Annotated in this window: 43 protein-coding genes and 1 tRNA gene; 21 read left to right on the forward strand and 23 right to left on the reverse strand. The window is 34.0% G+C overall.

What is annotated here, in order from left to right; translation table 11 throughout:
* A partial coding sequence (locus GOQ17_RS13555; protein WP_159638211.1) for a transposase occupies positions 1–574 on the forward strand: 574 nt, incomplete at its 5' end.
* 361 nt (positions 575–935) lie between these two features.
* Here the strand turns inward: GOQ17_RS13555 and GOQ17_RS13560 are convergent.
* Together GOQ17_RS13560 and GOQ17_RS13565 are read right to left on the reverse strand one after the other, a co-directional pair.
* Positions 936–1,020 (reverse strand) — tRNA-Ser (locus tag GOQ17_RS13560).
* Positions 1,021–1,135: 115 nt separating this feature from the next.
* Positions 1,136–2,020: a bestrophin family protein gene (locus GOQ17_RS13565; protein WP_159638213.1), complete on the reverse strand. Its 885-nt coding sequence runs from the start codon at positions 2,018–2,020 to the stop codon at positions 1,136–1,138.
* A 44-nt stretch (positions 2,021–2,064) separates the two neighbouring features.
* Between GOQ17_RS13565 and GOQ17_RS13570 the strand changes: the two genes are divergently transcribed.
* Positions 2,065–2,919 (forward strand): glycoside hydrolase family 25 protein, encoded by an 855-nt coding sequence (locus GOQ17_RS13570; protein ID WP_159638215.1) that lies wholly within the window; start codon positions 2,065–2,067, stop codon positions 2,917–2,919.
* Positions 2,920–2,929: 10 nt separating this feature from the next.
* Positions 2,930–3,229, forward strand: coding sequence for a thioredoxin family protein (locus GOQ17_RS13575; RefSeq protein ID WP_159638217.1), 300 nt, complete (start codon positions 2,930–2,932; stop codon positions 3,227–3,229).
* Here the strand turns inward: GOQ17_RS13575 and GOQ17_RS13580 are convergent.
* Entirely contained in the window at positions 3,226–4,551 is a 1,326-nt protein-coding gene (locus GOQ17_RS13580; RefSeq protein WP_159638219.1) for a hemolysin family protein, read from the reverse strand. The two genes, GOQ17_RS13575 and GOQ17_RS13580, sit on opposite strands and share 4 nt — an antisense overlap.
* 154 nt (positions 4,552–4,705) lie before the next feature.
* Here GOQ17_RS13580 and GOQ17_RS13585 point away from each other — a divergent pair, with 154 nt between their 5' ends.
* Positions 4,706–5,824, forward strand: coding sequence for a phosphotransferase enzyme family protein (locus GOQ17_RS13585; RefSeq protein WP_236537154.1), 1,119 nt, complete (start codon positions 4,706–4,708; stop codon positions 5,822–5,824).
* Positions 5,824–6,450, forward strand: a complete 627-nt coding sequence (locus GOQ17_RS13590) for a carbohydrate-binding family 9-like protein (protein ID WP_159638221.1) — start codon at positions 5,824–5,826, stop codon at positions 6,448–6,450. Before GOQ17_RS13585 ends, GOQ17_RS13590 begins: the two co-directional genes overlap by 1 nt.
* Before the next feature lie 51 nt (positions 6,451–6,501).
* Here GOQ17_RS13590 and GOQ17_RS13595 read toward each other — a convergent pair whose 3' ends face one another.
* Genes GOQ17_RS13595 through GOQ17_RS13605 form a run of 3 tightly spaced genes read right to left on the reverse strand, consistent with a single transcriptional unit; the run spans position 6,502 to position 9,479 of the window.
* Complete coding sequence (locus GOQ17_RS13595) at positions 6,502–7,170, reverse strand: hypothetical protein (RefSeq protein ID WP_159638223.1); 669 nt, start codon at positions 7,168–7,170, stop codon at positions 6,502–6,504.
* The gene (locus GOQ17_RS13600; RefSeq protein ID WP_236537155.1) at positions 7,171–9,129 is read right to left on the reverse strand and encodes a M1 family metallopeptidase; all 1,959 of its coding nucleotides are present in this window, start codon (positions 9,127–9,129) and stop codon (positions 7,171–7,173) included.
* Complete coding sequence (locus tag GOQ17_RS13605) at positions 9,126–9,479, reverse strand: Spx/MgsR family RNA polymerase-binding regulatory protein (protein ID WP_159638225.1); 354 nt, start codon at positions 9,477–9,479, stop codon at positions 9,126–9,128. The genes GOQ17_RS13600 and GOQ17_RS13605 overlap by 4 nt, the downstream gene beginning before the upstream one ends.
* A 300-nt stretch (positions 9,480–9,779) precedes the next feature.
* Here GOQ17_RS13605 and fbaA point away from each other — a divergent pair, with 300 nt between their 5' ends.
* The 5 genes from fbaA to GOQ17_RS13630 all read left to right on the forward strand — a co-directional run bounded on the left by fbaA (position 9,780) and on the right by GOQ17_RS13630 (position 14,820).
* Complete coding sequence (gene fbaA / locus GOQ17_RS13610; protein WP_159638227.1) at positions 9,780–10,859, forward strand: class II fructose-bisphosphate aldolase; 1,080 nt, start codon at positions 9,780–9,782, stop codon at positions 10,857–10,859.
* Positions 10,860–11,014: 155 nt separating this feature from the next.
* On the forward strand, positions 11,015–12,805 hold the full coding sequence (gene lepA, locus GOQ17_RS13615; protein ID WP_159638229.1) for a translation elongation factor 4: 1,791 nt from the start codon (positions 11,015–11,017) through the stop codon (positions 12,803–12,805).
* 31 nt (positions 12,806–12,836) lie between these two features.
* Complete coding sequence (locus GOQ17_RS13620; RefSeq protein WP_159638231.1) at positions 12,837–13,721, forward strand: bifunctional 5,10-methylenetetrahydrofolate dehydrogenase/5,10-methenyltetrahydrofolate cyclohydrolase; 885 nt, start codon at positions 12,837–12,839, stop codon at positions 13,719–13,721.
* A gap of 64 nt (positions 13,722–13,785) precedes the next feature.
* Positions 13,786–14,304, forward strand: coding sequence for a hypothetical protein (locus tag GOQ17_RS13625; protein ID WP_159638233.1), 519 nt, complete (start codon positions 13,786–13,788; stop codon positions 14,302–14,304).
* 66 nt (positions 14,305–14,370) lie between these two features.
* On the forward strand, positions 14,371–14,820 hold the full coding sequence (locus GOQ17_RS13630; protein WP_159638235.1) for a GreA/GreB family elongation factor: 450 nt from the start codon (positions 14,371–14,373) through the stop codon (positions 14,818–14,820).
* 206 nt (positions 14,821–15,026) lie between these two features.
* Here GOQ17_RS13630 and GOQ17_RS13635 read toward each other — a convergent pair whose 3' ends face one another.
* Positions 15,027–18,062 carry an AAA family ATPase gene (locus tag GOQ17_RS13635; RefSeq protein ID WP_159638237.1) on the reverse strand — a complete coding sequence of 1,012 codons (3,036 nt, stop codon included), beginning with the start codon at positions 18,060–18,062 and terminating at the stop codon, positions 15,027–15,029.
* Position 18,063: 1 nt separating this feature from the next.
* Positions 18,064–19,290, reverse strand: coding sequence for a metallophosphoesterase family protein (locus GOQ17_RS13640; RefSeq protein WP_159638239.1), 1,227 nt, complete (start codon positions 19,288–19,290; stop codon positions 18,064–18,066).
* Between the two features lie 197 nt (positions 19,291–19,487).
* On the opposite strand from GOQ17_RS13640, the gene GOQ17_RS13645 reads away from it, so the two are divergent.
* Positions 19,488–20,162: a hypothetical protein gene (locus GOQ17_RS13645; protein WP_159638241.1), complete on the forward strand. Its 675-nt coding sequence runs from the start codon at positions 19,488–19,490 to the stop codon at positions 20,160–20,162.
* Positions 20,163–20,354: 192 nt separating this feature from the next.
* On the opposite strand, the gene GOQ17_RS13650 is transcribed toward GOQ17_RS13645, so the two are convergent.
* Entirely contained in the window at positions 20,355–20,765 is a 411-nt protein-coding gene (locus GOQ17_RS13650; protein ID WP_159638243.1) for a c-type cytochrome, read from the reverse strand.
* A 127-nt stretch (positions 20,766–20,892) separates the two neighbouring features.
* On the opposite strand from GOQ17_RS13650, the gene GOQ17_RS13655 reads away from it, so the two are divergent.
* The gene (locus tag GOQ17_RS13655) at positions 20,893–21,588 is read left to right on the forward strand and encodes a carboxylesterase family protein (protein ID WP_159638245.1); all 696 of its coding nucleotides are present in this window, start codon (positions 20,893–20,895) and stop codon (positions 21,586–21,588) included.
* A gap of 102 nt (positions 21,589–21,690) precedes the next feature.
* Here the strand turns inward: GOQ17_RS13655 and GOQ17_RS13660 are convergent, their stop codons facing one another.
* The 4 genes from GOQ17_RS13660 to GOQ17_RS13675 all read right to left on the reverse strand — a co-directional run bounded on the left by GOQ17_RS13660 (position 21,691) and on the right by GOQ17_RS13675 (position 24,736).
* Complete coding sequence (locus GOQ17_RS13660; protein WP_159638247.1) at positions 21,691–22,602, reverse strand: transporter family protein; 912 nt, start codon at positions 22,600–22,602, stop codon at positions 21,691–21,693.
* Complete coding sequence (locus GOQ17_RS13665; protein ID WP_159638249.1) at positions 22,599–23,630, reverse strand: cytochrome-c peroxidase; 1,032 nt, start codon at positions 23,628–23,630, stop codon at positions 22,599–22,601. The genes GOQ17_RS13660 and GOQ17_RS13665 overlap by 4 nt, the downstream gene beginning before the upstream one ends.
* A complete protein-coding gene (locus GOQ17_RS13670; RefSeq protein WP_159638251.1) occupies positions 23,620–24,435 on the reverse strand; it encodes an MbnP family protein in 816 nt (271 codons plus the stop codon). The genes GOQ17_RS13665 and GOQ17_RS13670 overlap by 11 nt, the downstream gene beginning before the upstream one ends.
* Positions 24,436–24,529: 94 nt before the next feature.
* Complete coding sequence (locus tag GOQ17_RS13675; RefSeq protein WP_159638253.1) at positions 24,530–24,736, reverse strand: hypothetical protein; 207 nt, start codon at positions 24,734–24,736, stop codon at positions 24,530–24,532.
* 291 nt (positions 24,737–25,027) lie between these two features.
* Here GOQ17_RS13675 and GOQ17_RS13680 point away from each other — a divergent pair, with 291 nt between their 5' ends.
* The 5 genes from GOQ17_RS13680 (at position 25,028) to GOQ17_RS13700 (ending at position 32,316) form a co-directional block, all read left to right on the forward strand.
* Positions 25,028–25,390, forward strand: coding sequence for a DUF6686 family protein (locus GOQ17_RS13680; RefSeq protein WP_159638255.1), 363 nt, complete (start codon positions 25,028–25,030; stop codon positions 25,388–25,390).
* 177 nt (positions 25,391–25,567) lie between these two features.
* Positions 25,568–26,095 carry a ferritin gene (locus GOQ17_RS13685; protein ID WP_159638257.1) on the forward strand — a complete coding sequence of 176 codons (528 nt, stop codon included), beginning with the start codon at positions 25,568–25,570 and terminating at the stop codon, positions 26,093–26,095.
* 162 nt (positions 26,096–26,257) lie between these two features.
* Positions 26,258–28,972 carry an outer membrane beta-barrel protein gene (locus GOQ17_RS13690; protein WP_159638259.1) on the forward strand — a complete coding sequence of 905 codons (2,715 nt, stop codon included), beginning with the start codon at positions 26,258–26,260 and terminating at the stop codon, positions 28,970–28,972.
* 3 nt (positions 28,973–28,975) lie between these two features.
* Positions 28,976–29,944, forward strand: coding sequence for an NAD(P)H-quinone oxidoreductase (locus GOQ17_RS13695; RefSeq protein ID WP_159638261.1), 969 nt, complete (start codon positions 28,976–28,978; stop codon positions 29,942–29,944).
* 74 nt (positions 29,945–30,018) lie between these two features.
* Positions 30,019–32,316, forward strand: a complete 2,298-nt coding sequence (locus tag GOQ17_RS13700; RefSeq protein WP_159638263.1) for a GH92 family glycosyl hydrolase — start codon at positions 30,019–30,021, stop codon at positions 32,314–32,316.
* 88 nt (positions 32,317–32,404) lie between these two features.
* Here GOQ17_RS13700 and GOQ17_RS13705 read toward each other — a convergent pair whose 3' ends face one another.
* The gene (locus tag GOQ17_RS13705; protein WP_159638265.1) at positions 32,405–33,490 is read right to left on the reverse strand and encodes a hypothetical protein; all 1,086 of its coding nucleotides are present in this window, start codon (positions 33,488–33,490) and stop codon (positions 32,405–32,407) included.
* 12 nt (positions 33,491–33,502) lie between these two features.
* Complete coding sequence (locus GOQ17_RS13710; protein ID WP_159638267.1) at positions 33,503–34,642, reverse strand: glycosyltransferase family 4 protein; 1,140 nt, start codon at positions 34,640–34,642, stop codon at positions 33,503–33,505.
* A gap of 215 nt (positions 34,643–34,857) precedes the next feature.
* On the opposite strand from GOQ17_RS13710, the gene GOQ17_RS13715 reads away from it, so the two are divergent.
* The gene (locus GOQ17_RS13715) at positions 34,858–37,167 is read left to right on the forward strand and encodes an alpha-L-rhamnosidase-related protein (RefSeq protein WP_159638269.1); all 2,310 of its coding nucleotides are present in this window, start codon (positions 34,858–34,860) and stop codon (positions 37,165–37,167) included.
* Here the strand turns inward: GOQ17_RS13715 and GOQ17_RS13720 are convergent.
* From GOQ17_RS13720 to purL, 8 genes are all read right to left on the reverse strand, one after another.
* Positions 37,164–37,544, reverse strand: coding sequence for a hypothetical protein (locus GOQ17_RS13720; protein WP_159638271.1), 381 nt, complete (start codon positions 37,542–37,544; stop codon positions 37,164–37,166). The genes GOQ17_RS13715 and GOQ17_RS13720 overlap by 4 nt on opposite strands.
* A 113-nt stretch (positions 37,545–37,657) precedes the next feature.
* Entirely contained in the window at positions 37,658–38,272 is a 615-nt protein-coding gene (locus GOQ17_RS13725) for a 5'-methylthioadenosine/S-adenosylhomocysteine nucleosidase family protein (protein ID WP_159638273.1), read from the reverse strand.
* Positions 38,273–38,779 (reverse strand): S-ribosylhomocysteine lyase, encoded by a 507-nt coding sequence (locus tag GOQ17_RS13730; protein ID WP_159638275.1) that lies wholly within the window; start codon positions 38,777–38,779, stop codon positions 38,273–38,275.
* Positions 38,780–38,930: 151 nt separating this feature from the next.
* On the reverse strand, positions 38,931–39,230 hold the full coding sequence (locus GOQ17_RS13735; protein WP_159638277.1) for an antibiotic biosynthesis monooxygenase family protein: 300 nt from the start codon (positions 39,228–39,230) through the stop codon (positions 38,931–38,933).
* A 126-nt stretch (positions 39,231–39,356) separates the two neighbouring features.
* Positions 39,357–39,857, reverse strand: coding sequence for a hypothetical protein (locus GOQ17_RS13740; protein WP_159638279.1), 501 nt, complete (start codon positions 39,855–39,857; stop codon positions 39,357–39,359).
* Positions 39,858–39,953: 96 nt separating this feature from the next.
* Entirely contained in the window at positions 39,954–40,646 is a 693-nt protein-coding gene (locus GOQ17_RS13745) for a hypothetical protein (RefSeq protein ID WP_159638281.1), read from the reverse strand.
* 1 nt (position 40,647) lies between these two features.
* Positions 40,648–41,166: a hypothetical protein gene (locus GOQ17_RS13750; protein WP_159638283.1), complete on the reverse strand. Its 519-nt coding sequence runs from the start codon at positions 41,164–41,166 to the stop codon at positions 40,648–40,650.
* Between the two features lie 132 nt (positions 41,167–41,298).
* Positions 41,299–44,967, reverse strand: a complete 3,669-nt coding sequence (purL, locus tag GOQ17_RS13755) for a phosphoribosylformylglycinamidine synthase (RefSeq protein ID WP_159638285.1) — start codon at positions 44,965–44,967, stop codon at positions 41,299–41,301.
* Between the two features lie 308 nt (positions 44,968–45,275).
* On the opposite strand from purL, the gene GOQ17_RS13760 reads away from it, so the two are divergent.
* The 3 genes from GOQ17_RS13760 (at position 45,276) to GOQ17_RS16615 (ending at position 47,386) form a co-directional block, all read left to right on the forward strand.
* Entirely contained in the window at positions 45,276–46,553 is a 1,278-nt protein-coding gene (locus GOQ17_RS13760; protein WP_159638287.1) for a Gfo/Idh/MocA family protein, read from the forward strand.
* 69 nt (positions 46,554–46,622) lie between these two features.
* Entirely contained in the window at positions 46,623–47,156 is a 534-nt protein-coding gene (locus tag GOQ17_RS13765) for a helix-turn-helix domain-containing protein (RefSeq protein WP_159638289.1), read from the forward strand.
* Between the two features lie 50 nt (positions 47,157–47,206).
* Positions 47,207–47,386, forward strand: coding sequence for an IS3 family transposase (locus GOQ17_RS16615; RefSeq protein ID WP_159638291.1), 180 nt, complete (start codon positions 47,207–47,209; stop codon positions 47,384–47,386).
* Positions 47,387–47,477 lie beyond the last annotated feature (91 nt).

Here is a 47,477-nt window from a genome sequence, read left to right on the forward strand (position 1 = left end):
TTATGCTTGGATGAATGTTTTGGACAGCAATCAGTGCTTTTTTGTCACACGTAGTAAAAGCAACATGAAATATACAGTGGTTCGATCATTTCAAAGTGAAGCCCTCAAGGAAAATAACATCATTATGAATCAGCTCATTGAGCTTGATGGGGATGCTAAAAAACACTATCAAGGAAAGAAAATGCGTCTAATTCGTTTTTGGGACAGCATAAATAATGCTGAATATGAGTTCTTAACCAACAATTTTACCTGGAAGGCATCAACAGTGGCGTCTTTATATAAAGAAAGATGGGAGATTGAAACGTTCTTCAAACATCTAAAACAGCGCTTGAAAGTAACCAGTTTTGTAGGAACCTCAGAAAATGCAGTCTACATCCAAATTTGGACTGCATTAATAGGAATACTACTCTTCAAATACATACAGAAAAAGGCTAAATATGAATGGAACTTATCCAATCTGGTGAACTTTATTCGCTTAAATATATTTGTGAAAATTGATCTTTGGAAATGGGCTAATGATCCATTCTTTTCTGGCAAACCTCCTGATAAAATTGGGCAATTTAAACTCTTCTAAAAGTAATAGATAGTTTATGATTCGGATTTTTCAACAAAAGCTGTCTTAATTTATTAAAGAAAGTAGATTTTATGCGTGCCAAATTTTATTTAGGACAGTTATGAAATATATTATTTTTTCAGCTTTGTCGATTTTGGCGAGGTAAATATTTTTCGGCAAACTGATTAATTTATGATGGTTTCTGAAAAGTGAATTTCTCTTCGTAGAATTTGAAATGCAGTTGTCTAATTTGAAAATTAAAATCTAAGTATTCTTAGGGCTTGGATTCTGTCGAAATGTTTGATTTTTTTACCTTCATCCATTATTTCTTTGGCTAGGAGTCTAAATAAAAAATCCTTTCATTTCTGAAAGGATTTATTTGCGGAGAGCGAGGGATTCGAACCCCCGAACCTGTTACAGTTAACGGTTTTCAAGACCGCCGCATTCGACCACTCTGCCAGCTCTCCGCCACAAAAGTAGAAATTCTAACTAGATCTACAAAACTTATTTGACCCTTGTAGCTTTAAGTATTGAAAATGAGGTTAATTAATTTTATTTGACTTGCGGAACTGTATTTCAAATTCAAGAAACTAATATTTCTCGGCAATGTTTTTTAATATTGGATGTTATTTTGTCTATTGGTAGATCATCCGGATCAGTACCAAAGGGCTCTTCTATGGATTCTCCAATCATTTCAATAGTCAACAATACATAAAATATAAACGGTACAGCAAATATTACAAAATAGCCCATTGAAAATACGTATCCAAATGGAAGCGTAATGGAGTATATAATAATAAATATTTTGATAAATGAACTATATGCAATAGGTATAGGTGTGTTTTTGATACGTTCACAGGCGCCACATACATTCGTCAGCGATGTTATTTCTTCATTAATAATTCTTAATTGATCGCCTGTCAATTTACCCTCCATATACAAATCATTTGTCTTGCGATATATTAAGGAAGCCACCTGATTTGGTCCATGTTTTTTCTCATCCAGATCGAATAATTCAGGATGATCATTTGCGTCTAGCATGAACTTAGTATAATCAGATCGCAAGAAATCGAACAAAGTTTCTGCATATAGCGGAATTGATTTACGATAAAAGCTACGATTAACTTTGTCCATAGGATTTAGCATAGCATTTAATTTTATCGATAATGTTCGACTCACGTTAGTTAAAGTTCCCCATTGTTTTCGCGCTTCCCACCATCTGTCGTAGGCTGTATTTGTGCGGAATACTAATATCAAAGACAAAACAAATCCCAATAGACTATGAACAATGGTTATATTTTTAATCCAGCTTTTTTCAGATAAATTGAAATACTCAAGTTCTAAATAGGCGATGAGCCATGAAAACAATGCGACTAGAATGAGAATAGGGAATACTTTTTTTGAATGATGGGATTTGATCAAATGTATGACCGTTGTAAACCAATCCTTGGGATTATAAACTTTCATTCTATATTGATAGAAATTGTTAAATAACTTATTTTAGTCGCAAGATGGCGAAATATCAGAAAAGGCACAAGAAAAATTTTTCATCAGAAGCGCAGGAGAGACGACGCTATTTGATATGGAGTATTACTATTCCTTTTGCGTTGGTTCTTATTATTGCTATATGGAATTATAGACATAGCTTGCTCTATTATTATTATGTAGCATTTGACAAGGAAATTAAAAAAGCTGATTCTGAAAAAAGCAAGCATGATGCACGGAATATATTACTTATGGATGCGCATTCAGATAAATCATTTGGAATTGACGTAAGCCAATATCAGGGAAGTATTTTATGGGATTCGGTTCGTTTTATCAATCAAAAAGTGCCAATTGATTTCATTTTCATACGTGCGACGATGGGAGAGAAGGCAATAGATAGCAGATTTCAAAAGAATTGGGATGGGGTAAAATCAATTAATAAATTGCGTGGTGCTTATCATTATTTTCGTCCTAACGAAAATTCTATTAAGCAAGCGAATAATTTTATAAAAACAGTTAAATTAAAACCAGGAGACCTTCCTCCAGTTTTAGATATTGAGGAGCGACCACGAAAGCAATCAATGGATAGTCTTCGTGTTGGGTTGAAAAGATGGTTGGATAGAGTAGAAGCGCATTACAAAGTGCGCCCAATTGTTTATTCAGGGGATAGTTATTTTACCGATTTTTTAGAAAAAGAATTTAAAGATTATAAATTGTGGATAGCTAATTATAATTTTTGGGTAGAATCACCCAAAGCGCATTGGGATATTTGGCAGTTTTCGGAAAAGGGAAGTGTTAACGGAATTAAAGGTTTTGTTGATCTAAATATGTATAAGTCGGATGTTGAAGATCTGGAAAAATTGAGTATTCCTTATAATTAAATGAATTATTATGGCGAGTTTTAGAGAATTGATTGAGAAAAATAATTTGGTGTTGGTAGATTTTTCGGCAGAATGGTGTGGGCCATGCCAAACGTTAGCGACGATTTTGAAAGATGTAAAGGAACACTTTGGCGAAGGTTTGAGTGTTATCAAAATTGATGTAGATAAAAATAATGCATTGGCGCGAAGTTTTTCGGTACAAGGGGTGCCTACATTAATTTTGTATAAATCTGGTCAACAGGTTTGGCGTCAAAGCGGTCTATTGACCAGAACGGATTTAATAGCAATTATTAAGCAGCATACTGCTTAATCAATATTATCTGTAATATCTATATTCGGAATTCTGATTTTATTCATGACGACCTTATCTATGCGATTTCCGTCCATATCAATCACTTCCAGTTTGTATCCTTTGTAAGTAATTGATTCTCCTTCTGCAGGAATATGATCTAAGTAAAGAAACACAAGTCCTCCAACTGTAGTGATATTTGAAATCTCATCCTCGTCATCTTCTGAAAGGTTAATTTCAAAACGTTCGAAAAAGTCATCTAATTGGTAACGTCCGTCGATAATGTAAGAACCATCTTCACGTAGACGTACCAACTTTGATTTGTTTTCTTTTGTTTCTTCATCAAAAGCACCTACAAGATTACCCAATATATCTTTTAGTGTAATTATCCCTTGAGGTGAACCATACTCATCGATCACCACAGCTTGTGTTACCTTACTGCTTTTTATTACTTCTAGTACAGAATAAATACCACTATTTTCATTCACAAACGGTACAGGTTGAATAAGTTTTTCTAAGTCAGGATGATCATTCAATAGAAAAGCTTTTAACAGATCTTTTGTGGAGATAATACCTTTCATATTATCAAAGTGGCCATCGCATACAGGATATTCGGTATGATTGGATTTTAGGATATAATTTCTGATTTCCTCAAAAGAATCTTGTATATCGAGATAGGTGATATCATTGCGATGTACCATGATATTCATGGCTCTTTTGTCACCAATTTCAAGTAAACGATCAACTAAGTCATGCTCAAAGCCTTCAATTACACCACTGGTCACGCCTTCATCCACCAAAGCTTTTATTTCTTCTTCAGTGACTGCGTTACTAGTTGTTTTTATGTTTAATATCTTGACAATAAAGTCTGTAGATACGGACAACGACCATACAAAAGGTCTGACAATCTTACTCAGCGTATCCATAGGAATAGCAATGAGCGAGGCATATTTTTCCGGAATGGCCATACCTATTCGCTTTGGAACAAGCTCGCCAATAACCAAAGACATATAAGTGATTATTAATACTACTATTCCAACAGAGAGAGTCTCGCTATAAGGAGCTATTGCAGGATATGTTTTTAAATACTCAGCAATAAAAGTAGAAATTGAACCACCCGAGAAAAAACCAGTTAAGATTCCGATTAAAGTAATTCCTATTTGAACGGTAGATAAGAATTGATTAGGATCGTCTTTGAGCTTTAAGGCTCTTGTCGCGCCTGTGTTTTCATTACTTATTGATTGTAATCGTGCTTTTCTACTTGATACTATGGCTATTTCGGAGGCGGACAAAATACCATTTAGTACCATAAGCACTAAAATGACGACTATTTCTGTTATCATATATAATATAAAAATCTTCTTTACGAATATAATAAATTAATTAAGATAAATAATTCTAATTCAAAAGTATTTGATGCAAACGTTTGATATAAAAAAAAGCTTTATTTAATACAATGAATTGCAGATATTGGACATTATTTTGAAAATCAACTCCATGAATTTAACCAATGACGATTATTTTGAGCTCAAAAAAGTAGTTTCTCAATTTGATATATCTGGCGAAATTTTTAGTATCGAAAAGTTTGGTTCTGGCCATATTAACGATACTTTTCGCGTAAGCATAAAAAATGCAAATTCTTCATACTTGTTACAACGAATAAACCATCATATTTTTCCAAATATTGAAGGATTGATGCATAATATTAAATTGGTGACGGAACATTTAAAGTTAGTGATGAGGGGTACTGTGTCCGATGTAAATAAACATACATTGACTATCATACCTTGTTTTGATGGCAAATTGTACCATCAAGATAGTACGGGTAAATATTGGCGTGTTTTTATTCTTTTGGAAGACGTAAAAAGTTATGATATTGTAGAGACGTATCAGCAAGCCTATTCTGGGGGACGTGCCTTTGGCCAATTTCAAAAGCAATTGTCTACACTTGATGCTCGAAAGATCGTAGAAGTTTTGCCAAATTTTCATAATATCGATTTTAGATTGAATAACCTGAAAAAGGCTATCAAAAAGAATAAGGCGAATCGTTTAGATGAAGTCCAAGATATCTTAGCGTATATTCATTCTCGCGAAGATCGTATGCGTACGGTACTGCGCATGGCTGAGAGTGGAGAATTACCTCTACGAATTACACATAATGATACTAAATTCAATAATGTATTATTGGATGAGAATGATAATGTACAGTGCGTCATAGATTTGGATACTGTAATGGCAGGATATGTCGCTTATGATTTTGGGGATGCCATTCGTACGATCATTAATTCGGCTGCGGAGGATGAAAAAGATTTATCGAAGGTTATCTTAAATATACCACTATTTCAGGCTTATACTGAAGGATATTTGGAAGAAGCAGTTGAATTCTTAACAGATAAAGAAATAGAATCACTGTTTTTTGGCGTTCTATTATTACCATATATGCAAGCTGTTCGTTTTTTAACGGATTATATAGATGGTGATTTATATTATAAAATTCATTACCTTGAGCATAATTTGGTTCGAACAAGAGCACAAATTAAACTTGTACAAGAGTTAGAAATGAATGAAGCTCTTTTATTGGATATTTTAAAAAATAGTCTATCTATAAAAAAATAATGAATACAGTTCAGGTTTGTAAAATACATATTCCCTTTATTAATGCTGAATCCTTGCGCTTTGCATTTAAAGAATTGAATTGGCACAAAATAAATAATTCTCCTTGGGGAGCTGAATACCCTTATACACCGGATGTACAATTCCAGATTGCCTACGATGATGAACATATATTCTTACATTATGATGTAAAAGAAGAGTTTGTAAAAGCAACTTATATTCGTCCAAATGAAAATGTATGGGAGGATAGTTGTGTTGAGTTTTTTTTATCGCTCGATAATAAACAAACATATTATAATTTTGAATTTAATGTATTAGGTACTGGATTAATTGGTTATGGTCCTGCGATAAAGAGTGAACGCCATAGACTTTCTGCAACAAAGATTGAACAGGTAGATGCTTTTGTACAACTAAAGAAGGTTTCAGGTAACAAAGAATGGGAGATTTATCTTATTATTCCAATAACGATTTTTGGTGACGTATCTTTTGAAGGAAAAACTTACCATGCCAATTTTTATAAGTGCGGAGATGGCTTACCACAGCCTCATTTTTTAGCTTGGAATAACATCGAATTACCTAAACCAAACTTCCATAGACCAGATTTTTTTGGTGAAATTAGTTTTAATTAAATATCAACAAAAGAAATAATAAGAAAAGGAATGATTGATTCGCTTTTTTTATTATTTCTTGAATGTAGTATAACTTTCTATAATATATACTTTCAAATCTTCAGGACTGGAATTTTCAATAAATTCAACTGTAGGTCTGAATCTTTCTCTAAACAAGGCTATATCGACATCATTCAACGGTAGCAATGAAGCTATAAGATGTTTGGTGAATTTACGATCTATCTTTCTTGCTTGATACTCTTCGAAAAGAATATCAACATTATTGCGAGCAATCTTTGCCTCACGTCCCAATAGACGTGAGGGAGATATTTTTACACCGCCTTGGTTTCGAGGTATTTCGACGATTTTACCTGCATTTCGAGCTTTTTCTAACTCTTCAGCCAATACATTGTCTGTTAATCTTTTGACTAATACTTCGTCGATGTGTAAGATATTATCATCTTTGTTGAGATAAATGCGACGAACGGCATCATCATAATAAAATATTGTATCAGCACTGTATCCAAAAATATGAACCGCTAAGTAATCATTTACTTCTCCAGCTATTTTGAACGCACCATCACGACTGGAATTAGCAACTTCGTTTGTACGTAGATTTTTTATTTCTACATTATACAGTGGTTGGCTACTGACTAAGTCATGTATATAGCCATTTATTTGTTGAGCATAACATACACTGCCCAAAAATCCAAAGAGTCCTAATATTAAGTATTTTATCATTTATTTTGCGCTCCAAGTATTGTTATCTGGATTTATATCAGGAAAAACATTGCGCGGATCCAACTGAACTTTTGATAATTTTTCTGTCGAGTTCAATTTGAAAGTCCATACTCTATTTCTTTCCCAGACTTCAACAGGCAACTTTGTTGTAATTTTTTTACCACTGACCATTGTTGCTTCTATTTCAATAGGCATTGGAAGTTTACCTAAATTTTGAACAGTTATCAGAGCACCTTTGTTTTCATCCAATTCCACGTAGCGTACTTCGGATATCGCTTGATCCATCTGCCAATTGTGTTTAAACATCCCTCTCCAATACCAGTTTAAGTTTTCTCCTGTTTCATTTTCAATAGTACGGAAAAAATCATTAGGTGTAGGATGTTTGTACGCCCAATATTCAATATATTTTCTGAAAGCAACATCAAATCGCTCGGGGCCAATAATTTCTTCACGAAGCAATCTTAAGGCATACGCAGGTTTGTAATAAGCTAAATAGCCTATATGGCGTTCGCGCATATTTTGTGGTGAACTCATTACAGGCTCAAGAGCAGGGTTAAAAAGTACCTGTGTTAAATTGTTTTTTGCACCATAACGCTGATTGTATTCGCCTTTATTGAAATTTTGCGTAGAAATTTCATTTATGAAAGTGTTAAAACCTTCATCCATCCAAGCGTGTAATCTTTCGTTACTTCCTACAATCATTGGAAACCAATTGTGTCCAAATTCGTGATCTGTTACGCCCCAAAGGTCACCACCTTTAGCGTTATAACCACAAAATGATAATGCTGGATATTCCATCCCACCCACGTTTGATGCTACATTGACTGCTACAGGGTAAGGATATTCAAGCCATTTTTTAGAATAATGTTCGATTGATGCTTTTGTGTATTCTGTAGATCTTTCCCAGCCATTTTTGCCGTTACTCTCTTCTGGATACAAGGATAGCGCAAGACTTTTCTTGCCCGAAGGCAAATTGATTTTTGCGGCGTCCACTATAAATGAAGCAGAAGAAGTCCAAGCTACATCGTGCGCATTTTCTAGTTTATATTTCCAAGTCAGCTCTTTTTTGTTTGGCCTTGTGTTTTTATCTGTAACTTCTTTCAGAGAGCGAATCATAACGGTCTTATCCGAATTTTTAGCTTCATTATACCGTGTTAATTGTGTGGGAGTCCAGACTTCCTCAGGATTCAAAAGTTCACCACCCAAAGCGACAATGTGATTAGCTGGTGCAGTTATTTCAACGTTGAAGTCTCCAAATTCTAAATAAAATTCACCTGGGCCAGTATATGGATGTGTATTCCAGCCTAATATGTCATCAAATACACAAACACGCGGATACCATTGCGCGATAGAATAAACTTTTCCATTTTTAGTTGGTAATATTCCGGTTCTATCAGCCCCATATTCTGGAATAGAAAATTCAAAATCCATGGAAAAGGTGACTTTTCCTCCTTTAGCAGCTAGAGGCTTAGGAAGGTTTATTCGCATACGCGTATCTGAAATTATATAATTCGTAGTTGCCTTATTATCTATTTTTATATTTTCTAATACATAGCCTCCATCGAATGTATTTCCTGCACTACCATATCTGCTTTCAGTTAGTGGAACTATTGCTTGACCTCTTGATGTTGAATTAAATAGGTTTTGATCTAATTGAAACCATACGAAGTCTAATGATTCAGGACTATTATTGGTATAGGTCATCGTCAAAGAGCCCTTGATTCTATCTGTTATGTCATCAAGCGAAGCTTTAATTGAATAACTTGCTGCATTCTGCCAATACGCTGGACCTGGTTTTCCACTTGCCGAACGGTAAATTGTTCCATCCGAAGTATAAAATCCTGGACCAAAAGCTTCTAAATAACTATACTCGCCTCTAGTTTGTGCTTCAGAAATTTGCGGAGTTGATAGCGAGATAGCTAAAGCTGCTAAAAGATATTTAGATATTTTATTTATCATAATGAAGAAAGCTTTTGTTGGTAAATTTGTTCATCGAAGCCTAAAATAATTTCATTTTTCAATTCAACAATCGGACGTTTGATCATGCTATTGTTTTGTAATAATACTTCGCGTGCTGACAGTTCATCCACTACAGCGGCTTGTTGTTCTGGAGAGAGTTTTTTCCATGTAGTACCTTTTTTGTTGATCAGAGATTCCCAAGAAACCAATTTTTGCCATTCGATTAATTTTGAATCCTTTGCTGGCTCTTTTTTATAATCATGAAATGTATATTGGATATTATGATCATTTAACCAATCCAATGCTTTTTTAACAGTGTTACAATTCTTAATTCCGTAGACGTTCAACATGATATATTTTAGATTGCAATAATAAATACTATAAATGTAGTGATTTTTTTATTTCCTTGCTTTTTAGTGAAGAGTTTAACGAATGTTAGCTTTTTATAAAAAACTAGATCTATGAAGTTGTCTTTTACAGATGTATATCAAATATAATAAATAAGCTAATGTGTTTAATGAAATGATTCTCAATTTGATAAATTATATTTTGAGAAAGAAATCTAATTTTGATAGTGTATTTTTTACACTATATTTTTTTAATTGACAAAATAATTATATTTTTATCACTTCATTAAAAATAATACAAAAATGAGCCTAAAAGATTATAAAGGTGTTTTAACAGGTGATCAAGTTCAAGAGTTATTTGAAATTGCTAAAAAGCACAAATTTGCATTACCTGCTGTAAACGTAATAGGAACAAATTCTATTAATGCAGTATTAGAAACTGCTAAAGCTGTAAATTCTCCAGTTATTGTACAATTATCTAATGGTGGTGCGCAATTCTATGCTGGTAAAACATTAAATAACGATGGATTAAAGGCATGTATCTTAGGTGCTGTTTCAGCAGCTCAGCATGTGCATTTATTAGCAGAGCATTATGGTGTTGCTGTTATCTTGCATACTGACCACGCTGCTAAAAAATTACTTCCTTGGATTGATGGTTTATTGGATGCTGGTGAGAAATTCTTTGCACAAAACGGTAAGCCTTTATTCTCTTCGCACATGTTGGATTTGTCAGAAGAACCATTAGAAGAAAATATTGAGATATCTGCAAAATACTTAGCGCGTATGAAACCACTAGGTATGACTGTTGAAATTGAATTAGGTGTAACAGGTGGTGAAGAAGATGGTGTAGACAACTCTGACGTAGATAGCTCAAAATTATATACTCAACCTGAAGAGGTGGCTTACGCTTACGAAGAGTTATCAAAAGTATCTGATAAATTCACAGTAGCTGCTGCTTTTGGAAATGTACATGGTGTGTACAAACCAGGTAACGTGAAATTACAACCAGTTATCTTGCACAATTCTCAAGAATATATTCGTGAGAAATTTAATTTGACTGCTGAAAAACCAGTTAACTTCGTGTTCCATGGTGGTTCGGGTTCATCTCCAGAAGAAATTGCTGAAGCAATCTCATACGGTGCGATCAAAATGAACATTGATACAGACATGCAATGGGCAATGTGGGATGGTGTGCGTTCTTACGAAGCTAAAAACCACGATTATTTACAAGCGCAAATCGGTAACCCAGAAGGTGAAGATTCTCCAAACAAAAAATACTACGATCCGCGCGTATGGTTACGCAAAGGTGAAGAGGCATTTGTTGCTCGTTTGACGCAAGCATTTGAAGAATTAAATGCTGTTGACGTTAACAGTAAATTGTAATACCAAACTTTCTATATAGTAGGAGGGTTATTGATTGAAGATCAATAACCCTTTTTTATTCTCCAAAAAATCTACTTATGCTAAACGTTTTACTGCATATTTCTTCACATAAATACAGTATATTTGCTTTTTAAATTTGAAGGCATAACACCTGTATGAAGCATATACGTAATTTTTGTATTATAGCACACATTGACCACGGTAAAAGTACCTTGGCGGATAGATTATTAGAATATACCAATACGATTTCTCAACGTGAAGCGCAAGCTCAGCTTTTGGATAATATGGATTTGGAGCGTGAACGTGGTATCACGATCAAAAGTCACGCAATCCAGATGGATTATATCCAAGATGGTGAAAAATATACTTTGAATCTTATAGATACGCCTGGGCACGTGGATTTCTCTTATGAGGTATCGCGTTCTATCGCGGCGTGTGAAGGTGCGCTATTAATCGTTGATGCTTCACAAGGTATTCAAGCACAGACAATTTCGAATCTATATTTAGCAATGGAGCATGATTTAGAAATCATACCTATTCTAAATAAGATGGACTTGCCAGGAGCGATGCCTGAAGAGGTAAAAGACCAAATCATTGATTTGATTGGAGGTAAACGTGAAGATATTATCCCAGCTTCGGGTAAAACTGGTTTGGGAATTCCTGATATTTTGAGAGCTATAGTTGAGCGAGTGCCAGCTCCAGTAGGGGATCCTGATGCACCGCTGCAAGCTTTGATTTTTGACTCGGTGTTTAACTCATTCCGTGGAATCATGGCGTATTTTAAAGTGGAGAATGGCGAAATACGTAAAGGTGATAAAGTAAAATTCATTGCAACAGGAAAAGAATACTTTGCGGATGAGGTGGGTACATTGAAATTAAATCAAGTTGCGAAAGATGTGATTAAAACAGGTGATGTAGGCTATATCATCTCTGGCATCAAAGAAGCTCGTGAAGTAAAAGTAGGGGATACAATCACGCATAAAGACCGTCCAAGTACTGATGCTATTCAAGGATTTGAAGAGGTAAAACCGATGGTTTTTGCGGGTATTTATCCAGTAGATACTGAAGATTACGAAGAATTGCGTGAATCGATGCACCGTTTGCAGTTGAATGACGCTTCCTTGGTTTTCGAACCAGAATCATCAGCTGCATTGGGATTTGGTTTCCGTTGTGGTTTCTTAGGAATGCTTCACATGGAAATTATCCAAGAGCGTTTGGAACGTGAGTTCAATATGACGGTAATTACGACAGTTCCCAACGTGTCCTACAAGGCCTACATGACAAAGGATAAAGAGGAGATTGTTGTTCATAATCCATCTGACTTGCCAGATCCAAGTAAATTGGATATGATTGAAGAGCCTTACATCAAAGCAAATATCATTACCAAAGCTGATTTTGTTGGTCCTGTTATGTCACTTTGTATTCAGAAGCGTGGTACTATCATTAATCAATCATACTTGACTTCTGATCGTGTAGAATTGGTTTTTGAGATGCCAATGGGAGAGATTGTATTCGATTTCTATGATAAATTAAAAACCATTTCTAAAGGATATGCATCGTTTGATTACCATCAAATCGGCTATAGACAATCGGATTTGGTGAAATTGGACATCCGCCTTAATGATGAACCTGTGGATGCACTATCATCGTTGATTCACCGTAGTAATGCGTATGATTTTGGTAAAAAGATTTGTGAGAAGTTAAAAGAACTTTTACCACGTCAACAATTCGAAATTCGTATTCAAGCATCAATTGGTGCAAAGATTATTGCGCGTGAGACCATTTCTGCATTACGTAAAGATGTAACTGCTAAATGTTATGGTGGTGATATTTCGCGTAAGCGTAAATTATTAGAAAAACAGAAAAAGGGTAAAAAACGTATGCGTCAGGTAGGTAACGTAGAGATTCCTCAATCGGCGTTTATGGCTGTTTTGAAATTAGATTAATAAGCAATCAACCTATAAAAATTATATAAGAATGAGATTATTAGACGGTAAAGAAGTATCCGCTAAGATTAAAGAAGATATTAAGAGGGAAGCTGCTGAATTTACAGCGCAAGCTGGTCGTAAGCCACATTTAGTTGCGATTTTGGTCGGAAATGATGGCGGTAGCGAAACCTATGTAGCAAGTAAAATGCGCAACTGCGAGTTAGTCGGTTTTGAATCTACTAATATTCGTTACGGAGTTGATATTACAGAAGCTGAATTGATTGCTAAAATTGAAGAAATCAATAAAGATGAGAATATCGACGGTCTAATCGTTCAATTACCTTTGCCTAAACATATTGATCCTGATAAAATTACGGAGGCTATCGACTATCGCAAAGATGTAGATGGTTTTCATCCGATCAACTTAGGTCGTATGCAACGTAATTTGCCATGCTTCATTCCTGCTACACCTTACGGTATTATGTTGATGTTAGAACATTATGGTATTGATACTTCGGGTAAGCATGCGGTGGTCGTAGGTCGGAGCAATATCGTTGGTTCTCCGATGAGTATATTATTGGCTCGTAATAGTAATCCTGGAAATTGTACAGTGACATTGACTCATAGTCGTACTGTAGATTTGAGAACTGAAGTTCTTCGTGGTGATATCATTGTTGCGGCTATAGGTAAGAAAAATTTTGTTACTGCTGATATGGTGAAAGATGGTGCGATCGTCATTGATGTCGGCATCAATAGAGAAAATTCTACAGAAACAAAATCTGGTTTTAAATTGTATGGAGATGTCGATTTCGAAGAAGTGTCGAAAAAAGCGTCTTGGATTACTCCAGTACCAGGTGGTGTAGGACTGATGACAATTGTGGGCTTATTGAAAAATACGCTTGAAGCAGCAAAGGGTACTATTTACAGTAAATAATTTATTGTTATTTGGCATAAATATTGCGCTTATTAAAGCATTTAATAATTTTAAACTTATAAAAATGAAAAAAATTGCTTTATTAGCTGTTGCTGCTGCAGCATTATCTTTTGCAGCATGTAATAATACACCTTCAAAGGATAAAAATGCCGATGGAGAAGTTTCTGTTGGTGAACATGTTGACCATACTCATGAGCATTTGGATAATGCAGCGCACGATGCTTATCACAAAGCTGAAGAAGATTACAACAAAGCTAAAGCAGAATTAGATGCAGCTGTCTCTAAAGGCGATAAAAAAGCCGAAGAAGCTGCTCGCAAAACTTTAGCCGACGCTGAGTCTGTATGGGAAAAAGCTAAGGCAGATATGAAAAATGCCGCAGAGAGTGCTAAAGAAGGAATCGATAATACTGTTGATGCAACAAAAGATGCTGCTAAAAAGACCGGCGATGCAATCGAAAACACGGCAGATAAAGCTGGCGATAAAATTGAATCTGGTGCTAAAGCAGTTAGTGATGCAGCTAAGGATGTAGCTGATAAAACTAAGGAAAAAGCAAACAATGTTAAAGAAGCTTTAAAAAATTAATATAACGAAATCAATTTTTATAAAGCGCCTATCCTGTGATGGGCGCTTTGTTTATTTTTTAGAGAAATGAATAAGGAAAAGATAGTCGAAGCTTGTTTTGTAATTTTGAATGAAAAAGTAGAACAGGTCAATTTGGCCATTCACGATGCAAATCAAAGTTTGCAGGATGACACGAAAAGTAGCGCAGGAGATAAATACGAAACTAGTCGTGAAATGATTCAGCAGGATTTGAATCGTTATGAACAACAGCTTAAAGCCCTGAATCAAGAAGTTGAAATCTTGAATAGTATTAAAATACAAAAGACTGATAATGGCAAGGCTGTTTTGGGTTCTATCATCGAAACCGACAAAGCGATTTATTTCTTGGCGACGAGCATTGGCTTGGTTCATATCGAAGCAGAGAGAGTTTTTAGTATTTCTACAGCTTCACCTATCGGAAAAGTGCTTGTCGGTAAATCTGTAGGAGAGTCTTTTGAGTTTAATGGTGAAAGGCAGGTAATAAAGTCCTTATTTTAATTTTGATATAAGGGTGTAATTATAATTAATTTACACAGTTCGTGAGACAGTCCCTTTAATTTTGATATAAGGGTGTATTTATAATTAATTTACCCATATTTTACCCCCTTAAACTTTATTTGAAAAAAGAGTCCAATTGTAACTAAACAACTGAACTCCATATTTTTTAATTTACACAGTTCCTTAGAAAGTGCCATATACTCTTTTTAATTAATAATAATTTGACTTCCTTTATCAAGATCTTTTATCACAGTAATTGATCTTGGCATGCGCTCTTTAAGTTCTTCCACGTGAGAAATAATCCCCACCACTCGATTTTCTTGATGGAGATATTGCAATGTGTCAAATACGGTATTTATACTATCTGTATCTTGAGTTCCGAAACCTTCGTCAATAAAGAAAAAGTTTTTATCAGCTTTATTAAGTGATTGAATGTTTTCTGCTAGTGCAAGAGCCAAACATAAAGATGCTTGAAATGATTGTCCGCCGGAAAGTGTCTTTGCAGAACGTTTATAGCCGTTATTTAAATAATCTACGACCTCGAACTCGTTATTTTCATTAATAACAAGACTTAATTGATTCTTGGTCAACCGATGAAAACGTTGGTTAGCAATTTCGCACAACCGCTGTAAATGAATACTTGAAACATAATTAACGAATCCATTGCCTTTAAACATATTAAATAATATGTCTAGGTTCTTCTTTCTTGTTTCTAATAATCCGAATGAGGCAAGTAATTCTTTCTTTTTCGAGAAATCAATAGTCAATCGCTCAATATCTTCTTTTAGTGCTCCATAGATTTCAATTTGTAGTTGCAGTTCTTCTTTTTTTAATTGAACTAATTCAGCTATTTCCTTATGCTTTTCAATTGAATAACCATCAGTTATTGTTTTTTCTTCTAGCTCTTGAATCCTTTGTTGAAGTGTGTTATATTGCAGATAAAAGTCTTGAATATTTTTTCTTACAAGATTGATATTTAAATTCTTAATGAGAATAGCGTTAATGGTTGCTATATCAGGATAGTTGAACTCTACTAAAAGTTTATGTAATAAATTCTGCGTCTCTTGTAGTTTTGCTGCATAAATTGAATATTGTTCTTTAGCCTCATTATAAGCTCCTTGTATTTCTGCGTAATTTGTTCTATATTCTAATAATTGTTTAGTATAGTTAGTATATTTTGTTTGAGTCTCTCTAATAGTTGACTCAATGAGTTTCGACTTTTCATCAAGTGTATTTTCGTCAAAAACTTTATACAAACTAATATCTATAACTTGAATCTGTTGTAAATTCTGAACAATACTTGCCTCCAATATTTTTACTTCATTTAGATATTCATTAAGTTTACGTTCCGATTTTGTGATTGTATCTATAGTTTTCTGTAATTGTTCTCTTTTAGTTTTCAAATCTTGATCCAGAAGTTTCAGTTTTTCCTCTTCTTCGAAAATTGCGCTTTTCTTTTTGTCAAACTTGCTTTTATCTGTTTTATCAAAATCTTCCCATTTAAAAGATGAATGATGTATTTCAATAAGTTTGCCCAATCCAAGTACACTCTCATTAAAATCCCTACACTGATGCTCTTTTTCAACAATAATTCTGCTGGCTAATTGGAGATCAACAATTTGTTTATCCAGTTCCTGCTTTTTTGCAATCAGCTCATTTTTATCATTGGTTATTTGAACGAACTCTTTATCTAAAGTATCTATTTGCATTGGGGACGGATGCTCTAAAGATCCACATAATGGACAAGCTTCTCCATCATGTAGATTATGTGCATAATGGGCTAATTCTTGTTTCAACCGTAATTCACTCTCCTGATTTTTAATATTTTCTTCGGATTGTGATAATAGTTCTTTTTTTTGCGTGATTACATCTTTCCAGTCAGTCTCCGTGCAACCTAATGCCTTGAATTTATTTTTTAGATCTTCAATTTGCATCAAAGTCTCCTGTATTTGCTGTTTCTTTTCGGATAGATCTTTCTGAAATTGTTGTTCTTTTTGATACCAAGTATCAATTTCCAGAAGTTCGGAAGATTTAATCTGATTACTTTTTAATCGTTCAATTTCTTTTTCTAATTCTTGGATGTTGCCAGCTAAATTTTCTTCAATTATTTTTTGTGTATTTAGAAACTCTTGTCCTTTTATAATGCCAGCCTCTTTTTCATTTTTTGCTTGTAAGGAGGTTAGATTTTCTTTTAATCGTTTAATGTCCTGTATTTCAGTTTTTAATTCATCAAGTCCTTCGTATTTAGGCGTTATGTCTTCAAGAGATTTTTCAACTTCAATTAATAAGGATTTAGTTTTGTCTTTTGACTCTTTTAATCCTTCTATTTTTGTTAATAATGTATTCTTGCTTGATGTTATAGAGGTGAAATTATTTAAATGCTCCCTAAAATTTGAAGAAATCAACTCAAATTCGTTTACTTCCAACTCTGCTTTTTGAATATGAATTTTTTTCTGTTCTAATGATGATAACTCTTCCTTTTTAGCTACTAAATCAAGTTTCATCTGTTTAGTAGTTTCTAATTCATTAAATTTTTTTTCAAGTACTTGATAATCATCTTTGATTGTATCCAATGTTTTTGCTAATACATCGAATTGCTCTGTTTTATCAAGGATTACCTCTTCATTGACTTCATCATAAGCACTTAAAGCTCCCTTAATATTTTCAATTTTCTTATTATTATCAGCCAACAAATGGGAAACTTTGGGACCTAAATCATACTGATTTAAGAAGAAAATCTCTTTCATCATTTCAGAACGATCTTTTCCTTTTAATTCTAAAAACTCTTTGAATTGACCTTGCGGAATAATTATCGTTCTTCGAAAGTTTGGGTAGGAGAGATTTGTGACAGTAGCACCATCATTTGATCCCAATGGAACCCAAGCATTATCTTTCCATTCGTAAGCATTTCTTTCATGATCTGTTATGTCTTGAAATTTCTTTTTACGTCTCCATTGTGCTACGAAACGGAATTTTCTACCTTCAAAATTTAAAAATTGAAAATCTATCAATACATGATTAGATTTCAAATTCAACATATTATAAGTTCGCTTTTCTTTGCTATTTAATCGTTCCGTTTCTCCATATAATGCATAACCAATAGCTTCTAAAACGGAAGATTTTCCAGAACCAACAGTCCCAAATATTCCAAATAAACCAGCTTCTGTCAGTTTTGTAAAATCAATTTCTTGCTTTTGTTGATACGAATATAGACCTTCTATACTTAAATATAATGGTAGCATTTTACTCCTCCCAATCTTTAGAATACGTTAGTACTTCGTTGAATAATGACTTTATTTCGTCATTCGGCTCTTGACCATATTTACTCTTAAAATAATCACCAAATAAGGAGTGAATATTTTGATTTAGCTCTTTATTATCACTTGTTACTTTATCACTTATATTATTTTTTACAATTGGAATAATATGTACTATACCATCATGAGCTTCATGAATTCTTTTTAAATCCGAAGAAGACATGAAAGTATCACTTATCATAGTAAGTTCAACCAAAGTATATGGGTTTTCATGAAGCCATGCAACTGCTTGATCTACATTGTCAAAGGTCATACGACGTAATTGTTTGCCACTACGTAATGGGATGGCTTCGACAGAGGCTTGTTCATTAGGTTTAGTATTAACTATTATGACTTTTTTCTCTTGTCCAGCTTCCGAAAAACTATATGACAGTGGTGAGCTCGAATATACGACAGGATTTATATGGCCTTTAATAAATTGAAATCTATGAAGATGGCCGAGAGCTGTATATTGTATTTGCGATGGTATTGCATCAGTATATACAATATCAGCATTTCCTATCTTTATAGGTTTTTCGCCCTCGGGCTCTTCTAATATTTCCCCTCCGCGTTGCAACATATATAAATGAGCTGTTAAAATATTTACGCCTGTATTGTCGCAATACTTATCTGCTAAATTTTTCCAGTTGCATTTTAGCACTTCATTTAATTGTTCTCCTTTGTTTTCAATACCCAAAAACTGTTTTAATCGAAGCTCATTAGCATAAGCTGTTGTAAGTATCCTAACAGGGTATTCAATATGCTTCAATTTTATTTCAATAAATCCTTTATCGGATCTAGTAATCTGAAAATCATCATTCATCGTGAATGGTTTAATTTCCGCGTGTGGATAACCAATGAAGATAATACCACAAGCGCGAGCTAATGGATCTGGAGAGTCAATTCTATCTGGAGAATCGTGATTGCCTGCTATCGCGATTACAGGGCGTGTTCCATTTGCTGTTAATCTTTTTAAGGTATTATATAGCAATTCGGTAGCATCAACGGGAGGGTTGAAAGTATCAAATAAATCTCCTGCGACTACGACTAAATCAACTTGTTGTTGGTCTGCTAGTTCGCATATTTCTTGAAGAACTTCACGTTGTTCATCGATACGACTTATAAAATCAAGCTTTTTTCCTAGATGCCAATCAGCGGTATGTAGTATTTTCATTACGAAAAATAAAATTTATGCATAGGATAAATGTACTCATTTTTCTTATAAAAACTCACTAGAGTGTGTAGTTAAGCGGTTTTTGTAAATTATTGTAGCTGATGTAGTGAAAAGTCTACTTAAAAAAAAAATCTTTAAAGTTGTATAAAAAGCTAATTTTGAGCAACAATATTTCCTTAAAACTAACTTAAGATATTATGAATTATAAATTTTTATTTACTTTTTTCGTTTCAATATTAGTAAGCTCTGCTGTATCAGCAAATGAACCAGTGGAAGATGGTCCAACACAATATAGATCATTAAGAAATTTCACAAAATGGTTTTCTTCAGTGAATGTTGGTACACAGTTTTATTTAGGTGACCACGACAAACAAGAAAGCATGTTTAAAAGATTAACTCCAAACTTTGAAATAAGTGCTGGAAAGTGGCTTAACCAGAGTTTTGGTGTTAGAGCAGGGATTAATGGTTTCAAGATGAAAGGTTTGACAAAAGAAGGACCTTTGGCAACTAGTAAAGAAATGGTGATTGGTAGTCCACATTTCTTATATGATCAAGAATTTAATTTTATTAATGTTCATGCGGATTTATTATTCCACTGGACAAATGACGCGTTAGATATAGATTTAAATAGAATGTACAGTTTAATCCCATATGGTGGCATAGGTATTATAGCTGCAACCAATAAACAAAAGACCACTAATTTGACTATGAATTTTGGATTAATTCAAACATTTCGCATAAACAATAAATTAGATTTTAATATTGATGTAAAGGGTAATATCATGTCGGATTCATTTGATGGTGAAAAAGGAGGTAATAACTTTGAAGGTAATGGAATTGCAACAATTGGACTAACCTATAATTTTAGATAATAAAACTATTGGAACTTAGAGGCATCATCGTAAATTGCCTCTAAGATTCTTTCAATAATTATTTTCTTAATCTTTTTTAAGAAAGTATTAACTTCTCAATCCCTCTTCTTTTCATCGAGATACACTTTTATAGATAGTAATTGAAAAATTAGATCTGCATATAATTTATTAACAGTATCAATAATAGAATATTCATTTAGAGATTTCTATTGTTTTTGGGCTAGATTGACCATTATGACAGGTTTCGCAACTAATGTTTTTAACAACACCATCGCGATCTTGGTTGAAATATTTTTTGTTAATTTTTTTAGTCATATTAATCATTTCACGCGCTACATTCTTTTTAGGGTTTGAGTCACTTGCAAAGTCCATACCTTTTTCACCATTGGATTTAGATGCATGACAATATCCACATTTAACACCTAAAGCAGCATTAAATCCTCGCATAACCTTAGTTAATTCCTCAGCTGAGATATTCTTGGGTAGTACTTTTAAATTTTTAGGTTTATTGCTTTCTTGTGCTGGCTGTTTAGTAAATGCAGAAATTGCAATTACTATTGCTAATATGCTACCAATTATAACTGTTTTCTTAGAGATTTTCATCGTTTTGATTTTGCCTAATATTACGAATTAAACCCGAAATGTCATAGCAAAGTCACCAAAAATTTATTATTAACTATATTTTTGTAATTTAGCGACTTTAAACTTAAATCGTTTACTTGTTAATTCTATGCGCACTATACTAATCTTGTTTATTTTAATCTTTAATATTTTCCCTAGTAAAGGTGAAACGATTCCTGTTTTAAATAAGACAAACTATAATTTCCTATTACATTTACCAGATACTTACGAAACTAGGATTGAAAAACTACCAATTATTGTCTTTTTACATGGTCGCAGTTTGTCAGGTACAAATTTAGATAGGGTAAAGCGATATGGTGTATTATATGCTAAAGATAAAGGCCTTGAATTGCCAAATGCAATTGTAGTAGCGCCTCAAACCAATAGGGGGTGGGATCCAGATAATGTAATGGAAGTAATAGATTATGTCTTGGAAAATTATAATGGTGACTCTAGTCGTGTATATGTTTGTGGAATGAGTATGGGCGGATATGGTACGATGCATCTCGCTGGAAAATATCCAGATCGTATAGCAGCGGCCGTAGCAATATGTGGGGGAGGAAATGTTAGTGACGCTTGCAATCTTGCAGAGGTACCATTGTGGATTCAACATGGAAGCGCTGATAAAGCTGTTCCTGCTTCAGAATCAAAAAAAATGTATAATGCTATTAAAAAATGTAATAATAATGCAGATGCTAAACTCACTATTATTAAAGGTGGAACTCATGGCAGTGTGGAGAGATTATTTCATCAGCAAGGAATTTATGATTGGATGTTGAAATATACTAAGGATCAAAAAGAATAGGTTCGCTAGTAAGCTACTCTATTCTTTTTGAGAGAGTAATTAATCAACTTATATAGTTACAGTATTTCCTTCCTAACGTTTTTAAATTGATAAGTTTTGTATTTAAAACATAAAAGTTAGGTGAATCAAAAATTTATTTTGTAATTCCGTTCTACCATGACTTACATACTGACTTAATGGTTTTTGGTAAGTAAATCCTACTGCTAAATTATTGATAGTACTTTCCAAACCTATATTGATATTGGTGTTATATCCACCAGTGTGATCAATTTTATAGCCCATACTTTTATCTCTAGCTTGCGTATCATGTTGGATACCAATATTTGGACGAAATCTATATTTTTCTTTTAATAAGATATTATAGTAAACACTACCATTCAAGGTTAATTTGTTTCCATATTGGTATTCATCACTATTTTTTGTATTCATCTTATAACTAACATTTGTATTGATCCCGATATTATCTTTACTTAAATCATAATTTACAGAAGTCGTAAAGTCATAACTACCTGTTCCCAATTGATATATGTTAGTAGTATTTGTGCTGCTGAATTCATCTTTATTATACTGTCCTGTAGCTAATTTAACACCCAATCCTAACCAAAGATTTTGATTGAATTTTTCTGATTTATTAATAAGATTATAATAGCCACTTAAATTGATATCTCCTAATCCGGATTTCTTAGCCGATTTATCAGTACCATTATTGTACTTTTGGATATTACTATATGGAATAATTGCCATTACGCGCCATTGTGTGCCAATATTCCACGCTGACCAAAGTTCTGCGGTTTTGTATTTCTCGTGATTTGTTAGTGCTGTTTCATTGCCATTAATGTCCAATTGTGTTTTGACTTGATTGAAATGATAGCGAATACCGATAAAACGTTTATTGAAATTGGGCAAAAGCCCTGTATAATTATTTCCTAAGCCACCACCACAAATTTCACAAGCCAAAATTGAAGTTGTGTTACAAACAAGTATTGTTATTAGTATAGTTATTGCTTTTTTCATAGTTTGGTAAATATTTTGTTGTTTACGAATGTCTCGTCATTCAGTGTATTCAAAAAGGATAATAAATCATTGATTTCCTTATTATCTAATGGAATGCCTTTATTTTCTTTGAGAATAGGATCTAGATTTTCAGTAAGTCTAATTTCTCTTTGATAATGTTTTAGCACACCTTCTAAAGTATAAATGCTTCCATCATGCATATATGGCGGGGTATACTTTAAATTGCGTAATGTTGGGACTTTGAATTTCAACTTATCCTCTTCCAAATACGTAATTTCATTCCTTCCTAAATCTTTTGCAGCATTCAAACCTAATCCATTGTCTCGAAAGCTATGGTCTGTGAACAATGGCTCTCTGTGACATGAATTACATTTTACTTGAAAAATCTTATATCCATTTTCTTCTTCAACAGTAAATTTTGCTTCATTTCTTTTGACTTTGTCATATTTGGAATTGTCTGAAACCAACATAACCATGAAATGGGAGAGTGCTTTTAGTATATTATTGGAATTGATATTTTCATCACCAAAAGCTTTTTCGAACAACAAAGGATATTCTTTATGCGCTTGCAATTTCTTCACAACATTTTCTAATCTTTCATCCATTTCTATAGGATTGTGGATAGGAACAATGGCGGTTAGATCCAGCTGCTTGACACCTCCATCCCAAAAAAAAGAAGTCGACCAAGCAAGGTTAGCTAATGAAGGAGAATTACGAATGCCAAGTTGATCATCTATTCCATGACTTACATCATGACCATGGTGTGTAAATGCATTTTGGGAAATATGACAACTCGCGCACGAAATCGTATTGTCTCTTGATAACAAACCATCATGGAACAGTTTTCTGCCCAATTCGAATGTCTCTTGACTCAATGGTGTCAATGCAAAACTATAGGTAGGATCAGGAAAATACGAAGGAGATTTGAATCTTACAATCTCTGTAAGATTCAAATCATCTGCTTTTTTACAAGCCCATATACCAAAACATAAAACAAAAAATACAATCAGCTTTTGTTTATTTTTCATTTGATGCTATTTTGGTAAAATTGTGCGTATGATCATGCCTAAACATTGTAGCATAATTATCAGCTATCTTAGAATGAGGCCCAGAATGCATTACTACTGGATTAGTTTTGATAGAAATTGTATTGGAACCATCGAATATTTTACCTAAATCTACCATGATGTGTATGTCGGAAGATAAATTTTCTTGTACTTTACTGGTTCCAGCTTGTGATAGGTCAAGCTTCACAGTTCGATTATTATTAACTGTAGGTGTATCGTAACCACCAAAAAAGCCAATATGATATTTAAAGCTTTTGGTAGCGTTGGGTGATTGAGGTGATGTACCTTCTATTTTTAAATGTATATATCCAGAGTTCCATTCCCAATACATACCATTTTCTGACGCATCCAAAACGCCTTTTCTTTGCTCAATTGGGATGGTATTTGCAAGGCTATCCACCCCCACATTAAATTGTAAAGTTTTATAATCACCCTCGGGAATATTAAGGATAGGCTGCAATGACGCTTGGTCTGTGGCGTCTATTAAAAAATACGAATCTTCTTTTGGAATTGTAATTATATCTCCATTCGTTTTGGTGAATTTAATATTACTGACAAAATATTTTAATAGGGATATATTAAATGTTTCTCCACTTTCATTCGAATAATTTCCTTCGTTTAATTGCAATTTCTTTGCTCCGACTATATGATCAAATTTTATTTTGACTTGACCGAGTTTATTGTCATCAACATTGATATCATCAGTTTTTGTACATGCATTTAATAAGGTCATCAAACATAGAAGACCCAATAGCAAATTTTTCATAAAATATATTTTATATGATTAAATAATCACAATTCACCAAAATAGACTAGCTACTTAGTAAGTTGTATTCAAATTTTAAATAAGAAAAGATGGATTAAACGAAAAGAGGGGGGCGATCCAAGGAATAAATAAATTCTCGGGGATTTAAATTAGAAGTATAAATGCTGTAGGTAATTTCAATTACATCAGACAATGAGTTTGCGTGAAATAAAATTTGAGTAGGATTTACAGCTATACTTTCTTGTAGATTTATTTTAAAATTTTGTTGTTCCTTTTCTTGTTGATTTTTGAGTTTTTTCATGAGGTAACACTGTCCATGACATGTGTTGTGTTGCATGCTACGTTGCACACATAGGTACTTTTCAATAAAGTTTTGGTTGTAATAGAATGAAGTGCATATCACTAATGTCATGTTGCACTGCAACAACATAATCGGTATCAGGATATATATCAACAAACTTTTCATTCGAAGCAAAGCTACAATATTGCATTATGGAAAAAAAATAATAATTACCTTTTTGACAATCGATTTTATTTGGATTAATTCTTAATAACGTATATATTTGTACTGTTAATTTGAATAGGGGTAAAAATGATTTGTCCGTTAGCTAACGTAGAAGAGGTATTTATTACACAAGTAGGAGCAGTATATCAATGCAGCCGAAAAAACTGTTATTGGTTAGAATTTCAAGATACTACGACATCTTTTAGCGTAAGCGATTTCTTTGCTTTTAAGAAGCGAGTTGACAATATAGACATCGAAAAGATGTTATGTGATTCATCTAGAAGTTCGGATTTCGAAATTTTAATGCCTTTCCGTACAGATCGTTGCTTCATATTATCTGTTGAAGATGTTTTGAATCTTCGCGAAATCTTAGATGGCGCAAAATTTATGATCGAACTTAATGCACAAATAAAGACGATTTTACGTCGCGGAGCCGTAATTGCCTTCTAATTTTAATTATACTGATTCTAAACAACTTACAATTTCTTAGTCTAATTTAGACTGAATTCGTATAACACTTTTTTCATCTATTTCCTAAATCCTCGCCTTATATTTGTATTAGTTAATCAGTGGTACAACTATTGCTAGTTAGCTATTAAATAATTGTAACTATAAAACTTTATATATATGAAAGATTTATTGAAATTAAAATCATCTTTATCAGAAGAGATCGAAAATATATTAAATGCACAGATCAAAGTTGAGGCACATTCATCTGCAATTTATTTAGCAATGTCAGCATGGTGTGGCGAACAAGGATTAGACAACGCGGCTAAATTCTTCGCAAAACAATCTGATGAAGAACGTGAGCATATGTTAAAATTGTTTAATTATGTAAGTAGCCGTGGAGGTAAAGCTATTTCTCCAGAAGTGACAAATATCCCATCTGATTTTGAATCCTTTCGCGGTGTATTTGAGCAGGCTTTAGAGCAAGAAATGTTTGTTACTGAGCAATTCAATAATATTGCGGACAAATGTGCTAAGTCAAAGGATTATGTTACTTTCAACTTCTTAAGTTGGTTCTTATCTGAGCAAGTAGAAGAAGAGTTTGTATGTCGTCGTATCTTAGAATTATTTGATGTAATAGGTGAAGAAGGTACTGGTCGTTGGGAAATTGACAGACATTTAGTAAAAGTTTGCTTTGATGGCGAATAATAAATATTTAAGTATTAATGAAAAGGAGATATTGAACTACAATATCTCCTTTTTTATTATACTAGAAATTTAACTTTATCGTTTTATATAAAAGTTACCGTTAACGTTCATTCAATGGCATTTATTTAGTATATTGAGTGACGGTATTTCAAGAAGTAAACTGTGTCTTTTTTTAAGCGGAATATAATCTTCATTATAGGCTTTGTTATATATATAGCAAGTAGTTCCCTATATGCACAAGTAAAGATTAGTGGTGCTGTAAAAGACTCAGTAGGAAATCCGATTAAGGATGTTATAGTACGATTATACACAGATAAAGACACCACAATAAGTATTACCAATTCTCTTGGAATTTATCGCTTCAAATCTATAGAATCCTCTCAAATTAAATTAGGATTCAATATGTTAGGATATGTTGCGGACTTGGAAAGCTATACGATTGATTTATCAAAAAGCTATACGGTGATTCCAGACCATATACTGCACAGAGGTACTTACGCTATTCAGGATGTTTCGGTCACGAGGGTTATTCCTATGGTCGTCAATGGCGATACTATTCAATATAATCTTGGCGCTTTCTCATTCCGTAAGCAGACATTATTAGAGGATGGATTAAAAAAAATACCTGGTTTCCAAATTAGTCGTGATGGAGCTGTTTATTTTAATGGTTATCATATCAAAAAAGTTAAAGTCAATAATAACGAGTTTTTTGGCGGAGATATAATTACTGCAACTAAAAATCTACCCGTCGATTACATTAATAATATTCAATTAATAGAATTAAACAATAAAAGCGATGGAACAGAAACCGGAATTGCAGATTATCAGGAAAAGGAAAAGCTATTAAATATTAATTTGAAGGAAGACAGAAAAATACTGCATTTTGGACAATTGACAATTGGATCTGGTACAAATGGTAGATATTTGGGAAGTTTTGGAATCAATAGATTTAATGACGGTAATGAACTGTCTTTATTAGGATCTTTTAATAATACAAATACCAATTTATTTTCATATGGGGATATTTCTGGAGGAAAAAGAAATAATTCAACACTAGATATTGATGAGTTTATAGACCCTATTGATGGAATCAATACTACTGCCTCCGTAGGAATAAATATGGCCCAAAAAATAGGAAAACAATCTAGACTAAATACTTCATACAATTATGTAAAAAAGAATATATCAATTAGTGGGTATTCTTTGATGAAATCAACTTATATAGGAAATACGATTTCTAAAAACGAAACCTACGATGAGGAACAAGAAGATGATAACCATCGATTAAGATTGTTTTTAGATGGAAAGCTTCAAAACAAAGATATATTAAAGATAGAGGGGAATTTAACCTACAATACCAAATCAATTTACAACAATAAACGTTCTGATCTTAGTAATTTCCAACAGCAAAGTGAGGGAACGAACATAGATTCAGCGAGTCACAAAATACCTATTGCGGATATCGAAGTATTATATTCAAAATTTTTCACTAAAAAGGACAGGAAATTAGTTGGTAAATTCAATGCCAAAACTAATACATTGATCAATAATCAATTTGTAAACGAGATATTCAAAATTACTAATAGAAATGGCATCGAGGATTTAGAAGAGCTAAATCGCCAATTTATTGATCAAAATAACAGAAATGGTACGGCAAACCTGTCATTATCATTTGTAGAGCCTTTTATGACGCATAGTGTTTTTGAGTTTAAGTATGAATATGATCATAATAATATTGATGCCGAACGCTATGTATATAATTGGAAAGATGCTCGACAATCTAACATTATAGATTCGTTGACTGTAGATTATGGCTATAAGTTTAATAGTAATAAGGTAGGGCTTATTTATCAGTTCACACGTAATAAACGAGTTAAGTTTAATATTGGTTTTGCCGTTCAGCCTATTCGCATGGTAGGTAAAGTTTTGAATGATACGCTAAACTATAACTATGAGAATATCAATTTAGTACCTACGACTAATTTTAGTTATAAATTATCAGATAATGTTGATTTTCAGGTAAGCTATAGAGGTAAGAATAATCAGCCAAGTTTTTTTCAAATAGTACCGGTTTTTAATAATACGAACTCAAGAAATATCGTATTGGGTAATCCAGAACTAAAATCAGAATTTTCCCATGGTTTGGTCACCACATTTCGTGCGTTTTTGCCTACGCGAATGCAATATCTCGAAACAAATTTTGCATACAATTATGTAAAAGATAAAATTGTAACAGATAAAAGACCTATTGAAAATACAACAGTTCAACAAACCACTTTCCGAAATTCGAAAGGCTATTACGATTGGCGTTGGAATTATATATTCAACACACCATTTGAAAATGATAATTGGATGCTGGAAATGACTGGTGGTTTTGATTATTACAATAATATTTCCTTTATCGAAGATAGAGAACGCACCACCAGACAATTCATATTCAATAAAGCTGTTCAGTTGAAATACACCTTAGGGGATTATGTAGAAAGCATGTTCAATGCTAATTATTCACTTAATAGAGCCAGCTTTGACATTCCTTATCGTACAAAAATCAATGTTGAAACTCTATTTATGGGGCTTGGTGCTAAAGGATATGTGAAAAATAATTTTTCTTTAGGATTCGAGATGTCACAGCGTTATAACGATGGATACTTTAATAAAATCATGAACGTAAACCAAACTTTAATGAATGCTTTTATGGAATTTACATTTTTGCATAACCGTACTGCATTATTGCGTTTACAAGCATATGATTTATTTGATCAAAACAAACAAATGGGTATATATTCAGAATATATAGGTAACGATGTATTTGAAGAACGTAAAAATAGACTTGGAAGATATTTTATGTTGTCTTTAAATATAAGAATGCAAAAATAGAAAATGAAAGCAATTGTTATAAGTGAATTTGGTGGGCCAGAGGTGCTTGTTGTTCAAGAAAGAGAAGAGCCTACAATCACTGAGTATGAAATTCTGGTTCGAGTAAAGGCTGCGGGAATAAATCGTCCAGATGTATTTCAGCGGCAAGGTAAGTATCCAGCTCCTCAAAATGTAGTACAAGACATTCCTGGATTAGAAGTTTCTGGGATTGTAGAGAAAGTAGGTGATAAGGTAATAGGAATAGAAGTTGGACAACGAGTAATGGCTTTAGTATCGGGAGGAGGTTATGCAGAATACGTTAATGTGCATTACGGATCAGTAATTCCATTGCCCGAAAATATTAGCTATGAAGTGGGAGCGACTCTTCCTGAGACGGTCTATACGGTTTGGCATAATTTATTTCAACGTGGAAAATTAGAAGTTGGAGAGCGAGTTTTAATTCATGGTGGGGCAGGAGGAATTGGTTCTACCGCTATACAATTGGCAAAGCTTTTCGGTGCATATGTTATTACAACTGTGAGTACACGCGAGAAAGAAGATTTTGTACGTTCTTTAGGCGCAGACCAAGTTATTAATTATAAAGAAGAGGATTTTGAGTCTTTGCTTCATTCTTCCAAAGCTGATGTAATATTGGATTATATCGGCGGAGGATATTTTGACAAAAATATTAATGTATTAAACGAAGATGGTAGGTTGATCTATATCAATGCAATGGAAGGATCGAAAGTGGAACTAAATTTATTCAAATTAATGCAAAAAAGAATAACACTTACTGGAAGTACATTGCGTAATAGATCTTTAGAATTCAAAAAGGACTTGACTAATGAGATTGTAAAGAAAGTTTTACCATTGATCGAATCGAAAAGATTGACATCTCCAATTTTTAAAGAATTCAGTTTTAAAGACGCTAAAAATGCACATTTATTAATGGAGAGTGGTGAGTTTTTAGGTAAACTAGTTTTAGTTCTTTGATGTGCTAAAATAATTTAGCTTTGGTTTTGTCATTGATAATTTTCATCTTTAATTTTCATAAAAAAACAACCAAGATGAAACCAAAGTTTTTATTAGTATTAATAACACTTGTCTCCTGCATTTCTGATTCGTTTGCGCAACGAATTTCGAATGTAGGTAAGCCGATTGATTATGTCAGTACACTAGTCGGTACACAGTCAACTTATTTTCTTTCTAGTGGTAATACCTATCCAGCAATAGCTGTTCCGTGGGGAATGAATTTTTGGAGTCCTCAAACAGGCAAAATGGGCGATGGATGGATGTACACGTATACTGCAGAGAAAATCAGAGGGATAAAGCAAACTCATCAACCATCACCATGGATGAATGATTATGGTCAATTTAGCATCATGGCTATGGTTGATAATAAGACTTTCGATCAAGATAAAAGATCTAGTTATTTTTCACATAAAGCTGAAATTGCAAAACCACATTACTATTCAGTATATCTAGCTGACTATGATACGAATGTAGAAGTAACACCTACAGAGCGTGCCGCTTATTTTCGTTTCTCCTTTCCAAAGACTGATAAAGCTTATGTGTTAATCGATGCTTTTGATAAAGGTTCTTACGTAGAGGTCATTCCAAAAGAAAACAAAATAATTGGATATACAACTAAAAACAGTGGAGGTGTGCCATCAAATTTTAAAAACTATTTTGTTTTAGAATTCAATAAACCTTTCCAAGATGTCTCGACATTTGCAGATTCTGTTCTGCAAGATGGGCGTTATATGGTAAAAGCAAATCATGTGGGCGCTATTCTTGGGTTCAAAACTGTTGGTAAGCATGACCCAGTTTTACTAAAAGTAGCATCATCATTTATTTCTCACGACCAAGCAGGTCTTAATCTTCGTGAACTTAATAATTTAACATTTGACCAAGTAAAACAAAAAGGCGAGGATATTTGGAATAAAGAATTAGGTAAAATAGAAGTACAAGGGGGAACTATTGACCAGCTACGCACATTTTATTCTTGCTTATACCGCTCTCTACTTTTCCCTCGTACGTTTTACGAGTACGATGCAAATAATCAAGTCGTTCATTATTCACCGTACAACGGAGAAGTATTACCAGGATATATGTTCACTGATACAGGTTTTTGGGATACGTTTAGAAGTTTATTCCCGTTCTTAAATCTAATGTATCCTGACATGAGTCTTAAAATGCAAGAAGGACTAGCTAATGCATATCGCGAAGGTGGATGGTTACCTGAATGGGCAAGTCCAGGCTATAGGAATATTATGGTTGGTAACAATTCCGCTTCGGTAGTTGCTGATGCATGGATAAAAGGTGTAAAATCTAAAGATATTGAGACATTATATGAAGCTGTAGTAAAAGGATCTAAAAATGCAGGTCCAATAACTGCTGTGGGAAGAGCTGGGGCAGAATATTATAATGAACTTGGCTATGTACCATATGACGTTAAAATTCACGAAAATGTTGCTCGAAGCTTAGAATATTCATACGATGATTTTTCAATCTACCAATTGGCTAAATCGTTAGGAAAAGGGAATGCTGATCAGGAGTTTTACAAAGACAGAGCATACAATTATCAAAAGCTTTTTGATGCAGAGACTGGTCTTATGCGTGGTAAAAATAAGGACGGAACTTTTCAATCTCCATTTAATCCATTCAAATGGGGAGATGCCTTTACTGAAGGTAATAGTTGGCACTACAGCTGGTCGGTTTTCCAGGATTTTGCGGGATTAGCAAAATTATTGGGTGGTAATAAAGCTATGGAAAACAAATTGGATTCCGTATTTATATTACCTCCGATTTTTGATGATAGTTATTATGGTTTTCCAATACATGAGATTCGCGAAATGCAAATTGTAAATATGGGGCAGTACGCGCATGGCAACCAGCCTATACAACATATGACATATTTATATAATTATGTAGCTGCACCATGGAAGTCTCAATATTGGGTACGCGAGACTATGGACAAAATGTATTCCCCTAATCCTGATGGGTACTGTGGTGACGAAGACAATGGCCAAACTTCAGCTTGGTATGTGTTCTCCGCTTTGGGATTCTATCCTGTGACACCTGCTGTTGACGAATATGTAATAGGTTCACCAATATTTGATAAGGTTATTCTTCATTTAGAAAACGGAAAGAAAGTAGATATTCAATCAATTAATAATAATTTAGAGAATAGATATATCAAGTCTCTTCAGCTAAATGGTAAAAATTATACAAAAAACTACTTAAAGCATAGTGAATTAATAAAAGGTACTAAGTTAAATTTTGTGATGGATAAAGTTCCAAATAAATCGAGAGGAATTAATGCTTCAGATTTCCCTTACTCAATTAGCACAGCAAAAAATTAATATATAGCTTTTAGAAGGAATAAATTTTAAATTTTATCATAAAGGAGTTCAAAAATAATTTGAACTCCTTTTTAAGTATATTATAGACCTAATATTCCTCATAATGTAAGAATAAATAGGCAAGCCAGTAACTAATAGTACTTTCTGCACCTTGATTCTGATTTACTGTATTTTTATCAAGACCGTCACGACAACCTTTTGTCAAGGAGTCAAATATTTCTAAACCTAAACGATTATTGCCATGAAACCAAGCATATACATTTTTGGCTTTTTCGTAATAACAAGGAGCATTATTTATTTCTGCTAACTTTTGATACATTAATATTAAAGAAGGAATTTCAATGGCTTGCTCCCCTACATAAGATTTTGTTCCATTCTTTGGGTACCAACCCTCATTACCAATTAATTGTAATCTGTTATCTTCAAAAAGTATTTTGTCCAAAAAAGCAGCACTTTCAATACTATATAATAGATAGCGCTCCTCAAAAAGAATATTTTTAGTAAGCATCAAGCTATAAGGGATAATGGCATTATCATATGAAATAATACTTTCATACCACTGCCAGTCATCATCCGAAGCTTTTTCATATTCATTACAAATAAAATCCGCTAAATAATAAATCTCCGGAATCAAATTTTTACCGTATTTATTGGATTTATGCATGTGAACTAATCCACAGAGTGAATATGCAGCAGCTCGTAGTGACTTTATTTCTGTTATATGAGGGAATGCCTTATCAATGATTTCTTTTAGTAATAATTGGACATGTGGTCTTTCATCGTTATTCATAAGACTTCCTAAAGACCATATCGTACGTCCAAAAGCATCTTCAGTGCCATACTCATCCAAAAATTGATGGTCAAAAGATAGAAAATTGCCAAATAGACCATTTTCTCTTTGCATATAAAGAATAAACCCCAAATAAGTATCTATTAGCTTATCGCTATTTCCAGGAAAAATAACATTCGTAAGACCCGAGAGCATCAATGCACGAGAATTGTCATCCAAACAATAGCCATGAGAATAATCTGGAGTAGCATATTTTGCGTGTTGGACAATACCTACTTCATTTGTAAGTCGTTCAATATGCGCAAGATCAAATGACACATTTTTTAATTTGTTCCAAATCCAAATGTCATCTGCATATGTGTACTTATAATGTGATAATAACATAGAAATGGTTAATTAAGCTCTTTTGAATAATTTTTTATTGCTTTTATAAATTGATTGTGCCAATCTGGAATATTTCCTACCTATATTTGGCCATTGCATCTTTTCGCCATGGACGCGTGCATTATTTCTATATTTCGCAAGTAAATCGGGATTTTCAAATAAATTATTGACGTGTGTTGCTAATTGCATTGAATTATTAAAATCAAATAGTAAGCCTCTTTCTTCACTGAGTAAATCTTTAGCATAAAGATATGGTGTAGAGATAACAGCAGAGCCCGCACCTAAAGCGAATGTTAAAGTGCCACTGCTGATTTGATTTTCATTTGGATATGGTGTGACATAGATGTCACAAGCAGTTAAATAACTTATCAATAACTCATCTGATGCAAATTCATTCACAAAAATCACTTTATTGTCAATTCCATAATCCTTGCATTGATTCATAAGTAGTTCTCTATAGCTTTCACCTTCTTCACGAACTACATTGGGATGGGTAATTCCTAATATAATATACCTAAAATTTGGATCTTTGACATCTTTCACAGCTTCTATTGCTGTTTCGAATCCCTTTCCTCTGCCCAAGAAACCAAAACTTAAAAGTATTTTTCTGTCCGCTAAACCTAATTTTTTCTTTGCCTCATCTTGTTTATAATCAAATACAGGTACACCATGAGGAATCATCTGAATCTTATCAGTAGGGATTTGATATATCGAATGTAACATATTCACAGCCCAATTTGTCATTACTGTCAACATAGTGCTGATGTGACCAATTGCTTGTAATACTTCTTTCTCTTTAGTAGAAGGCTTTGGAAGAATAGTATGAAAGTTGGTAATAATAGGTATGTGAAGAAGATTAGTTAATTGCAAAATATAATCTCCACATTCACCTCCGAAAATACCATATTCATGCTGTATAATACATAAGTCATATTCATTAATAAAATCTGCAGCCTTGATATAACTTTTGAGCTTATGCTTCGCAATTTTATAAACTACTTCTTTTGGAAAATTATCTGTACAAGTATCCGTTACAGCAATAATATGAACGGTGTCATCAGAAGATAATAATAGACTTTTGTATAAATCATGAGAAAATGTGGCAATTCCACATTTTTGATCTGGATAAGTAGATATTATTGCAATTTTCATAGTTATAATATAAATAGTAGCTTATAGCATGTGCGTATACATATCAAACAAAAAAGCAGGAAGATAGTTGTCGTAAATTGTAATTTTAATTGTAAAAATGTTATAGATGTTTTTAATTGTTATATACTTAATTCCATAGATTATTTATAAATTAGCTATTACCAGAAGAATTTTTACCTATATATTTTTTATAACCTAAAAACAACTAAGCCTTTATGAATTATTTGTGTTCTATTAAATTATTGCTATCACTATTAATATTTATAAGTACTTTATGCGAATTAAGGGCGCAAGATTGGAAAGCTAAATGGATTTCTATGAACTTGCCTGAAAATGATAAAACTAATGTATGGATAGGGTTTGCCAAAGAGATAAATGTCGAGAATGTACCTAAAAAGGCATTGGCTAAAATCGCAGTGGATAGCAAATATTGGCTTTATATCAATGGAAAATTAGTTGTTTTTGAAGGTGGAATTAAGAGAGGTCCCAATATACGAGATACTTATTACGATGAAGTGGATATAGCTCCTTATTTGAAATCTGGCAAAAACTTAATTGCAATAGATTTATGGCATTTTGGAAAACAAGGATTCTCCCATAATGACAGCGGTATACCTGGATTATTATTTGATTTACAAACAGAAGAATTAACTGTATTATCTGACTCTACATGGAAAGCAACGAGAATTTCAGGATTCAAGACAGCTGACAAACCGTTCTCTAATTTCAGACTACCAGAATCAAGTCTATTATTTGATGCTCGTGTAGAGGATAACCGTTCCATGTCTCTTGATAAAATTTCTTCATCCATGCCTCGGGCGATAGAATTAGGAAGAGCAGGAAGTGCGCCTTGGAATAATCTTGTAAAACGTTCTATTCCTCTTTGGAAAGACTACGGAATCAAAAAGATTGATAAAAGAGATATTATAAGAGTGGGAGATACCATTAAATGCAAACTTCCATATAATATGCATTTTACGCCGATAATAGCACTGAAAAACACATCATCAGGACAAAAAATAGTGTTGGCTACAGATAATTATTATCATTACAACGGAGGAGCTGATATTGTTCGTGCAGAGTATATCACTAAGCAGGGAAAGCAGTATTATGAAAGTCCAGGTTGGATGAATGGACATTATATTTATATTGTAGCTCCACCAGCTATAGAATTTGATTATATCGCTTATCGAGAAACAGGTTATAATACCGAATTTGCAGGTGAATTTCAATGTTCTGATGATTTTTTCAATACGTTGTGGCAAAAGTCGCGTAGAACTTTATATGTGACTATGCGGGATAATTTTATGGATTGCCCTGATCGCGAACGTGCATTGTGGACAGGCGATGCCGTACTGGAAAGCGAAGAGTCTTACTATGCGTTGGATGTTTCATCGCACGCATTATCCAAAAAATGGTTAACAGAAATGTTTGATTGGCAGAGAGAAGATGGAAGTCTGTATTCGCCTATTCCATCGGTAATATGGGATAATGAATTGCCAGGACAAGTATTAGCTACAGTAGGGTATTATGGTGTTTGGACTTATTATCTACATACTGGTGATCGCGAATTGATAGAAATGACTTATCCACGAACTCAAAAATATATGAATCTTTGGGAGTTTGAGGATAATGGTTTAGTAAAATTTCGAAAAGGAGGCTGGACTTGGGGTGATTGGGGAGAAAATAAAGATATTCCTCTGCTTTATAATTTGTGGTATTACTTAGCATTAAAAAGTCAATTCGAAATTGCAAATGAGCTTGGTTTAACGAAGGATAAAGAGGAGCTTAAATTCAAAATGGAAAAACTGAAAAATGCATTTAATGAAGTGTATTGGAATAATGGTCAATACCGCTCTTTGACGTATGATGGATTGACTGACGACAGAGTTCATGCTTTGGCTGTTGTTTCAGGAGTAGCAGATGAAGATAAATACGAAGCTATAGAAAAGGTGTTTGACACGCATTATCACGCTAGTCCTTATATGGAAAAATATGTCTTTGAGGCTATGTATCGAATGGGTTTAGTAGAGCAAGCTAATCAACGACATAAGAAGCGATTTGATAAAATGGTAAACAATAAATATTTCACAACTTTATTTGAAGGATGGGGAATTGGTAAGGAAGGTTTTGGTGGAGGCACAGTCAATCATGCTTGGAGTGGTGGGGGCTTGAGTGTACTACATGGATATATGGCTGGCGTTAGGCCATTAAAGCCCGCGTACGAAGAATTTATAGTTGCTCCCCAGGTAGATGGAATAACTGATTTAAAGACTTTGGTTCCCTCTATAAAAGGTGATATTAAATTGGAAATCAAAAACAAAGGTGATGAAATGTTGTTAAATTTGTCTGTTCCAGCAAAATCAACAGCACATTTTAAACTCCCATTTCAAAAAGGAAATTATTTTATCGAAGCAAAGAGTAAAGCTAAAAAAATCAATACAACATTAACCGAAGGACAGTATATCCCTTTAGAAAGTGGGAATTGGAAAATAAAGATTACAAAAAAGGAAGGCGATATTTAAATATCACCTTCCTTTTCTTCTTCAGTCAATTCTCTTTTCAAAACGTAATAAAAAGTTTTGTAATCATCAGAGTCTATAATCGAATAGGTATTGACCAGCTCCCAACCGAAGGATGCCATATAGTTTAGTGCATCAATAGAGCTATTAAATTGAATTGCTTTGCCATTTTCATCTTTCAACACTCTTTTGTCCTTCCAAAAAGAATATGCTTGACCGAAATCAACAGTTATTTTTGGTTTTGAACTCAATAATCTGCTTTTGGATAAAATTTCACAATATTCATATTTAGCTTTAGCTTTACTGAGTTTTTCAAGTTCTTGAGCTTGTAAGAATGATAATGCACAAAAAGAAATTAGGATTATTAGCAAGGTTTTCATAATGAGTTATATTAGTACATGAATTAGATGCCAAAATTAAGTAGAGGTTTAATTCTGAATATAAAAATCATATAATACAAGTAGAGCCTCTAATTTTAGAAGCTCTACTTGTATTATATGGGTAAATTGTTTAAATAATCTGAGACAATTTGTCCCAATTTACCAGATATTTTTCCCAATATATTTTCCCAATCTTTGACGCTGCCATCACAATTGTCTGATACAATTTTAATCATGTATAGTGGCAATTGATGTTGATAACAAAAATCAGCTAATGCATAAGCTTCCATATCAAAAGCTTCTGCATTCAAATTTTTTATATCCTGATAAAATGCCGTTGTCGTATTAATAAATCGATCGGAAGTTAGTAAGGCTTTGTTGTAGTCAAAATCTTCTAAATCTACTGATTCAATTTTTCCATTTCCAACCAAGAACTTCGTGTTTTCTAAGAAAAATCCTTCTGTATAAGCATCTCCTTGCGCAAAATATGTTGGATACAATACGTGCTCAATTGGATATTTTATAGAACCAACTGTCCCGACATTTAGCAAAATTGGTTTTATCTCCAATACTTGGATTTGCTGATACAATTTGGATAAAGCAATTAATGCATTAACCTTTCCTACACCAATTTCATAAACCGCAATGGAATCATCTGCTATTTCAAAAGCAAGTTCATTTTTATTCGCAACTAAAATGACAGTTTTAATATGCTTATTAAGTGTCATTTACGCTTCTTGTATGTAAGGGTATTCGAATTCTAATTTGCCCGCATTAATTAAATCTAAATAATTCTGACATGCTTTTAATGTGTTTTCGAAGTCCATAAAAGTATAGTTTCCACAGCTGATTGGATTTTGGAAGGGAACTTCATAACCTTCTTCCAAGATGATTTCCAATACTTGTTTCATCAACGCTTGAATGTCTTGAGGAGTTCTACTTGTACCTGCTAATACCACATAAAAGCCTGTGCAACATCCCATAGGACCGACATAAATAACCTCGTCGCCTAAAATCGTACGAATTTCTGTCGCAAAACAGTGCTCCAACGTGTGCATTACCTCTGGAGAAAGCATTCTCTCTGGAGAATTCGGACGAATCATACGAATATCGTATGTGGTATAAGCATTTACCGCTGATTCATTTGTTTTTGAAGCCTTGGCATATATACCTTGTTTCAATATTGTATGGTCTACAATAAAACTATTTACTACAGCTTTTTCTTTTGTATACATCTTCTTTTGGATAATGTTATAATCAATGATTAGGTTGATGTATAACGCATTTTACATTAAAAATATTCTTTGTCCCGCATATAGGAAGACTTTACAAAGATAAGAATTAATTTTTTACAGAATAAGGGTGATTTATCTGCAGTCTTGTTTATTATCCAAGAAAATTTGCTGTTTCGTAATGTTCTACAGTAGGCATTGGGTCGTAGTAATCATGCAATAATTTTGCCCACTCTTGGAACAATTCAGACTCGAAAAAAGTTACCGTATGGTCCTCTAAAGTTTCCCATTCAACGAATTGAATATATTCATTACTTTTTTCTAAGCTCTTATGAATAGAATGTTTGATATAACCTTTACTTGCCGAAATGTATTGCGCCGCTTTTTTATAATCGCGTTCAAAGTTTTCTTGTTGTCCTTCCTTAACTGTTAGTTTTACTACTTCTAATACCATAATTTTCTGTTGATTTATAAGTTGAATTTTAAAGATAGTTATAATTGAAAATACTACAAATTAATAGATGAGCTTCTTAATAGAAAATAAAAAATCATTAATCTATGTTGTAAAAATCGGGAATCACTACTTATACTTTTCCCAACTCAACTTACTTCTGTCGATTTCAGTAATATGAGTTATAACAAGTTCGTATATAGCTTTCTTAGCTGTTTTAAATTGGTCTTGTTCTGCATTTGAAGGAAATATGGAGGTGCAATGTGCAACGGTTTTGTTAGCGTATTTTATTAATGTATGTATTTCGTTTTCATTTTGTTTAAATATTGGATGATTAAAATCCAAATAATCATACCCTAAATTTTGTATATCGTAATCAGTATTTCGCTTTCCATAACGTTTGAATTTTTTATCTATTTTATCTTCTATTGTTACTCCAAGAAAATTCATCAATAATCTTCCAAAAACTATTGATGCTTCAAGTGACCTTTCTAATATTATTTTTTCATTTTCTAATATTGGTTTACTACATGGATGAGTTAAAATATCATGAGACATTAGCACATTTAGACGATAGGGTAAATGTTTATAAATAAAATCTTTTCTTAAATTGGATTCTTGGCTACTCATAATTATTTAAATAAAAGGTTTAATTCAAATATATCAAATAAAATCCTCCTACACTTCTTAGCGCAGGAGGATTCCAAATATTACGATTTGTCCAACTTATTCATGAACGAATTTTGTCATTTTTTGATGAATTTTTGTAGTCGCGTTGCTCCCCAGTTTATGATCTACATTGCCATCAAGCCAATCCATCAAATAGGAATGATTTAATAATTGAGTAAATTCTTCTTTCAAGTAATGTTTTAAATCTTCAGATGCATCATTCATTTCGTTCCAAACTGTACTTCTAGTTTGCAACACAAAAACAATATCTTCGAAGTCGTGACTGCTGTATCCATCATAATTCCCTCTACTTTTGAATGCTTCAAATTTTGTTGCTATGTAACATGGTGCAGTTGGTATTTTTATAATTGTTCGTTCGTCTAAATAATATTCTACTGCTGTCTCAAAAGCCAATGGATACCACTTGTTTTTGAATCCAATAGAATTATCGTCCGTAGGCATAATGTCTACGATTAATCCTTGATGACGGTATCGGCAAATTATTCCAGATTCTACATCATGATGAAAGCCTATCTCCCTTAATTGTTCTTCAATTTTAGCTCTTTCACGATAGTTTAGAATTTCAATGATAACGTCAATATCGTTCGTGATTCTGATATCAATAATAGGGGAGTCATTATATAATGAAAGTATGGCACCGCCCACAAAGACTATCTCTTTTTCCAAAGCAACTAATGCATTTTTGATTGCCTTTAAACGAACGATATTAATATGGTCAGAAGGGCTCATGTTAGTCTAAAATTATTTTTTTCAATTCTTTCTGTGCAAAAGCAATTTCTCTTTTATTACCTATTCTCAATAAGTCTAATAATGCCAAAGCTTTGTATAATTGGGAGTCATTGAGTGCCGCAATAGTTTGTTTCTCGTAAAGTGGTTCTATTTCTTGCCCAATAATATCCCCATCATCACATTTCCATACGCAGGCTACAGTACTACTGAATTCATTGTTAAATTCTGGATAAGAATAAGCTGTTGCTATACCTTTTACTAAGGCTTGAGGTTTGGCAGGAAATATATATTTCAATCCGTAAATCAATAATTCGTACAGCCCCTGTTTATTAACCCTTTTTTTATCTTCACTTAATAATCCAGAAAACTTGCTTCTATCTAAAGATTCAGAAACGAATGATGCGCTGAGATTTAGTTGTTGTGCAATATCTATTGCAAACCAAGAATCATTCTTAATAATAATTATTTTTAATAAAATGATTAAATCTTGAGGTCGTATACCATTATGTTTCTTTTTCATATTAATACAAATATAATCATAAATTTTCAATTCGCGATTCGCGAATTGAAAATTTCAGTAGAAAAACATAAATAAAAAATCCTCCTACACTTCTTAGCGCAGGAGAATTCCAAATATTACAATTTGTCCAACTTATTTCTTGTTTTCTAAACACCAGTTGCGGGCATTGATAAATGCCTCTAACCAAGGTGAAACTTCGTCTTGACGTCCAGCCGGGTAGTTCGCCCAGTTCCATTGGAAGATAGAACGCTCGATGTGTGGCATTGTTACCAAGTGGCGACCTGTCGCATCACACATCATCGCGGTATTGAAGTCCGAACCATTTGGATTGTGCGGATATTGCTCGTAAGCGTATTTTGCTACAATGTTGTAACGGTCTTCGCTGTAAGGTAATTTGAATTTACCTTCACCATGTGAAATCCAAACGCCTAAAGTGGAACCTGCTAAAGTACTCAACATGATAGACTTGTTGTCTTGTACTTTTACCGATACGAAGTTAGATTCGTGTTTGCCTGAAGTATTGTGGTGCATTTTACCGTGAACTTCATGGTCAGGATTGATTAAATCCAACTCCATCCACAATTGACAACCGTTACAGATACCTACTGACATTGTATCCGGACGAGCGAAGAATTTTTCTAAAGCGATTTTTGCTTTCTCGTTGTATTTGAAAGCACCAGCCCAACCTTTTGCCGAACCTAATACATCAGAGTTAGAGAAACCACCCACAGCACCTACGAATTGAATGTCTTCTAATGTCTCACGACCAGAAATCAAGTCTGTCATGTGTACATCTTTTACATCAAATCCAGCTAAATACATCGCATTCGCCATCTCACGCTCTGAGTTCGATCCTTTCTCACGAATGATAGCAGCTTTCGGGCGAGCGCCATTGTAAGCTGGTTTCTTTCCATCAAATTGCGCAGGGAAGTTGAACGCTAATGGTTGATTTTTATAGTTATTGTAACGTTCGTCAGCCGTACCGTTTTTCGATTGTTTTTGGTCTAACAAATACGAAGTTTTGTACCAAGTATCGCGAGTTTCCGTTACGTTGAAAGTAAATGAATCTGCGTTGTTTTTGAAAGTTACTTCTGTACCTTCAATTGCTTGACCGATTTTCACGGCTTCGATTCCAGCTTTTGCTATTGCAGCTTCGAAAGCTGCATCATCTTTTGCTTGTAATACTACCGCAATGTTCTCGTTGAATAATGCTTTTACTGTATCTGATTCGCCTAAACCAGATAAATCATAGTTAGCCGATAAGTTCACATCTGCAAAAGTCATTTCTAATAAAGTCGTCACTAAACCACCACAACCTACGTCATGACCAGCTTCAACTTGACCCGCTTGGATTAAATCTTGGATAGCGTTAAATGCTTTTTTGAAATAAGCAGCATCTTGGATAGTTGGAACTTCCTTGCCAATCTTATTCAAGATTTGAGCGAATGAAGAACCGCCCAATTTAAAGCTATCTTTTGATAAATTGATATAATAGATAGAACCTGCATTTTTAGATAAAACCGGCTCTACAACTTTAGTAATATCTGTACAGTTACCCGCTGCTGAAATAATCAAAGTTCCTGGAGCGATTACATTTTCGCCATTCGGATACTTTTGTTTCATCGATAATGAGTCTTTACCTGTCGGAATATTGATTCCCAATTCAATGGCAAAATCCGAACAAGCTTTTACTGCTTGGTACAAACGTGCATCTTCGCCTTCATTGTTACAAGCCCACATCCAGTTTGCCGATAAAGAAACACCAGCTAAACCATTTTTGATAGGAGCGAAAACTAGATTTGATAAAGATTCAGCAATTGCCGTTTTTGAAGCAGCTGCAGGGTCAACGATAGCCGCAACTGGAGAGTGACCTACTGTAGTCGCGATACCTTCTTTACCTTTGAAGTCTAATGCCATTACACCCACATTGTTTAATGGTAATTGTAATGGACCTGCACATTGTTGTTTTGCTACGCGACCACCTACACAACGGTCAACTTTGTTTGTTAACCAATCTTTACAAGCCACTGCTTCTAATTGCAATACATGATTCAAGTAAGTAGGAACGTCAGCAACATTATATTCCACATCTGCGTAATTTCTCACGACAGTGTTATCTTTCATGTATGTTTTTGGAGAAGAACCGAAGAAATCTTCTAAGGCATAATCCATTGGTTTTTCACCAGTTGTTTTTGACTCGAAAGTAAAACGGTGGTCACCAGTTACGTCACCCACAGTATACATAGGTGCACGCTCACGATCCGCAACGCGTTTTAAAGTTTCAATATCTTTCTCTGCAATCACCAAGCCCATACGTTCTTGGGATTCGTTACCGATAATTTCTTTTGCAGAAAGGGTAGGGTCACCCACTGGTAATTTGTCTAAATCGATTAAACCACCTGTTTCTTCTACCAATTCAGACAAACAGTTTAAGTGTCCACCTGCACCGTGGTCGTGGATAGAAACGATAGGGTTATTATCTGATTCGACTAAGCCACGAATGGCATTAGCCGCACGTTTTTGCATTTCAGGGTTAGAACGTTGAATCGCATTTAATTCAATTCCCGAACCGAAAGCACCTGTATCCGCTGATGATACTGCAGCACCACCCATACCGATACGGTAGTTTTCACCACCTAGGATAACGATTTTATCGCCTGTTTGAGGAGTATGTTTTTTAGCTTGTTCTAATTTACCATAACCCACACCACCAGCTTGCATGATTACTTTATCGTAACCTAATTTGCGACCTTCTTCTTCGTGTTCGAAAGTCAACACCGAACCTGTAATTAATGGTTGACCAAATTTATTACCAAAATCAGATGCACCGTTAGACGCTTTGATTAAGATATCCATTGGTGTTTGGTATAACCATTCACGCTCTTGAACTGCTTTTTCCCAAGGTCTGTCTTGCAACAAACGAGAATAAGCCGTCATATAAATCGCTGTACCAGCCAAAGGCAATGCACCTTGACCACCAGCTAGACGGTCACGAATCTCACCACCCGAACCTGTAGCCGCGCCTGAGAATGGCTCAACCGTAGTAGGGAAGTTGTGTGTTTCTGCTTTTACGGATAATACGGATTCGAACTCTATCTCTTGGTAGAAATCAGGTTTGTCCGCAGATTTTGGGGCAAATTGAGTAACGCGTGGACCTTTGATAAAGGCTACGTTATCTTTATAAGCTGAAATAATCTCGTTAGGATTCGTTTCAGATGTTTTCTTGATTAATTTAAATAAAGAAGTCGGTTGCTCTTCACCATCAATGATAAAAGTACCATTGAAGATTTTGTGACGGCAGTGCTCCGAGTTAGCTTGAGAGAAAGCGAATACTTCAGAATCAGTCAATTTACGACCTAATTTAGTCGATAGATTATTTAAGTATTCAACTTCTTCAGGGTTTAAAGCTAAACCTTCTTGTTTGTTATACGCATCGATATCATCAATTTCCAAAATTGGCTCTGGAGTGATGTTAATCGTGTACATTTCTTGTGTTAAGGCATCGTATTTCTGCGAAATCATTGGGTCGAAGTCTGTAAAATCAGCTTCCACTTTATTGAATTCTTCAATACGGATAATGCCCTCAATACCCATATTTTGAGTGATTTCTACCGCATTGGTACTCCAAGGCGTAATCATCGCTGCACGAGGGCCTACATAGAAATTGTTAAGGGTTTGGTCGTCAAGTTTTTTGGCATTGCCGAAAAGCCAGTTGAGTTTAGTAATGTCTTCTTGTGATAAAGAGTTAACACTTTGAACAGCATAAACGATGTTCGATGGGTTCTCAAAGAAATGGATCATTATTGTATGTAAGTTTTGAACGTTCTTCAATTTAAAATACAAAAATACGCATTATTTTAGAATCATTTGCATGAAAGTAGATATGTTAGTAAATAGGTGATTATTCACACCTTTTATATCTTTTAACGAATTCAAATATCTATCTTTTTATTTGTTTTGCAACGCGAAAATTTTACATTTGATATAAGATATCTTCTATGATATAGCGTTAACCAACTAGAATATAATTATATCGATTAACATTTTCTTATGTAAATGTTAATTGCTTAAAAAACCATATTTAAGCATACGATAAACAAAAATAAACTATGAAAAGAAAAGATTTTATCAAAAACGCGGCTTTAGCATTTGCTAGTTTTACCATTGTTCCTCGTCATGTATTGGGAGGTACTAGCTATTTGGCTCCAAGCGATCGAATAAATTTGGGCTATATAGGAGTTGGTAAGCAAGTTGGTTCGCTTCTGAATGGATTGGGGAGGCTCCCAGAAACAATGGTCCTTGCGGCATCGGATGTCGATAGCCAAAAGTTAGCTCGTTTTATTAATCAAGCAAATAAGATTAATGCTTCAAAAAGTAGTAAAGAGGTTGATGGGTATGGCGATTATCGAGAATTATTAGCTCGAAAAGATATTGATGCGATTGTAGTAGCATCTCCGGATCATTGGCATGCCTTACATGTAATTGATGCAGCACAAAATGGTAAGGATATTTATTGTGAAAAACCTTTAGCTCTTACAATTGATGAAGGACGTTCTATGTGCAATGCTGTTAATAAATATAAACGAGTGCTACAAACAGGAAGTATGCAGCGTTCGCAATATAATTTCAGGCAAGCGGTAGAAATTATCAGGAATGGTTATATAGGTGAGGTTCAAAGTATAAACGTGCACGTAGGGGAGCCTGTAAAACAATGCGATTTACCGACACTTCCTACACCTGATTATTTGGATTGGGATATGTGGGTAGGTCCATCTTTATACCGGGGATATCATCCCGATTTATCACCTCCAATAGATTCTCCTCAATGGGCAGGATGGAGATGGTACAGAGATTTTGGTGGTGGATATATTACGGATTGGGGTGCACATATGTTTGATATTATTCAATGGGCTTTAGATATGGATGACTCGGGACCAATCGAGTTTGTTCCTCCGCAAGAGCCTGGAGCTCAATCTGGATTGTATTATAAATATGATAAAGGGCCTACAGTTTATCATAAAAATTGGGGAGAGACAAATGCTATACAATTTATAGGAACGGAAGGTAAGGTTGAGGTTTCCAGATCTTTTTTAAGATTTGACAATTCAAAATTGCACGATTTAAAATTTAAATCATCTGATAAGCGTGTTCATTTTTCGGATGATCATTATGCAGATTGGATCAAAGCGATAAAAAGTAGAACAACACCTGTTGCTTCAGTTGAAGTAGGACATCGTACAGCCACAGTTTGCAATGCAGCAAACATTGCATATGAATTGCAAAAACCGTTGAAATGGGATCCTAAAAATGAAATTTTTGATAATGCGTTTGCCAACAATATGCGTTCACGGCCGTATAGAGGTAACTGGGATTATACTAATTTCTAGTTAAACCAAAGAAGCTGTCCAAAAATGCAGTGCCCCCCAAAAAGTTAGACATTTTCTGGGGGCATTTTTATGAATAAGAAAAAGACACATAGCTTTGAATTTAAGTTGAGCTGTGTAAAACAAATGGATGAGCAGTATCGCTCTGCAAAATCTCTTAGCAAAGAATTGGGAATTACCTATTCACTACTAGAGACCTGGTATAGGATATTTAAGCATCAAGGAGCTTCAGGACTTCTTCCCAGAAAAGAGAAAAGGATCTTTAGTCCGTCTTTTAAGTTGTCCGTCCTTCGGGCAATCCGTGAAGAAAGATTATCTTTGAAAGAGGCCCGCGTACGCTTCGACCTTTCCTCGGATGCCCACATCATCAACTGGCAGAAAAGGCTGGATGAGTTTGGTCCAGCAGGATTGGAGCCGCGGGCTAAAGGAAGACGACCTATGACTAAAAAAGCGAACCAACAGATCAAGCGGAAAGTTAGAAAATCGAATAAGCCGCTTAGCCGTGAGGAGGAACTTTTGCAGGAGAACGAGTATTTAAGGACGGAAAATGCATTGCTAAAAAAGCTCCAAGCCTTAGCTCAAGAAGAAAACAAGCGCAAGCCATAATGGAGCTAAGGCATCAATTCGACCTAGATATCTTGTTGAGTTGTGTTAAAATGGCAAGGAGTGCTTTTTATTATTACTCCAAGAAAGCCGGGCAACCGGACAAATATGAACGGGTCAAGAACCTGATCAGCAGGATATACCATGACCATAAGGGGCGCTATGGCTATCGCCGTATTACCTTACTGCTCAAACGGTATGGAATTGCAACTAAAAAGTGGAGACAATTTTAAGCTGCCATTCTTCGATTTTGATTTAAGTATTTTTCCATTTGATTAGGCGTTAAATCACCTATAGCGGAATGTATTCTTTTATTATTATAAA

The sequence above is a fragment of the Sphingobacterium composti genome, from assembly GCF_009829075.1.
GTDB lineage: Bacteria > Bacteroidota > Bacteroidia > Sphingobacteriales > Sphingobacteriaceae > Sphingobacterium > Sphingobacterium composti.

Excerpts from the sequence above, each read along its gene's own strand:
- GOQ17_RS13565 (WP_159638213.1), bottom strand. The coding sequence starts at position 2,020 with ATGAAAGTTTATAATCCCAAGGATTGGTTTACAACGGTCATACATTTG.
- GOQ17_RS13570 (WP_159638215.1), top strand. The coding sequence starts at position 2,065 with ATGGCGAAATATCAGAAAAGGCACAAGAAAAATTTTTCATCAGAAGCG.
- GOQ17_RS13575 (WP_159638217.1), top strand. The coding sequence starts at position 2,930 with ATGGCGAGTTTTAGAGAATTGATTGAGAAAAATAATTTGGTGTTGGTA.
- GOQ17_RS13580 (WP_159638219.1), bottom strand. The coding sequence starts at position 4,551 with ATGATAACAGAAATAGTCGTCATTTTAGTGCTTATGGTACTAAATGGT.
- GOQ17_RS13585 (WP_236537154.1), top strand. The coding sequence starts at position 4,706 with ATGAATTTAACCAATGACGATTATTTTGAGCTCAAAAAAGTAGTTTCT.
- GOQ17_RS13590 (WP_159638221.1), top strand. The coding sequence starts at position 5,824 with ATGAATACAGTTCAGGTTTGTAAAATACATATTCCCTTTATTAATGCT.
- GOQ17_RS13595 (WP_159638223.1), bottom strand. The coding sequence starts at position 7,170 with ATGATAAAATACTTAATATTAGGACTCTTTGGATTTTTGGGCAGTGTA.
- GOQ17_RS13600 (WP_236537155.1), bottom strand. The coding sequence starts at position 9,129 with ATGATAAATAAAATATCTAAATATCTTTTAGCAGCTTTAGCTATCTCG.
- GOQ17_RS13605 (WP_159638225.1), bottom strand. The coding sequence starts at position 9,479 with ATGTTGAACGTCTACGGAATTAAGAATTGTAACACTGTTAAAAAAGCA.
- fbaA (WP_159638227.1), top strand. The coding sequence starts at position 9,780 with ATGAGCCTAAAAGATTATAAAGGTGTTTTAACAGGTGATCAAGTTCAA.
- lepA (WP_159638229.1), top strand. The coding sequence starts at position 11,015 with ATGAAGCATATACGTAATTTTTGTATTATAGCACACATTGACCACGGT.
- GOQ17_RS13620 (WP_159638231.1), top strand. The coding sequence starts at position 12,837 with ATGAGATTATTAGACGGTAAAGAAGTATCCGCTAAGATTAAAGAAGAT.
- GOQ17_RS13625 (WP_159638233.1), top strand. The coding sequence starts at position 13,786 with ATGAAAAAAATTGCTTTATTAGCTGTTGCTGCTGCAGCATTATCTTTT.
- GOQ17_RS13630 (WP_159638235.1), top strand. The coding sequence starts at position 14,371 with ATGAATAAGGAAAAGATAGTCGAAGCTTGTTTTGTAATTTTGAATGAA.
- GOQ17_RS13635 (WP_159638237.1), bottom strand. The coding sequence starts at position 18,062 with ATGCTACCATTATATTTAAGTATAGAAGGTCTATATTCGTATCAACAA.
- GOQ17_RS13640 (WP_159638239.1), bottom strand. The coding sequence starts at position 19,290 with ATGAAAATACTACATACCGCTGATTGGCATCTAGGAAAAAAGCTTGAT.
- GOQ17_RS13645 (WP_159638241.1), top strand. The coding sequence starts at position 19,488 with ATGAATTATAAATTTTTATTTACTTTTTTCGTTTCAATATTAGTAAGC.
- GOQ17_RS13650 (WP_159638243.1), bottom strand. The coding sequence starts at position 20,765 with ATGAAAATCTCTAAGAAAACAGTTATAATTGGTAGCATATTAGCAATA.
- GOQ17_RS13655 (WP_159638245.1), top strand. The coding sequence starts at position 20,893 with ATGCGCACTATACTAATCTTGTTTATTTTAATCTTTAATATTTTCCCT.
- GOQ17_RS13660 (WP_159638247.1), bottom strand. The coding sequence starts at position 22,602 with ATGAAAAAAGCAATAACTATACTAATAACAATACTTGTTTGTAACACA.
- GOQ17_RS13665 (WP_159638249.1), bottom strand. The coding sequence starts at position 23,630 with ATGAAAAATAAACAAAAGCTGATTGTATTTTTTGTTTTATGTTTTGGT.
- GOQ17_RS13670 (WP_159638251.1), bottom strand. The coding sequence starts at position 24,435 with ATGAAAAATTTGCTATTGGGTCTTCTATGTTTGATGACCTTATTAAAT.
- GOQ17_RS13675 (WP_159638253.1), bottom strand. The coding sequence starts at position 24,736 with ATGAAAAAACTCAAAAATCAACAAGAAAAGGAACAACAAAATTTTAAA.
- GOQ17_RS13680 (WP_159638255.1), top strand. The coding sequence starts at position 25,028 with ATGATTTGTCCGTTAGCTAACGTAGAAGAGGTATTTATTACACAAGTA.
- GOQ17_RS13685 (WP_159638257.1), top strand. The coding sequence starts at position 25,568 with ATGAAAGATTTATTGAAATTAAAATCATCTTTATCAGAAGAGATCGAA.
- GOQ17_RS13695 (WP_159638261.1), top strand. The coding sequence starts at position 28,976 with ATGAAAGCAATTGTTATAAGTGAATTTGGTGGGCCAGAGGTGCTTGTT.
- GOQ17_RS13700 (WP_159638263.1), top strand. The coding sequence starts at position 30,019 with ATGAAACCAAAGTTTTTATTAGTATTAATAACACTTGTCTCCTGCATT.
- GOQ17_RS13705 (WP_159638265.1), bottom strand. The coding sequence starts at position 33,490 with ATGTTATTATCACATTATAAGTACACATATGCAGATGACATTTGGATT.
- GOQ17_RS13710 (WP_159638267.1), bottom strand. The coding sequence starts at position 34,642 with ATGAAAATTGCAATAATATCTACTTATCCAGATCAAAAATGTGGAATT.
- GOQ17_RS13715 (WP_159638269.1), top strand. The coding sequence starts at position 34,858 with ATGAATTATTTGTGTTCTATTAAATTATTGCTATCACTATTAATATTT.
- GOQ17_RS13720 (WP_159638271.1), bottom strand. The coding sequence starts at position 37,544 with ATGAAAACCTTGCTAATAATCCTAATTTCTTTTTGTGCATTATCATTC.
- GOQ17_RS13725 (WP_159638273.1), bottom strand. The coding sequence starts at position 38,272 with ATGACACTTAATAAGCATATTAAAACTGTCATTTTAGTTGCGAATAAA.
- GOQ17_RS13730 (WP_159638275.1), bottom strand. The coding sequence starts at position 38,779 with ATGTATACAAAAGAAAAAGCTGTAGTAAATAGTTTTATTGTAGACCAT.
- GOQ17_RS13735 (WP_159638277.1), bottom strand. The coding sequence starts at position 39,230 with ATGGTATTAGAAGTAGTAAAACTAACAGTTAAGGAAGGACAACAAGAA.
- GOQ17_RS13740 (WP_159638279.1), bottom strand. The coding sequence starts at position 39,857 with ATGAGTAGCCAAGAATCCAATTTAAGAAAAGATTTTATTTATAAACAT.
- GOQ17_RS13745 (WP_159638281.1), bottom strand. The coding sequence starts at position 40,646 with ATGAGCCCTTCTGACCATATTAATATCGTTCGTTTAAAGGCAATCAAA.
- GOQ17_RS13750 (WP_159638283.1), bottom strand. The coding sequence starts at position 41,166 with ATGAAAAAGAAACATAATGGTATACGACCTCAAGATTTAATCATTTTA.
- purL (WP_159638285.1), bottom strand. The coding sequence starts at position 44,967 with ATGATCCATTTCTTTGAGAACCCATCGAACATCGTTTATGCTGTTCAA.
- GOQ17_RS13760 (WP_159638287.1), top strand. The coding sequence starts at position 45,276 with ATGAAAAGAAAAGATTTTATCAAAAACGCGGCTTTAGCATTTGCTAGT.
- GOQ17_RS13765 (WP_159638289.1), top strand. The coding sequence starts at position 46,623 with ATGAATAAGAAAAAGACACATAGCTTTGAATTTAAGTTGAGCTGTGTA.
- GOQ17_RS16615 (WP_159638291.1), top strand. The coding sequence starts at position 47,207 with ATGGCAAGGAGTGCTTTTTATTATTACTCCAAGAAAGCCGGGCAACCG.